Origin of the sequence: Kocuria aegyptia (genome assembly GCF_039530085.1) — a bacterium.
GTDB lineage: Bacteria > Actinomycetota > Actinomycetes > Actinomycetales > Micrococcaceae > Kocuria > Kocuria aegyptia.
The window spans coordinates 52,013-102,931 of record NZ_BAAAOA010000003.1; the positions used below are offsets into that span (position 1 = coordinate 52,013).

Below are 50,919 nucleotides of genomic sequence, written 5' to 3' on the forward strand. Positions count from 1 at the left end.
ACTGGATGGGGGACTCGGCGTCGAAGGAAGCCGAGACATGGGGGCTCGGCGGCAACGGGGCGCTGGAACGTGGGGCCTCAGTGTGGGTGGGTGCTGCGGTGTGGGGGCTCGGGCGGTCGGGCGCAGGAACGTGGGGCCTCGGCGGCTTTGGTGCGGGCGTGGGGACTCGGTGGGAGATGGGGCGACAGGCGGTGCTGGGGTGTGGAGGGCTCGGCGTGGGCGGGTGCTGGGGGTGTGGGGACTCGGCGTGGGTGGGTGCTGCGGTGTGGGGACTCGGCGCGGGTGGGCGTGGGGCTCGGCGTGGGCGGGTGCTGGGGTGTGGGGGTTCGGCGGCTTGGTGGGGGCGGGGCGGCGAGGGTGGTGGGGCGGGTGGCCGATACGATGTCCCGGTGACAGAATCCACCGCGCCAGAGCCCGCCGCCCGCGCCCTGCTGGGGCCAGCGGAGATCCGCGCGCTCGCCGAGCAGCTGGGGATCCGCCCGACCAAGACGCTCGGGCAGAACTTCGTGATCGACCCCAACACGATCCGGCGGATCATCGCCGCCGCGAGGCTGGGCGAGCACGAGACGGTGCTCGAGGTAGGACCGGGCCTGGGCTCGCTGACCCTCGGGCTGCTGGACGCCGCCGAGCAGGTCGTGGCCGTGGAGATCGACCCCCCGCTGGCGGCGCAGCTGCCGCACACGGTGAAGCGCCTGCGCCCCGAGCTCGCAGGCCGGCTGACGGTGCTCGAGCAGGACGCCATGCGGGTGGAGGAACTGCCCGCCGAGCCGACCGCCCTGGTGGCGAACCTGCCCTACAACGTGGCGGTCCCGGTGCTGCTGCACCTGCTGGCCCGCTTCCCCTCGATCCGGCGGGGGCTGGTCATGGTGCAGGAGGAGGTCGCGGACCGGCTGGCCGCGGCGCCGGGGTCCAAGGTCTACGGAGTGCCGTCGGTCAAGGCCTCCTGGTACGCGGAGGTCACCAAGGCCGGGACCATCGGGAAGAACGTGTTCTGGCCGGCCCCGAAGATCGCCTCGGGGCTGGTGCGCTTCGAGCGCCGCGAGCAGCCCGTGGCCGACGTGGACCGGGAGCTGGTCTTCGCGGCGGTGGACGCGGCCTTCGCCCAACGGCGCAAGACCCTGCGGGCCGCCCTCGCCGGGTGGGCCGGCTCCGCCGCGGCGGCCGGCGAGATTCTCGCGGCGGCAGGGATCGACCCGGGGGAGCGCGGCGAGAAGCTCGACGTCCACGGTTTCGCCCGGATCGCGCAGGCCGGTGCCGCCGCGGGCCTGACGGCCGGGGTGCGCGGCGGATGAGCACGAGTCAGCTCGCCGAGCGCGCCGGCGCGCCGGGCAAGGTCAACCTCTTCTTCGCGGCGGGCCCGCCGCGCCCGGACGGCTACCACGACGTCGCGAGCCTGTACTGCGCGGTCAGCACGGGGGAGACCGTGAGGGCCACGCTGACCCGGGGCGCCGGCACCACCGTGGGCGTGGCGGCGGTCCCGGGCTCGCTCGTGGCCCAGCAGCTCGACCGCGGGACGTTCTCCCTGGACACGGTGCCGACCGACGGGTCGAACCTCGCCGTCCGGGCCGCCGAGGCGGTGCTCGCGCGCTTCCCGCCGCTGGTGGGCGGGCTGCACCTGCAGATCGACAAGGCCGTGCCCGTGGCCGGCGGCATGGGCGGGGGCTCCGCGGACGCCGCGGCGGCCCTGGCCGCCGTGAACCGGCTGGCCGCCCGCGTCTCGGGGGAGCCCGCGCTCGACGACGACGCGCTGCTGGAGCTCGCGGCCGGTCTCGGCGCCGACGTGCCGTTCGCGCTGACGGGCGGGGCGGCGGTCGGCACCGGGACAGGTGCCCGGCTGCGCCCGGTGGCGGTCGGGGCGCCGCTGCACCTGGTCCTCGTGGCGGCCGAGGCGGGTCTGCCGACGCCGGCCGTCTACGCGGAGCTGGACCGCCTCCGGGCGGACGAGGACGTCCCGCCGCCGCGGCTGCCGGAGGGCCTCGTGGAGCGTCTGGGCGCCGGCACGGCCGAGGAGCTGGCCCCGCTGCTGGCCAATGACCTGCAGTCCGCGGCCCTCTCCCTCGCGCCGCAGCTGGAGCCGGTGCTGGCCGCCGGTGCGGACGCCGGCGCCCTGGCGAGCTTCGTGTCCGGGTCCGGGCCCACCGTGGCGCACCTGGTGGCGGACGCCGCCGCGGCCGCGGCGCTCGCGGACGTGCTCAGGGGCCAGGGAGCGCCCGCTCTCGCGGTGCGTGCTCCCTGACCCCTGGCTTCCGGCCGCCGGCGCCTGGATCTGACCTGACCTCCCGGGTTCAGGCGGCGCCGGCGGACGATCAGCGCGGCTGCGGCCGGGCGTCCCGGGCCGGCGCGGCGTCCGTGCCCGGGCGGGGCTGGCGCTGCACGACGAACGCGGGGACCACCGCGGCGCCGCGGCCGCTGAGCCGCTCGAACCGCTCCTGGAACCGGCGCAGCCGGCCCCGGGGCTCCACGGCCAGCACCACGCCGTCCACCCGGTCGGTCAGGGCGGCGAGCTCGGCGGCACCGGCGCGCGGCGGCACCGTGGCCAGGAGCAGCGAGGGCGTGGTGTCGTCCATGCCCAGCCAGTCGGCGTCGCCCAGCGGGCCCACGGCGTCGGCGAGCGTGTGGGCGGCCACGACCTCCACGGTCCCGCCCCACGAGGAGACGACGGCGTCCAGGGCCTGGACGACGACCGTGGCCTGTCCGGGCAGGGCCGAGTGCACGGCGATCCGGGAGCCCGGCCGCGGCACCGCGCGGTCCTCGTCCTGGGAGAGCCGGCGCAGCAGCTCGAGTGCGCCGTCCTCGTCGTCCACGGAGTTCAGCACCACGACGGGCGAGCCGGTGGCGTCGGCGAGCCGGTCGGGCCGGCGCACGTTGCGGTCGGCCCGCTCCCGAACCGCGCCGGCGAGGGCGCCGAGGACCAGTCCGCCGACCAGACCGCCGGCGAGGAAGAGCGGGATCCCGGCGGAGGAGGGCTCCTGCGGGGGCGTGGCCTCGCTGATCACGCGGCCCGGCGTCGGGGCGATGAGGGCGAGGGCGGTGCGCTGCTCCCGCAGCCGCCGCAGGCTGGAGGAGTCGTCGTCGCTGCGCTCGAGGCCGGCGATGGACTCGTCGATGCGCTCGAGGGTGTCGTCGGCCGTGCTCTGGACGTCCTCGCCGCGGTCGGCGAGGTAGGCGGTGGCCAGGGCGTTGGCCCGCTCGGCGGCCTGTGCGGGGTCGTCGGCGGTCACCGTCACCCGGAGCACCTGGGTCTGGTCCGGGGCTGCGGTCGAGATCCGCTCCAGCAGGTCGTCGGCCAGCGCGGGGTCAGCCTCCTCGACGGGGACGTCCTGCAGCAGGGCGGCGGCCCGCAGAGTGATGCGCTGCGAGGCCATCGTGGCCATCTCCGTCTGCATCGAGACGTCGTCGTAGCCGGAGTCGCCCGTGAGCGGGTTCACCGCGCTCGGCGTGACGGTCATCGAGGCGGTCGCCTGGTAGGTCGGCGGCCACAGCAGACCCGCCACGAGGGCAGCGGCCAGCACGACGAGCCAGGTGCTGAGGATCGTGGGCCACCGGCGCAGGACACGGCGCCACGCCGGCGTCGGGTCCGCCGGCTCCGGGCGGCGCGGCCCGGTCCGGACGGTGTCGTCCCGGGTTCGGCGCCGTTCGGCGCCGATGGTGTTCAGAGTCTCGCTCATGTGGATTTCCCCCCTGGTGGATCGTGGGTCGTCTCGGAAGAGGCGGTCGTGCCCGGCGCCCCGCCCCCCGGCGGATCGCCGACCCCGGCCCCCGGAAGCGCTGCCGGGTCCAGCCCGGCCGGCGGCGTCCTGATCCGATGTCGATCGCTTTGAATGTTACAGATGCAAACTCATCGGGACCACAGAAGGTCCCGGGAACTCCGTGGCCTCTTCGGGCCACACGCCTCGGCGCCCGTCCCCCGGACGGCGGTCCGGCGCCGGAGAACGAGCACCGCCGCCGCACCCAGCACGAGCAGACCGGTCAGCGCGAGGTGCACGAGCAGGCCGGAGGCGGTGGTGCCGAGCACGGCCCGGACCAGCAGTCCGCTCCCGCCCGTGAGCACCGCCGCGGCCGCGGCGATGGCGCCCACCACGGACCAGCGCGGGGCGATGCCGAGCAGCCGCACGGACTGGAACAGCGCCAGCCCCGTGTCGGTGAGCACCGACGCCGCCCACGCCGTGGCCGCTCCCACGAGCCCCCACTGCGGGATCAGCCACAGGTTCAGGGCCACGGCCACGGCCAGGGCCGCGGACTTGTTCATCAGCTGCCACCGGCTGCGCCCTGCCATCAGCAGCAGGGACTGCACGCCGCCGGCCGAGACGGCCAGGAGCATGGCGGAGGCGATGACGAGCATCGCCGGGTAGCCGGCCCCGAAGTCCTCGCCGAAGAAGGACAGCACCACGGGCCCGAACAGCAGCAGGGTGAGGTAGAAGGGCCAGGCGCCGGCCACGAGCACGGCGGTGGTGCGGGTGAACACGGAGCGGGCCGTGGCGAGGTCGTCGACCGCCAGCGCGGCGCTGATGGACGGTCCGGTGACCATGCGCGCGGTGTGGTCGAGCATGGCGCCCACCCGGATGCACCGGTTGACCACGCCGTAGACGCCCGCCGCGGCGGGGCCAAGGAAGGCGGCCACGAGCAGCACGTCGAGCCACTCGAGCAGCGCCTCGACCACCGCGGTCACGCCGCGGGCGGAGGAGAAGGACCAGAACGCCCGCCGCTGCGGGCCCGCCTCGGGCGGGGGAGCGGCCCCGGGCCGGTCGCGCAGGTCCCGGAGGTGCCGGCGCAGCAGCAGGAGGGCGAGCACGGCGACCACGGCGACCGGGGCCGTCCACGCCGCCGTGAGGGCGAGCAGCCCGCCGCCGGCGACGACGACGGCGAGCACGCCCAGCACCCGCAGCGAGGGCAGCAGGACGTTCTGGAGGAAGGAGAAGGTCGGCACCCGGTGCAGGCCGCGCAGGGCGCCGAAGGCGAGGTTGAGCACGGCGCCCAGCACGAGGAAGGGCGCCGCCAGCAGCACGGCGGGGCCCACGCCCTCGGGCAGGACCCCGGGGACGGCCGTGAGCACGGCCGCGGTGGCGGCCACGCCGGCGGCGAGCACGAGCACCGGCCGGCCCGCGATCCGCAGCACCGCGGGCACCCCGGAGCTCTGACCCCGGGCGGTGAGGGCGGGGACCGCCCGCACCAGCCCGGTGTCGGCGCCGAAGGTGGACAGGGTCGTGGCGATCGCCAGCACGGCCACCACCTGGAAGAACTGGCCGGCCGCCGCCGCGCCCGAGGCGTTGGAGACCACCAGCGTGGCGGCGAAGGCGAGACCCGCGCCGGTGACCACGAAGGCGAAGGTGAGCGAGCCCGAGCGCGCCAGCGGATGCGGGGTCACAACCCCTCCCCGTAGCGCCGGGAGCGCAGCAGCACGGTCAGGCTCAGGCTGATCAGGATGAACTGCACCGCGTCCAGGCCGTAGTAGGTGAAGAACAGGCACGCGGCCACGGGCGCGGAGTGCACGAGCAGCCCGGTGGTGCTGCGGACCTTCAGCGTCACCAGCGTGGTCCCGTGCAGGTAGGCGACGAACAGGCCCAGGCCCACGAGGCCGTAGCAGAACATCAGGGTCCAGACGTAGCCCTGGGTGCCCATCTCGATGCCGACGGTCTCGTCGTACAGGGGCGCCCCGTAGCCCAGCAGGGGGGAGTCCAGGGTCGCCAGGATGGTGTCCCGGTACAGGTCGGAGCGCGTGCCCGTGCTGTCGCTGTACTTCTGCCGGCCCAGGATCCGATCGACGGCCCCGCTGGCCGTGAGCCACCCGCCGACGGCGGCCACGCCCGCGGCCCCGGCCAGGGCCACTCCGATCCGGCCCCGCAGGGCCATCCGGACCATCACGTACCCGAGCGCCACGGCGATGGCGAGGAACATGCCCCGGTTGGTCGTGGCCACGGCCGGGGCGAGCGAGGCCACCAGCCCGGCCACGATCAGCAGGTGCCGGGCGCGGAAGCGGACGGTGGTGAGGTAGGCGAGCACCAGGGGCGTGAGGAGCACGAACCCGGAGCCCCACCCGTTGGTGTACGGGAACGGGGCGGCCGGGCGGTTGTACGGCTCGGGCGCGCCCCAGGGCAGCTGAACCTCGGCCAGGGGCGGGAAGAAGAAGTTCCGCACGAGCGCGTTGGAGGTGATGCCCTCCGGCAGCAGCAGGCCGATCGGGGTGGTCAGCCGCGCCTCGGGGATCACGAACGTCAGCAGGCCGAGCCCCACGAGCGTGGCCCACGTGATCACGGCGGCCCGCAGGAACCGCCGGTGGTCCAGGGTCTCCCGGGCGTTCCAGTAGTAGACGACGTAGACCAGGGCGGCGAAGATGTTCACCCAGCGCAGCGCGAAGCCCATCCAGGAGCCGAAGCCCTCGATCTGCACCGAGCTCGCCGCCATCCACAGCAGGAACACCCCGAGCAGCCACGCCGGCCAGGGGACCGTCACCGAGCGGCGGAGCACGAGCAGGAGGAGCATGACCACGGCGAGCAGTGCCGGGGCGAACTGCAGGGCGCCGGAGGCCCAGATCAGGGGCAGCCCCCAGAACAGGGTCAGCAGCGGCCAGGCGGGCAGGGCGGAGGTGGTGCGGCGGACCGGGGCCGGCCGCACCACCGAGCTCAGGAGCGCCACGGCCGCCTCACACGCCCCGGCCGAAGAAGGACACGGCGTTCTGCAGCCGCTCGGCGCTGACCGCGCCCGTCGCGACCGCCAGTGCGCCCCACGCCCGCAGCTGCCCGCGGTCCCGGCGCAGCGCGGCCCGCGCCCACCGCACCGCCTCCCGGCGGTCGCCGCGGGCCGCGTGGGCGAAGGCCACCTGTCCGGCCATCAGGGCCGTGCCCCGGTCGGAGGTCGCGAACTCGGGGAACTTGCGCAGCAGGTAGGTCAGGGCGTCGGCCATGTCCCCCCACTGCTGGCGGAAGAACGAGGGCCGGTCCCAGCGCACGGTCAGCACGGTCTCGGGCACGGAGTGCACCGGGGCGTGCCGGGCCAGGCGCAGCAGCAGGTCGTAGTCCTCGCCGTAGGAGGAGGGCAGGTCCTCGTCGACGAGCCCCACGGGCCCGTACAGGTCGGCGCGCCGGCAGATCAACGCGGAGGGGTGGATCTCCATCATCCGGTCGGCCAGCAGCTCCGGGAAGGTGGCCACGGGCTGCGGGACGCGCCGGATGGTGCGCTCGTGGGAGACGATCTCGATCGCGCCGGCGATCGCCGAGGCCTCCGGGTGCCGGTGCCAGTGCGCCACCTGCCGGGTGAGCTTGCCCGGGGCCCACACGTCGTCGTCGTCGCAGAAGGCGATGATCTCCCCGGTGGCCGCGGCGATGCCGGTGTTGCGCGCGCCCACCAGGCCCGGGGCGCGGGTGTTGGGCACGGTGCGCAGCTCGACCCCGGCCGGGACGTCGACGTCCCGGAGCGGGTCGACCTCCACCCGGTCGAAGACGACGACGACCTGCAGGGGGCCGGCGTAGTCCTGCCCGACGATCGCGCGGACCGCCTCGCGCAGCATCTCCGGGCGCCCGGCGGTGGCGATCAGGACGGACACGGACGGGTGGTCGGTGCGGAAGCCGGCGGCGGTGGCAGTGGTCGTTGCCGGGGCGAGGACGTCAGCGGACATGGCGGGTGCTCCTGTCGGTCGGGGAGGCGCCGACGGCGTCGGCTCCCGGGGCGGTGTCGGCGGGCCGGGTCACGAGACCCAGGTACTTGCGCCGCATGGAGACCGCGCTGATCGCCGCGAGGGCGGCCAGCAGGATCGCGTAGGCGGGCAGGAAGAGCGCGGGGATCCCCCAGAGGAGGAAGATCCAGCAGGTGACCCCCGCGTCGGTGGGCAGGTTGAGGAAGGAGCGCAGCGTCCCGCCCGCGGGCGGCCCCGAGAGGCCGCCCGTGCGCCGCAGCTGCTCGGCGAGGATCTGGCTCATGAACTGCCCGACCTCGACGAGCACGAACAGCGCGGCGAGCACCGCCAGCGCCGTGGCCGGGAACGCCTCGGGCCGCGGGTGCAGCAGGGCAGCGGCGGCCACGGCCAGGTGCAGCGCCGGGGTCCGGATCGAGTCGACCACGTGGTCGAGCCACTCCCCGGCCGGCGAGCCCGTGCCCGTGAGCCGGGCCACCTGCCCGTCGGCGGAGTCCAGGACGTAGCCGGCCGCGAGGAGCACGGCGACGACGACGCCCGTGGCCGGGGCCGGCGGGGCCGCCACGAGCACGGCCAGCCCCGCCGCGGAGAGGACCGCACTGAGGGCGGTCACCCCGTTGGGGGTCAGCCCCGCCGCGGCGGCCTCGGCCGCGGCGTAGCGGGCCAGCGGGCGGTTCACCCACCGGGTGTACGCCGGGACCCCCTGGCCGGGCTTCTGCGCGGCGCGCAGCCCGGCCAGGGCCTCCGGGAAGGTGGGCCGGCGCCGCCGCGGGGCGGCGGCGGTGGAGGTGGTGCTCATCAGGCCTTCGCCTCCGTGCTGGGCACGAGCTCGAGGTCGAAGGTCGTGTCGGTGGTGTTCGTCCAGTTGGAGTGCACCTCGGCGGCGATCACGTTCTTGCCGTTGCGCAGCGCCGACGCGGGGATCTGCACCACGACCGGTGCGGCGACCGCGGTGGCCGTCCGGCGCGGCGCCAGCGCGTAGGTGCCGGGTCCGAGGTCCCCGTCCGGCAGGTTGTCCCGGGCCACCTCCTTGCCGTTGACGTAGACGGCGATGCCGTCGTCGGCGCGGGTGGTGAGCGTCAGCTTCGTGTACTTCGAGGCGTCGGCCACGTCCAGGGACCGGCGGTAGTACGTGGTGAGCGGGCGCGTGCCGTCGGCCACGAGCGTGGTCCGCACCGAGGCGTCGCCCCAGCCGAGCACGGCCGAGCCCTGCTTCCACGCGGCGTCGTCGAAGGCCGTCCCGGCCCAGTCGCCGGCCGGCGGGTTGGCGCGGTCGTGGTGGTACCGCCAGGTGGCGCCCTCGGCGACCAGTGCGGCCGGCTTCTCGGCCGGGGGCTCCTCCGCGGGCGGCGCCGGCTGCGTGCCGGGGGTGACCACCGCGGAGAGGTCGAAGGTGGCGTCGGTGGTGTTCGTCCAGTTGGAGTGCACCTCGGCGGAGATCACGTTCTTGCCGGTCCTCAGCGCCGATCCGGGCACCTCGACCACGACCGGCTCGGCCACCGCGGTGGCGGTCCGGCGCGGGGACGTCGCGTAGGTCCCGGGGCCCAGGTCGCCGTCCGGCAGGTTGTCCCGGGCGACCTCCTTGCCGTTGACGTAGACGGCCACACCGTCGTCGGCGCGGGTGGTGAGCGTCAGCTTCGCCACCTTGGAGGCGTCGGCCACGTCCACCTCCTTGCGGTAGTACGTGGTGAGCGGGCGGGTGCCGTCGGCCACGAGCGTGGTCTTCACCGAGGCGTCGCCCCAGCCGAGCACGGCCGAGCCCTGCTTCCACGCGCCGTCGTCGAAGCCGGTCCCGGCCCAGTCGCCGGCCGGCGGGTTGGCGCGGTCGTGGTGGTACTTCCACGTGGCGCCCTCGGCGACGAGCTCGTTCGGATCCGCCGGCTCGTCGGCCGGGGGCTCCTCCGCGGGCGGCTCCTCGGCCGGGGGCTTCTCCTCGGCGGGCGGCGCCGGCTGCGTGCCGGCCGTGACCACGGCGGTGAGGTCGAAGGTGGCGTCGGTGGTGCTCGCCCAGCTGGAGTGCATCTGGGCCGAGACCACGTTCTTGCCGGTCCTCAGCACCGATCCGGGCACCTCGACCACGACCGGCTCCGCCACCGCGGTGGCGGTCCGGCGCGCGGACAGGGCCCACGGGTGCTCCTCGAGCGAGCCGTCGGTGACGTTGGAGCGGACCACTTCCTTGCCGTTGACGAAGACGGCCACACCGTCGTCGGCGCGGGTCGTGAGGGTCAGCTTGGCCACCTTGGTGGCGTCGGCCACGTCCACGGTGCGGCGGAAGTGGGTGACGATCGGGCGGGTGCCGTCGGCCACGAGCGTGGTCTTCACCGAGGCGTCGTTCCAGCCGAGCACGGCCGAGCCCTGCTTCCACGCGGAGTCGTCGTAGTCGGTGGCCTTCCAGTTCGCACCGGGCGAGACGTCGCGGTTGTGGTGGTACTTCCACGTGGCGCCCGCGGGGATCAGGGTGCTGGTGCCGGGCTCGGGCTGCGGCGCCGGGGCCGGCTGCGAGCCGGCCACGACCACCGGGGTGGAGGCGGAGACGTTGCCCGCGGCGTCCGCCGCGCGCACCGCGTACCGGGCGCCGTCCACGTGCGGCACCTTGAGGCTCGTGCCGGTGGCGGTGCCGATGGGCCGGTCGTTGCGCAGCACCTGGTAGGTCACGCCGGTCTCGGGGGCCGCCGTCCAGGACAGAGCGTCGGAGGCGCCGTCCGGGGCGACCTTCAGACCCGTGGGCGCGGCCGGGGCCTTGGCGTCCCGCGGGGCGAAGCGGAGGAAGCCGCCGGACCACTGCGCGGAGCCGGAGGTGGCGACGCTGCGGTTGATGTCGCCGCCGGTCCACAGCACCCCGTTGCTGTCCATGAGGGTGGCCCACACGCCCCAGCCGCCGAAGCCCTTGATCTCCGGGTTGAAGCCGGGCTGGTACTTGCCGGTCGCGGCGTCCCAGGCGCCGATGGCGTTGATCCGGTCTGCGACCGTCACCGGCTGGGTCGAGGCCCGGGTCCATTTCGTGGCACCGGCGTTGAACCAGTGGAAGCAGTGGCAGGCGCCGTAGACGGTGTCGTCGGTCGAGGTGATCGCCTGCATGTCGCCGCCGGAGGTGGTGATGCCCCAGGAGGTGCGCTGGAAGGTGGAGCGGTCGAAGCCGAACATGTTGTGCTCGGCGCCGCCGGCCCACACGGTGCTGCCCTGCTCGCGCACGGCGAGCTGGAACGCCGTCTGGCCGGGGTTGGCGTAGTCCACGGGCACGGACGGCTCCCAGGTCCAGGTGTCCAGCGGGGCGCCGGCAGTGGTGCGCACCGCTGCGAGGCGGAACGCCGAGGTGCCCTGGGACTGGTTGAAGTACCCGGCCGCGTAGAGCCGGTCGCCCTTCGCGGAGGCGTCGATGCTGGCCACGGTGCCGTTGAACTCGGGGTTCCAGCTCGCGTCCGGGGTGCGCGTGGAGATCTTCACGCGGGCGCCGCTGCGGGCGTAGACCCTGCCGGTCGCCTGTCCGCCGCTCAGGTGGGTGAAGGCCCCGGCGAGGTACAGGTGGTCGCCCTGGACGTCGAGCGCCCGGACCTGCAGGACGCCGTTGGTGAGGAGGTTCTCCACCTTGAGGTTCCAGGCGGTGTCGATCCTGCCGGTCGTGGCGTCGAGCACCACGAAGCCGGGGGAGCTGACGCCGTTGACGGTGCTGAAGCGACCGCCCACGGCCAGCCGGTTGTTCGGCAGCTCGGCGAGGGCCTTCACCTGGCCGTCGAAGACGGGGCGGAAGTCGGTGCGCAGCTCCCCGGTGTTGACGTCGAAGGCCGCGAGGTAGGCCTGGGCCACGCGCCCGGTGCCGGCCTGGTTGCGCTGCATCGCCTTGAAGTTGCCGCCGGTGAAGACCGTGCTCCCGATCTGCTCGAGGGCCTGCACCTCGGTGTTCATCTCCCCGGACTGCCCGTCGGCGCGCTCCACGGCGCCCCACTTGGTGGGCTCGGCGCCGCTGTTGGGCAGGGCCCGCTGGGCGATCGCGGCGGTGCCGGAGTCGGGGATCGCCTTGCCGCTGAAGGCCTGCTGGGTGACCTTGGGCCGCAGGTACACCTGGGTGAAGGGCATGGCGCCCTTGCCGCCGGCGGCCGGCGACCACAGGTGGGTGGTCGAGGTGTTGCTGCCGATCACGTCGTCGCCGTAGCGGAAGCCGCGCTGCCAGCTGGTCTCGGCGACGTCCGCGAAGCGCACGCGGGCCGTGCCGGTGTTCGTGCCGAAGTCGTTGGTGGTGCCGGTGGTCCCGGAGGCCACACCGGTGCCGTAGACCAGGGAGAAGGAGGTCACCGGGGTGCGGGAGCCGAAGGTCCAGTTCCAGTACGGCTTGGCGGAGATCTTCATCCGCCCCTCCTGCCACGTGGTGCCCTCGGCGTCACGGGCCCGGCGCAGCCGGATGCCGTCGTCGAGGGAGTCGGGCCGCTGCCCGTTCAGCAGCTCGTCGACCGTCTTCGAGGAGAGCTGCTTGGGCGCGAAGGCCGCGGGGCCCGTGACCGTGGAGGAGACGTCCTTGGGCGTGCCCACGCCCTGGTAGTACTCCTTCCAGTCGTTGCGGCCGCGGCCCACCATGACCCAGCCGCCGCCGTCGGTCACCTGGTCGCAGTAGAACTGCTCGGGTGCGGTCATGGCCGGGGTGACCAGCCAGTAGACGCCGGAGGCGGACTTGGGGTCCTTCTGCTTGATCTCCCAGCAGGACGCCGCGGCCGAGGCCGCGGACTTGCCGTCCACCGGCGGCGCCTCGGCGGCGCCCACCGGGCCGAAGGTCAGCAGCGTCGCGGCGACGGCCATCACGGTGCCGATGCTCAGGGACGCCTTGGTGCGGGCCGTGCGCGCTCGGCGCCGGCTGCGATCCGCCCGTGGCGGGGTGTTCGTGTTTCCCATGGTGTGGTTCCTCAACAGGTTCGTGCGGACGGATCAGCAGGTCGGGTCGTCGGGGAAGCCGTGCTGGACGACTTGCCAGGACTCGCCGGGTTGGCGGAAGAGGTCGTAGTTGTGCAGGGCCCTGCGGTCCTTCTGCTTGCCGCTGACCACCACGCCGTCACGGTCCACGACAGTGACCTCGGAGGAGTCCAGGCAGACCGTGACCCGCACGGCCTCGCCCTCGTCCGTGGGCAGCGGCGCGGAGACGGGATCGCCGACGACGACGGGCGCCCCGCGCTGCTCCCAGCCCTGGTGCTCGAACTCGGCCAGGGACGCGAGGACCTCCTGGAGCGCGGCGCCGGCGGCGGACTCCCCGGCCGCCGCGACGGTGGCCGGGTCCAGCTCGGCGGGGCCGTTCTCGGCGCCGCCGAGCTCGGCGGAGGACTCGGGGTTGGCCGGGTCCGCCGGGGCCGGTGGGTCCGACGGGACGAAGGCCTCCTGGACCTCGAGCACGGCCTCGATCGGCGCGACCTCGGGCGCGTCGGCGGCCACGGGTGCCGCCGAGGGCAGGTCCTTGGCGCGGACCTCCTGCGGCGTGTCCAGCTCCACGACGGTGCCGGCCTCGAGCGCGTCGGCCGCCGGGTCCTCCGTGGCGCCGGCGGCGCCGCAGCCGGTCAGGATGCCGGCGAGCAGGAGCCCGCCCAGCACCGTGCGGGCCGTTCGGGCAGTGGGACCTCGAGTGCTCGATGTGCACGACAGGTCAAGGATCATGTCAGCTCCCCCCAGATCTGAACTTCCGGCGCCGAATGGCCGGCGCCGCGGTGATCCGCCGCAGGCTGTGGGTCGAGGGACCCCTGCGGCGTTCCGGACGACCCCCCGTCCGGATTCATTGGATCGCATGGAGTCTAACCCCGCCGTTTACCATCGGGAACGGAAGTCGCTGTCCCCTTTTGTGACCCGGGTTATCAGATGCAAACGCAGGTTTCTCCGCAGTAGGGTGAGGCGATCACCGGAGTTCCCTGAAGCAAACAGGGGTCCGGACGCAGCACGGGACGGCCGCCGCTCGGGGGAGCGCGACGTCCGGCGAACGCAGGGGGACGTTGTGGCGGGGGAGACAGCAGGACCGGTTCGAGCAGGAGCACGCCGGCGCCCGAGGGCGCAGCTGCCCGTGCGGCAGTTCGCGCACCTCGACGCGATGCGGGCCGCCGCGGTGATGCTCGTGGTGCTCGCCCACGCGGGCCTCGAGCTCGTGCCGGGCGGCAGCGGGGTGACGATCTTCTTCGTCATCTCCGGGTTCATCATCACGCACCTGGTGCTCAAGGAGCACCGGCGCACCGGGGGCTTCGACCTCGCCGGGTTCTACCGGCGGCGGGCCCTGAAGCTGGCCCCGCCGCTGCTGGTGGCCCTGGTGCTGCCCACCGCCCTGTACGCGTGGCTGGTGCGTCCGGTGAGCCTCGGGGACTTCCTGGGGCAGGTCTTCTTCTTCTTCAACTGGCGCTACACGGACTCCCAGGTGGACGTCCTGCCCGGCTCCATCGTGGTGTGGAGCCTGTCCATCGAGGAGCAGTTCTACGTGGCGTTCGCGCTGATCTGGCTGCTGCTGGTCGGCCGGCGCCGGCCGGCCACCGCGCTTGCCGTGCTGGCGGGGACCGCCGCGATCGCCTCGGCGGGCGCACGGGTGGCCCTGCACCTGGGCGGGGCGAGCCCGGACCGGATCTACTTCGGCACGGACACCCGACTCGAGGCCATCGCGATCGGGGTGCTCGCCGCCGTCTGGTACGCCCGCGTCACGGGGGAGCCTGCCTCCGGTGGGCGTGTCAGCAGAGACCGGGCCACCGGGAACCGTGCCGCCGGAGATCGGGGCGCCGGGGAGCGGGGCGCCGGGAGGGGTGCCGCCGGCGCCCCGGCGTGGTGGGGCGGGGACCGGGTCCTGGTGCTGGCCGTGCTGCTCTACCTGGGGTCGCTGCTGGTCCGGGACGAGTTCTTCCGCGAGACCGCCCGCTACACGGCTCAGGCGGTGGCGGCCTGCCTGGTGGTGCTCTGGGGCCTGCACGGTCCCACCGGCCGGATCGGGGCCCGGGTCCTCGCCGGCATGCGGTGGAAGCCGGTCCAGCTGCTGGGGCTGGCCAGCTACAGCATCTACCTGCTCCACCTGGGCACCGGACACGCGCTGACCGCCCTGGCCGGGGAGATCCCGGGCCCGGCCGGAGTGGCCCTGCGCGTGGTGGTCGGCACCGCGGCCGGCATTGCCTGCTGGTGGTTCGTCGAGGAGCCCGTCGCCCGGTGGCACCACCACCGCCGCCGGGCCGGCCGGCGCCCCGCGGCAACGGCCGTACCGGCGGCGTCCGGGCAGCCGGCCGAGCGGCCCGCCGGGGAGACAGCCGGGCAACCGATCGAGCAGCTGGCCGGGCGGCCCACCCGGGAGAAGGCCGGGGCGAGAACCGGGGAGACGTCCGAGCAGCAGGCAGGCCGGCCGTCCGTGCAGACAGCCGGGCGGCCGTCCGGGTGAGTCCGCACCCGCCCGTCCGCTCCGGGCCGGCCGGGCGCACAGATTTCCGCCGCGCACCACGGTGACCGCGGCGAGCAGACCGAGAGGGACCCCGGCGTCGTCCGGGAGGTCCACCGGGCCGGGGCACAGGAGGCCCCGGCAGGATCCCGAGGGGGGAATGACTGACATGAGCACCGACAAGCACACGCCGCGCGTGGGGTACGCGGCCGGGGCGTTCGACCTGTTCCACGTGGGGCACCTGAACATCCTGCGCCAGGCGAAGCAGCACTGCGACCACCTGATCGCCGGGGTCGTCTCGGACGACCTGATCGAGATCACCAAGGGCCACCGGCCCGTGGTCTCCCTGCGGGAGCGGATGGAGATCGTCGAGCACATCCGCTACGTGGACCAGGTCCACGCCGAGGTGCTGCTGGACAAGCTGGACACCTGGCGGCAGCTGCGCTTCGACGTGTTCTTCAAGGGCGACGACTGGCGCGGCACCCCGAAGGGGGAGCGGCTAGAGCAGGAGTTCGCGGCGGTGGGCGTGGAGGTCGTGTACTTCCCGTACACGGTCCACACCTCCTCCACGAAACTGCGGGCCGCCCTGGAAGTGCTCTCGCTGCCGGTGGCCTGAGGCTCAGCGCGGCGGCTCAGGGGGGAGCCGCCGCGCGGGGGCCTCGCCCGCCCACGGCGGCCGCGCCTGCTGCGGCGGTCCCTGCGTCCGGGGTCCCTCCGAGGGGCGCTCGTGCGGAGGGTTCCCGTGGAGCGGCTGTCCCGGGGACGGGCCCGTCCGCGGCGGCCCCGCCGTCGGATGCTGCTCGTGGCCGGCCGGCCACGAACCGGTGTCCTGCGCACGGGACTGTTGCACACCCGCGAGCTGCGAACCGCTGCGCTGCGGGTCGCCGGGCGAGGTGCCGGCGCCGCCGCCCCGGCCCCGGTCTGCCCGCCGGCGTGCCCGGGAACGGCGGGCGGCGTCCCCGGCCCACACCACGAGGGCGCCGACGCCGAGCAGCGCCACGAGCAGGGCGACGACCGGGCCCAGGAACGGCACCGCCCGCAGCAGCACGTAGACCAGCAGGCCGAGGGCCAGGGCGAACGCGCGCCTGCCGAAGCCCGCCGGCGCCCGGTCCCGCAGCAGGAGCCCGCCCGCGGTCAGGCCCACTACGACCGGGGCCAGCAGGGCCACGGCGAGCACCAGGCCCAGCACCAGCACGAGGTCGAGGACCACACCGGTGACAACGGCCGCAGCGGCCAGCCCGGCCAGCGTCAGCCAGCCCAGGGCGACGGCCAGCAGGACCGCCACGACGAGCACGGCCACCACGGCCACGGCCGTGCCCACGATCGTCAGTGCACCCCAGCCGAGGCTGAGCCAGGGCCGGGACCGGAGCGTGCCTGCTGCCCCGGCCACGGTCCGGGGCAGCAGCCACAGCGCGAGCAGCCCGGCCAGGAACAGCGTCACGAACCGGCGCAGCCCGGCGATCAGCAGCGCGAGCGGCCCGGCCGGGCCGGCCGGTTCCTCCTCGACCGCCACCTGCTCGTGGACGACGTCCCCGGCGATCTCGGCGCCCGGGGCGATCGTTGCCTCCGTCCCGGACCGGTAGGACAGGTCCCCGTCGAGGCGCGCCGCATCGGTCAGCGTCAGCCCGGGGTCCACCCGGGGCACGGCGACACCGGTCGTGGGCGCCCACGCCGCCCCGGTGGCGTCGGTCGAGCCCACGTCCGCCTGCACGTTCCCGCCGATCGCGCCGGCCAGGGCGAGCGCGGCGGCCCCGGCCGTCACCTCGCCGTCGATCGTGCCGCCCAGCAGGGCCTGGTAGGCGCCGAGGAGGACGTCGCCGCCGATCTCGGCGCCGGGGCGGGTCTCCACGCTGTAGCCGGCCGCGACCAGGTCGTCGGCCACCCGGGCCTGCTCGCCGAGCAGGAGCACCTGCCCGGCCACGCGGGCGTCGTCGCCCACGGTGCCCTCGATCACCACGGTCCGGGCCGCGGCCATCAGGTCCCCCTCGACCGTGCCGTTGATCGTGACCGTCCCGGCGGCCACCAGGAGGTCGCCGCGCACGGTGCCGTCGACCACCACGCTGCCGCCGGTCACGTACAGGTCGTCGTCCACGACCTCGTCCGCCGCCACCACCACGTTCTCCTCGCCGCGCACCTCGGCGGCCCCGGCGGCGGGGACGGTGACCAGGGCAGTCGCGAGCGCGAGCAGCAGCAGGATCAACAGGGGCAGGGGTCGGCGCAGGAACGGGACGGGCGACGTGCGGGGCACCGGCAGGGACTCCATGCTCCCGAGTGCACGCCGGGGCCGTCGGGGGTGTCAAGGAACGGGCCAGTGTGACGGCGCTCCGCCGTGTACGCGCGCGTAGGTCAAGAGGCGGTCACGGTTGCGGATCGTTCCTGGTGGGGGCGGGGTCGCGGTTCTAGCCTGGGGCTGTCGCGCGGCTGGCGCGCGGGAGGATCCGACCGGGGGTGGGTCATGACGAAACAGAGACTCGGAGCAGGCGTGGTCACGGCTGTCGTGGTGCTGGCAGGGCCGGTGCCGTCGGCGCTGGCGCACGGGGACGACCCGTCGCCCGGGCCGCGGGTGGTCGCGGACGGCCTGGACAATCCGCGGCAGCTCAACTGGGACCAGGAGGGCGATGCGCTGGTCGTGGCCGAGGCGGGCCGCGGCGGGGACAACTGCGTCGAGGACCGGTGCGGGGGGCCGTCGGGAGCGGTCACGCTGATCGAGGACCCGCGCCGGGACGCTCCCACGGTCTCCAGGGTTGTCGAGGGGCTGTTCTCCCTGGCAGGGCCGGGAGGGGTCTTCGCGGAAGGGCCTTCCGGCGCGGATGCCACGGATGTGACGGGGCAGTACGCCATCGCGGGCTACGACCCGGAGCGGGCGGACCTCGCCGTGCCCACGGCGCGGGGCGGGTCGCTGCTCGTGGCGGGCACCGAGGAGGACGGGGAGGAGTACCTGGTCCCGTACGCCGACCTGCAGGCGGCCGAGGAGGAATTGAACCCCGACGGCGCGCAGGTCGACTCGAACCCGTACGCGGTCCTGTACGTGGACGAGGACGACGAGGTCTCGCCGGACGGCTACGCGCTCGTGGCCGACGCCGGGGCCAACGCCGTGTGGAAGGTCGAGCCGGACTTCTCCACCGCCACGGAGGACGCGCTGCCGGAGTACGAGATCACAGTGTTCGCCTCCTGGCCCACCACGGCGCTGCCCGACGGCTCGGACGACCCGGCCGGGCCTGCCGAGTTCGTGCCGACGTCCCTGGCCGCCGACAAGGACGGCAACGTCTACGTGGGCGGCCTGGGTGCCCTGCGGCCGGGGGAGGCCTCAGTGGTGAAGTTCTCCGCGGACGGCACCGAGCTCGACCGCTGGGACGGCTTCACCGGTGTGAACGGCGTGGCCGTGGACGACCGTCACCTGTACGTCTCGCAGCTGTTCGGGCCGACCCCGCCGATGCCCCCGGGCGAGTCCCCGGCGGAGGAGGCGCCGGAGGCCGCGGGCGGGTCCCCGGCGGAGGAGGCGCCGGCGTCGGGCGAGGCGCCGGCGTCGGGCGAGGTGCCGGGCCAGGTGGTGGTCCTGCACCGGCACGAGGAGGACGCGGTCCGGTACGCGATCGACGTCCCGCTGCCCGCCGGTCTCGCGACCGGCCACCACGGCGAGGTCTACGCCTCGGTCAACAGCGTGGCCACGGCCGAGGGCATCCCGGCGGGACCGATGAACCCGCTCGGCGCAGCAGTCGGGGGCGGCGCGGTCTGGGAGCTGGACTTCTCGGACGCCTACCGACTGGAGGCCGCGGAGGCCACCGAGGAGTAGCGCGGAAGGACGACGACGGCGGTGGCGCGGCGCAGTCCCGCCACCGCCGTCGGCCGTCCGCCGCGGACACGAGGTGATGTCGATGAACCTGCTCAGTCAGATCGCCGCCGGCGTCACCGTGGGCGGGCTCGCCTTCGCCTTCGTGCTGGAGGTCTTCTTCCACCGCGATCCGCGGACGTACTCCTTCACTCTCATCCGCCCCGAGGACGTGCCGGCCGTGCGCCTGTGGGTGATCTTCATCGGCCTCTACAACCTGTGCTTCGCAGCGGGCATCGCCGCAGGGCTGGCGCTGCTCAACGCCGGCGCGGTCGGGGCCGGACGCGCCCTGGTGCTCTTCGGCTGCGGAAGCCACGTCTTCCTGGCCGTGCTGTTCCCGTTCGTCGAGCGACGCCTGTGGCGCAACGCGCTGATGGAAGGAGTGCCGCCGCTGATCGCCGTCCTGGGCTATCTCCTCTGGGAATGACCCCGGCGGGTGCTCGTCCCTACCGCGGGGACCGGGCGCCCACGGACGGACCGGCCGGACGCAGGGCACGCTCCAGGACAGGCCCCGTCCCGGTGCTGGTCAGCAGGACCACGGCGTCCTGCTCCGGGCCCGCCACGGGGCTAGACGAGGTCCTCGGACAGCTCGAGCCAGCGCAGCTCGAGCTCCTCGATCTCGTCCTGGACCGCGGTCAGCCGGGCCGTGATCTCGCCCAGGCCGGTGTAGTCGGACTGGTCGTGCGACGCCATCTCCGCGTGCAGGGCGTCGACCTTGGCGGACAGCTTCTCCAGCTTCCGCTCGATCGCGCCCACCTCCTTCTGCGCGGCGCGGGCCTGCGCACCGGAGAGCCTCGGCCCGCCCTCCGCCGTCGTCCCGTTCGACGACGACGCCCCCGTCGCCGCCAGCGGGTTCGAGGCGTTGGCGGAGCCGGCGGCGGTGCCGGTGCGGGACTGGGAGGCGAGCTCCAGGTACTGCTCCACGCCCCGGGGCAGGTGCCGGAAGCGGCCGTCGATCACGGCGTACTGCTGGTCGGTGACCCGCTCCAGGAGGTAGCGGTCGTGCGAGACCACCAGGAGGGTGCCCGGCCAGGTGTCGAGCAGGTCCTCCATGGCGGCGAGCATGTCGGTGTCGAGGTCGTTGGACGGCTCGTCGAGGATCAGCACGTTCGGCTCGTCGAGCAGGATCATCAGCAGCTGCAGCCGCCGCTTCTGCCCGCCGGAGAGGTCCTTGACGGGGGTGGCGAGCTGCTCGTTGGTGAAGCCGAGCCGCTCCAGCAGCTGGCCCGGCGTCATCTCCTTGCCGTCGGCCAGGTAGGTGGTGCGCTTGGAGGCGACCACGTCCGAGACCCGGTCCTCGGCCACGTCCTCCAGCTCGGACAGCTGCTGGGTCAGGGTCGCGATCTTCACGGTCTTCCCGCGCTTGACCCGTCCGCTCGTGGGCAGGACCTCCCCGGTGACCAGGCCCAGCAGCGTGGACTTGCCGGCGCCGTTGACGCCCAGGATGCCGGTGCGCTCGCCGGGGGCGATCAGCCACGTGACGTCCCGGAGCACCTCCCGCGGGCCGTCGTCCTCGGTGGGGTAGGAGACGGAGACCTTCTCGAGGTCCACCACGTCCTTGCCCAGCCGGGAGACCGCCAGCTGGGACAGGGCCACGGTGTCGCGCGGCGGCGGGACGTCGTTGATCAGCTGGTTCGCGGCCTCGATGCGGAACTTGGGCTTGGCCGTGCGGGCGGGCGCGCCGCGGCGCAGCCACGCCAGCTCCTTCTTCATGAGGTTCTGCCGCTTGGACTCCACGGTGGCGGCCTGCCGGTCCCGCTCCACCCGCTGCAGGACGTACGCCGCGTAGCCGCCCTCGAAGGGCTCCACCATCCGGTCGTGCACCTCCCAGGTGTCGGTGCACACGGCGTCCAGGAACCACCGGTCGTGGGTGACCACGGCCAGCCCGCCCTGGTTCCTGGGCCAGCGGTTGTTGACGTGGCGGGCCAGCCAGGTGATGCCGTCCACGTCCAGGTGGTTGGTGGGCTCGTCCAGGAAGATGACGTCCCAGTCCCCGGCCAGCAGCGCGGCGAGCGCCACCCGGCGCTTCTGCCCGCCGGAGAGCTCGCCGAGCTTGGCATCCCAGTCGAGGTCCTTGACCAGTCCCGAGACCACGTCCCGCACCTTCGCGTCCCCGGCCCACTCGTGCTCCTCGCGGTCGCCGACGACGGCGTGCCCCACGGTCAGCTCCGGGTCCAGCACGTCGGCCTGGTCGAGCATGCCGACGCGCACGCCCGAGCGCACGGTCACGCGGCCTCCGTCCGGCTTCAGCCGCCCGGCGAGCAGCTTCATGAGCGTGGACTTGCCGTCGCCGTTGCGGCCCACGATGCCGATCCGGTCGCCCTCGTCGATGCCGAGGCTGACGGAGTCGAAGACCGTCTTGGTGGGGAATTCCAGGTGCAGGTTCTCGCCGCCGAGTAGATGTGCCACCCGTCAAGGGTACTCGCGCCCCTTGCCGCCCCGAGCCCCCACCTCCCCGGCCTCACCTTCCTGGCCCCTGTCGCATCGAGTCCCCACCTGAGGGACCTCCGGGCATGCCGAGTCCCCACGTTCGGACCCCTCAGCACGCCGAGTTCCCTCCTTGGGAACCCTCGGCCCGCCGAATCACCAGCCTCGGGGCCCTCGGCACGCCCAGTCCCCATCTTCGGAGCCCTCGACACGTCGAGTCCCCATCTTCGAGGCCCTCGACACGTCGAGTCCCCACCGCCGAGCCCCACGGCGCGCCGAGCCCCCACCCTTTCGGTGCGCCATGCCGCCGAGCCCCCATGGTTCCGAGCCCGTGAGCGCCGAGTCCCCAATGTGGTCGCATTTCCCCAGGCGAAACCATGGGGATTCGAAACGGGACGGGGGACTCGGCGAAATGGGGGTGCAGAAACTGGGGACTCGATGCGGGGAGGCCTGGGCACTCTCGGCCCTGATGCATCGAGCCTCGAGTTTGCCGGGCCCTCGAGCAGCCAGCCCCCAACTTCCCGCGCATCAGGCGCGCTGAGTCCCTAACCTCTCGAGGTCTGTTGCGTCGAGTCCCCAAGTTGGGCGCGATTCCCCACACGGAATCATGGGAATCTGCGAACTGGTTGGGGACTCGGTGGAAGGAGGGGCAGCATCTCGGGCCCAGCGGTGTTCGGAGCCGGGAGGTGGGTAGAAGCGGGGTGGGAGTCGGCGGGGCGAGGACTCGGTGGGGTGGAAGTTTGGCGAAGTGGGAGATTGGAGAGTGGGGAGTTGGCGAGGCGAGGGATCGGTGGGGTGGGCAATTTGGCGGGGTAGGGAGTCGGCGGGTGGTGGGTCGACGGGGGGTGGGCAGGGATGTGCGTTCAGAAACTTCTCAGCGGCGGCTCAAGATCGGGTGAGACCATGGGGCCATGGAGCAGAAACCGTCGGAGCGATCCTCCTCGACCCCGAGCACCCGTCCCCTGGGCACCAGGCTGGACGGGATCACGGACCTGGAGACCGCCGTGCGGACCGTGACGGAGCACCCCGGGCCCGTGGAGATCTCGGCGGGGCCCGGCCGGCTGATCGGACGCCACCTGGGCTCGGTGCCGCAGCGGCAGGTGGGAGAAGCGCTGCGCGGAGCAGGTGCTGATCCCCTGATGGTCCGGGCGGACATCTCGATCGACGAGGACATCCCCGACGAGGGCGTCATCGCGATCCTCGACGACCACCTCTCGCTGGCCGCGGGCGTGGGCGCCGAGTACCTGGTGGTGCCGCGGACCGGCGTGAGCGGACGGGGCCGCAGCGAGGACCGGCTCTTCTCGATGCTCGCGGCGCTCGCCGAGGCGGCCTCGGCCCACCGGGTGCACCTGCTGCTCGAGACGGAGGGCGCCACCGCGGACGAGGTGGCGCTGGTCCAGTTCCTGGAGCGTGCCCGCGAGGCGGGGACCCTGGACGTGGACTCCCACTACCTGGCGTCCGTGGCCTGGAACGTGGCGGCGTCCTCGGAGGCGGGGGAGGGGCCGGCCGCCGCGTTCGAGCGGATGCGCCCGCTGCTGGACCGCGCGCCGCTGATCGTCTCCGGGGTGGACGAGGACGCGGTCGAGGACCTCTTCGCCGCCGTCCCGGAGCTGCGGGAGGCGGCGGCCACGGCCCGGATCATCGTGATCCTGGGGCGCCCGGGAGCGGCCGGGGCCTGACGCCCGAGTGGTAGGGTGACTGCCTGTGCACTGCGTGCACCACTGCCGTTCCACGGCGGTGCTCCGCCTTGGTGTAATCGGCAGCACCCCGGCCTTTGGAGCCGTGGAGTCTAGGTTCGAGTCCTAGAGGCGGAACGTCCGCATCCCGCCAGACACAGCCCGGAAGCTCGAGAGTCCCTGAGCCGACGAGCGCCCCAGCTAGTGAGACGGAACAGAGCCGGAGCCGGTGAGCCCACCGGCTCCTCTCCGACGATCGACGACCGAGGAGCTGCATCCCGCCGTGAGCACCCCCCAGATCCCTGCGCATCGTCCGGGGGCGGCCGTCGGGCCCGCCGCCGTCATCGTCCTGGCCGCCGGCAAGGGCACCCGCATGAAGTCCAAGACCCCCAAGATCCTGCACCGGATCGGGGGTCGTTCCATGGTCGGGCACTGCCTGGTGGCCGCCCGGAGCCTGCACCCGCAGCGGCTGGCCGCCGTGGTGCGCTTCGAGCGGGACCTCGTGGCCCCGCACGTCCTCGAGCAGGACCCCGAGGCGATCGTCGTGGACCAGGACGAGGTCCCCGGCACTGGCCGCGCGGTCCAGGTGGCCGTGGAGGCGCTCGACGCCCAGGAGCGGCTGACCGGCACCGTGGTGGTCACCTACGGCGACGTCCCCCTGCTGACCCCGGAGGTGCTCCGGAAGCTGGTCGCCCACCACGAGGAGCGCGGCAACGCGGTGACCGTGCTGACCGCGGAGCACGAGCAGCCCGGCGGCTACGGCCGGATCCTGCGGGACGCCGACGGCTCGTTCCGCGAGATCAAGGAGGCCAAGGACGCCACCGAGGCCGAGCTCGCGGTCGCCGAGATCAACTCCGGCATCTTCGCCTTTGACGCCGACGTGCTGCGCGACAGCCTCGCGCAGGTCACCTCCGACAACGCCCAGGGCGAGATGTACCTGACGGACGTCCCGCTGCTGGCCCGCGAGGCCGGCCACGCCGTGGACGCGCTGAAGATCGAGGACCGCTGGGAGGTCGAGGGCGCCAACGACCGCGTGCAGCTCGCCCAGCTCGGCGCCCACCTCAATCGCCGGGTCCTCGAGGAGCACATGCGCAACGGCGTGACGATCGTGGACCCTGCCAGCACCTGGATCGACGTGCAGGTGCGCATTGCCGCGGACGCCACGATCCTGCCGGGGACCCAGCTGCACGGGGGCACCCGGGTGGGCGAGGATGCCGTCGTCGGCCCGGACACCACCCTCACGGACGTGGAGGTCGGCCCCGGCGCGCACGTGGTGCGCACGCACGGCTCCGGCTCGGTGATCGGCCCCCGCGCGAGCGTGGGTCCCTTCGCCTACCTGCGCCCCGGCACGGTGCTCGCGGACGAGGGCAAGATCGGCACGTTCGTGGAGACCAAGAACTCCCGGATCGGCACCGGCTCGAAGGTCCCGCACCTGTCCTACGTGGGGGACGCCACCATCGGCGAGCACTCCAACATCGGGGCGGCCTCCGTCTTCGTGAACTACGACGGCGTGCGCAAACACCGCACCGTGATCGGCGACCACGTCCGGATGGGCTCCGACAACATGTACGTGGCGCCCGTGCAGGTCGGCGACGGTGCCTACTCCGGGGCGGGCACCACGATCCGCAAGGACGTGCCGCCCGGGGCCCTGGCCCTGACCGAGGGCGCGCAGCGGGTCGTCGAGAACTGGGTGGTGGAGCACCGCCCCGGCACCGCTGCGGCCGAGGCCGCGGCACGCGCCCTGGGCAACGGTGCCGCCACGAACGCCACCGGGACCACCGAGCACTCCAGCGCAGGAACCGGCGCGGACACCACGGCGCACGGCACGGCCGGGAACACCACTGAGGAAAGCGAGTAACGATGACCGCAATCACCAACGCAGGTGCCAAGCAGCTGGTGCTGGTCTCGGGGCGGGCCCACCCCGAGCTGGCCGAGCGCATCGCCTCGGAGCTGGGCACGGAGCTGATCCCGACCGACGCCTACGACTTCGCCAACGGCGAGACCTACGTGCGGTTCGGGGAGTCGGTGCGCGGCACGGACGCCTTCCTCATCCAGTCCCACCCGGCCCCGATCAACCAGTGGATCATGGAGCAGCTGCTCATGATCGACTCCCTCAAGCGGGCGTCCGCGAAGTCGATCACCGTGGTGTCCCCGTTCTACCCCTACGCCCGGCAGGACAAGAAGCACCGCGGCCGCGAGCCCATCTCCGCCCGCCTGATCTCGGACCTGTACAAGACCGCCGGGGCGGACCGGCTGATGTCCGTGGACTTGCACACCGCGCAGATCCAGGGCTTCTTCGACGGCCCGGTCGACCACCTGATGGCCATCCCGCTGCTGGCCGAGCACGTGCGCTCCGTGGTGGACATCGAGAACGTCACCGTGGTCTCCCCGGACACCGGGCGCGTGCGCGTGGCGGAGCAGTGGACCGAGCTGCTGGGCGGCTGCCCGCTCGCCTTCGTGCACAAGACCCGCGACATCACCCGGCCCAACCAGGCCACCTCGAAGGAGGTCGTGGGGCAGATCGAGGGCCGCACCTGCGTGCTGATCGACGACATGATCGACACGGGCGGCACGATCTCCGGCGCCGTGCAGGTGCTGCGCGAGCGGGGCGCCAAGGACGTCATCATCGCCGCGACCCACGCCGTGTTCTCCGACCCCGCCGTGGAGCGGCTGTCCACGTGCGGCGCCATCGAGGTGGTCGTCACGGACACCCTTCCCGTGCCCCCGGAGCACCAGTTCGAGAACCTCACGGTCCTCTCGATCGCCCCGCTCATCGCCCGGGCCATCCAGGAGGTCTTCGAGGACGGCTCCGTGACCAGCCTGTTCGATGGCAGGTCCTGACCTGGCCCACGGAACCGACGACGACGCAGCCCCTCACCTTCCGGTGAGGGGCTGTTCGGCGCGGGGCCCCCGCCGCCTGGGGGCCCTGGGCCTGCTCAGCGCGGCGGGGCTCGCCCTCACCGGCTGCGGGGACCAGCACGAGCCGTGGTTCGGCGGCTACGTCAACGTCACGTCCTATCCCTGGTTCGACTTCGGGGCGGAGGCCGCGGGACAGTCCCGCACGGTGCTGGGGTTCGTGGTGGCCGACCCCGAGGAGCCGTGCAAGCCCTCGTGGGGCGGGTACTACGGGCTCGACGAGGCCGAGGAGACCCTGCGGATGGAGAAGCAGATCGCCGTGCTGCGGGAGGCCGGCGGGGACGTGGTGGTCTCCTTCGGCGGCGCGGCCGGCAATGAGCTCGCCACCGCCTGCACCGACCCGGACCGGGTGCTCGCGGCCTACCGGACGGTGCTCGATCGCTACGACGTGCGCGTCGTGGACTTCGACATCGAGCTGGACGACCTCGAGGACCAGGAGGCCAACGAGCGGCGGGCCGAGGTGCTGCTCCGCCTGCAGGAGGAGCGGAAGGAACCCCTGGAGATCTGGGCGACGCTGCCGGTGGCCCCGCACGGTCTGGACCAGGACTCGGTGGACGTGGTGGCACTGATGCTGGCGGCCGAGGTGGACCTGGCCGGGGTCAACCTCATGACCATGAACTACAGCGAGAGCAAGCCCGCGGGGCAGTCCATGGCGGCGGCCTCGATGGAGGCGGCCCGGTCCGCGCACGGCCAGCTCACGGCGCTGTGGGGTGCGGCGGGCCAGGATCTCTCTGCGGAGGAGGTGTGGCACCGTATCGGCCTGACTCCGATGATCGGGGTCAACGACGTCCCCGGGGAGGTGGTCGAGCTGGACGCGGCCGCCGAGCTCGGCGAGTTCGCCCGGGACCAGGGCGTGGGGCGGCTCTCCTACTGGTCGCTGAACCGTGACCGGCCGTGCACTGCGGAGGACGGGGATCCGGCCGAGGCCAACGACTTCTGCAGCGGCCTCGAGGAGGAGGCCGGGGAGTTCACCCGGGTCCTCGGCGAGGGCTTCGTCGGATAGCCGGGGAGCAGGTCACGGTGGCCCGCGCGTGGCGGGCCACCGCCCGGCGCGTCAGAAGCGGGGGTCGGAGCGGGGTCAGACGTGCTGCGCGTCCGCGCGGCGGTCCGCCGCCCCCTCGACGTCGAACACGCTGTTGGTGCGCTCGGGCTTGTACCAGCCGATCATCTTGCCCCTCAGCGCTTGGAGCACGGAGGCGTAGAGCAGGTAGGCGCGCAGGGGCTCGTAGATGAGCCGGTAGACGGGCACGATCAGCAGGTGGGTCCAGGACTCCCCGACCATCCGGATCGCGATCACGCAGATGACGGCGTGGATGGTCAGCACGAACGCGGCGAAGGCGGCGATGGGCTGCCAGTTGCCGACCGCGATGTTGATCCCGGCCATCAGCACGGTCAGCGGCAGGAACACCAGCGGGATGACGGTGGCGAGCAGGGCGTAGGGCAGGGCGACGAGGCCGAGGAAGCCGTGGCGGGGCTGGAAGAGCATCCCGGCGTGCTTCCACAGCGCCTGGAGGTTGCCGTAGGTCCAGCGCAGTCGCTGCTTGGCCAGGCCCTGGATGGTCATCGGGGCCTCGGTCCAGGCCACGGCCTGGTTCTCCTGCACCACGGCCCAGCCGAGCTTCTGCAGGGTCATGGTGAGGTCGGCGTCCTCGGCGAGGGTGTCGTGGGAGTAGCCCCCGGCGGCTTGCAGGGCGTCCTTGCGCCAGGCTGCGCAGGCCCCGGGGACGATGGAGATCGCCCCGGCCACGCCTTCGCCCATGCGGGTGACGCAGATCCCGGAGATGTACTCCAGGGACTGCCACATGGTCAGCAGACCGCGGCGGTTGCCGACCTTCACGTGCCCGGCCACGGCTCCGACGGGGCGCTTGCCGTCACGGGCGTAGAAGTGGCGGGCGAACATCCGCACGGTCTGGGGCTCGAAGAGGGTGTCCCCGTCCAGGGTCACGACGATCTCGCCCCGGGCGGCCATGATCCCGTGGTTGGAGGCGATGGACTTGCCGCCGTTGGGCTGGGTGAGCACCTGCAGGGCCGGCCACTGCTGGGCGAACCGGCGCATGATGGCTAGCGTGTCGTCGGTGGAGCCGTCGTCGACGGCGATGACCTCGAGGCGGGGGTAGTCGCTGGCCCGGAGCGCGGCAAGGGTGCGCTCCACCACGGGTTCTTCGTTGAACACGGGCAGGATCACCGAGACCAGGGGCAGGTCCTCCTCGGGGATCTCCGGCCAGATCCGGTGCTTCTGGCGCCGGTGGCCGATCAGCGCCAGCACCACGTACAGGGTCGACATCAGTGTCAGGGACCCGATGCCGAACCAGAACAACCAGGTCATCACCACGTCCGGGGTGACCGTGAGGGTGGTCAGGGCGAGGGCGGTGGCGTCGTCCGCCAGCACGGGCTGGGTGTCAGCGACCGGGTGGTGGTCCTCCGGCAGGAGCGGTGCCAGCGTGCTGAACGTGTAGCCGGCGGCCTTGGCCTCGGCGATCAGTTCCCGCAGGGCCTCGATCGTCGCGGTGCGGTCCCCGCCGCCGTCGTGCATGAGCACCACGCGGCCCTCGCCGTCGAGCGGGGGCAGCACGATCTTCTCCTCGGGGCCGTACTGCCAGTCCTCGGTGTCGAGGGTGAAGTCCACGTGCAGGTAGCCCATCTGCTGGGCCTCGAGCACGGGGAGGGGCTTGTTGTCGGGATCACCGGTCGGAAGCCGGAACAGCGGGGTGGCGTAGTTGCCGACCGAGCGCATGGCCCGGTCGGTGCCGATCAGCTCTTCGCGGTTGCGGAAGTCGTCCTCCCACGAGGTGAAGTGCGTCATGGTGTGGTTGCCCACCATGTGCCCCTCGCGGAGCACGCGCCCGAAGAGGTCGGGATGCTTGACCACGTTGGTCCCGATGCTGAAGAACGTGGCGGGCACTCCCTCGGCCGAGAGCACATCGAGCACCTCGGGGGTGAACTGGGCGTCGGGCCCGTCGTCGAAGGTGATGATCAGCCGGCGGTCGGGGATCTCGCCGAAGCGCTCCATGGCGTAGGGGTGGTCCTCGACGAGCTCGACCTCTTCCTCGCTGAGCGTGCGGAGAACGTCGGCGCTGAACGGATCGGCCAGCACGGTCTCGCCGCCGACCTCCTCGACCAGGCCGATCCGCGAGAACGGGTTGGACGCGTTCCCGAGCAGCGGGATGTTCTCGGTGTCCCCGGTGGCGATCAACTCGCGCGGATAGGCGGGGTCCTGGTTCAGCGTCCGGTCCCAGGGCTGCGCCAGTGCCTGGGGCAGGATCCAGGAGAGCAGGCCGGCGACGAGGGCGAGCAGCACCATCAGCGTGGCCAGAAGGCGGTACCACCGCTTGCCGCTGGGGTCGTAGAACACCGGCGGAGCCACCGTGCTGCCGGAGCGAGCAGCTCGACGGCGACGTGGAAAGTCGTGATGGTCCTGCCTGTGGCGCACAGCATGCTCGTTCCCCCGGACGGCGGTCCGTCACCCCGACGGACCGGTCGGTTCGTCCCCCCGGACAGACCGACGTGGTCAGCGTGCCAGGGCGGAAAAGCTGTGTCACAAGTGCAAACACGTACGGATGCACACGTCCTGTATCGGCAAGCATGTATGTGTGATAGCAAACAGGCTGTGGCGCGGCGGGCGACTGTACCCTTCGGTACTTAATGATCGGGAATGCCAGCGGATCGGGGGACAGTGGTCAGCGCATCCGTCCCCCGAAATGCGGACAGCGGAACTCGGCAAATCATGAGCCCGCGCCCGCGGACACCGGTTTTCACTGGCTGTGCTTGTGAGGTGCACCACGCTCTGGCCTGTTGTTTCGTTCCGGTGACCCTCCCGCGGGGGACACGTGCGCGTGCGCCGGACCGCGACCACCGGCCGGGGGACAGCGGGGCGCATCGGCGGACAGCAGAGCGCCCGGCCGGGGATCCGGCCGGGCGCTTTGGAGGGGTGAGAAGGTCAGCGGGTGACCCAGGTCCGCTTCGTGATCGAGGACCAGTGCACGGTGTAGCCGTTCGAGAACCGCTGGCGCACCTCGGAGCCGTACCGGTACTCGTCGGTGCTCGGGTAGCCGTAGCCCCGCTCGTAGCCGGCGGACTTCCACCGCTGGCCGATCGCGCTGTTCTCCTTGACCGTCTTCGCCCCGGTGCGGGGGCTCCACAGCACCTTGTGCACGTTCGCGCCGCTGCGGAACACCTGGTAGGCGCCGCCGCCGGTGAGCCCGCCGCGCTCCTGGCCGCTGGGGTAGCCGTAGCCGCGCTCGTACCCGGTGGCGGCGAACTTCTGGCCGATGGCGCTGTTGAAGCGCACCGGCCAGGCGCCGGTGGGGGCGCTCCAGTAGAACGTGGCGCTCTTGGCGAAGCTCTGCAGGGCGCCGCCGCCCACCAGCCCGCCGCGCTCGTACATGGTGGGGGCGCCGAAGGCGGCGGCTCCCCCCAGGGCGTGGTACTGGCGGCCGATCCCGCCGCGCACCTCGTACCCGGCGGAGGTGATCGGCGCGACGGAGGGCGGCTTGGGCGCCGGCGCCGGTGCAGGCGCTGGGGCCTTGCCCACCGTGGTCCGGGCGTCCGCCGGGGTCCTGCCGTCGGCGTAGCCGTAGGAGGTGACCGTGCCGACCAGCTTCCAGCCCTGCTTGTTCCCGGCCAGCTGCCCGTCCACGTAGGTCAGGCCGATGCCGATGACCGTCATCTTGGGGTCGGTGAGCACCTTGTTGTGCGCGGTGGAGCCCTTCCACCACGTCATCAGGTCGCTCACCCGGCCCTGCCACGAGACCGCGTGGATCTCGCCGGCGGCGTTCCAGGCGCCGGCCCGGGAGTCCTTCAGGAAGGTGTCCGTGTGGTCGATGACCTCCTGGCGGACCAGGCGGTCGGACTCGCCCTGGGCGATGCCCGAGACCGTGGCGGAGTACTTCACCGGCGCGAGGCCCTTGGCCTTGCGGTGGGCGTTGATCAGCTCCAGCAGCTGCTGGGCGTCGGCCGAGCGGGTGCTCGAGGAGACGTTGACGATGTCCGAGGCCGCCGCGGCGGCCGGGGCCGCCGTGAGGATCCCGGTGGCGGGGACCGTCAGGGCGAGGGCTGCCGCGGTCAGCGCCAGGCGGCCGGGGGTGCGGGGGCGCGCGGGGGCGCGGTGCTTGGCGGCGGTCATCGGGTGGCCCAGGTCCTCTTCGTGGTGGTGGAGTAGTGCACGGTGAAGTTCTTCGAGAACTTCTGGCGGACCTCGGTGCCGTGGCGGTACTCGCCGGTGGTCGGGTAGCCGTAGCCGCGCTCGGAGCCGGCGGCCTTCCACTCCCGGCCGATCGCGCTGTTCTCCTTCACGGCGTGGGCGCCGGTGCCGGGGCTCCAGAGGATCTTGTGGACGTCGTTGCCGTTGCGGAACAGCTGGTACGCGCCGCCGTTGACCAGCCCGCCGATCTCGGGGGTGGAGGGGTAGCCGTAGCCGCGCTCGTAGCCGCCGCGCTTCCACGCCCCGCCGATCCCGCTGGTCTCCCGCACGGGCTGGGCGCCGGTGGCCGGGCTCCACAGGACCTTGGTCACGGCACCGCCGCTGCGGAACACCTGGTAGGCGCCGCCGCCGGTGAGCCCCGTGATCTCGCGGGTGCTGGGGTAGCCGAAGCCGTTCTCGTAGCGGTTCGCCGTGAACTTCCGGCCGATGGCGCCGTTGAAGTCCACGGGCCACGCCCCGGTGGGGGAGCTCCAGTAGAAGGTGTGGTTCTTGGAGAACCGCTGGTACACGCCGCCGTTGACCAGTCCGCCGCGCTCGTTCATGGTCGGGGTGCCGAAGACCGAGGACCCGCCGAGGGCCCGGTACTGGTTGCCGATGCCGCCCTTGACCACGTAGCCGGCGGGGGCCACCTCGGCGGGGGCGGGGGTGCCGGCGGGGGCGCGGCCGCCCAGGGGCTTGTAGTAGCGGTTGCGCACCAGGTCCTGGAGCTGGGCCGCGCTGCCGCGGTAGACGTTGGCGTCGATCTTCTCGTTGAATCCGGCGTCGGTGTACTGCCAGAAGTCGTAGGTGGACCAGGCGCTGGGCACGCGGGGGGCCGTGGTCCCGTAGGAGGCGATGTGCATGGGGTGGTCGTTGAACGCGGCGGAGTTGCCGGTGCAGTCCTGCCACCAGTAGTAGTTCGTGTAGATCGCCGGCAGGCGCCCGGTGCGGGCCTTGTACCGGTTGGAGAAGTCGCGGATCCAGCTGACCATCTCGGCTTGGCTGAAGTTGTAGCAGTGGTTGCCGTAGAGGGAGCGGTAGGGGTTGTCCTCCATGTCCAGCAGCCCCGGCAGGGTCTTGCCGTCCGCGGACCAGCCGCCGCCGTTGTTGATGAAGTAGTCCGCCTGCTTCGCGCCCGAGGACGTGCGGGTCGGGATGGCGAAGTGGTAGCCGCCGCGGTACATGCCCACGGCCCCCGCGCCGGCGTACTGCTGGGTGAAGAGGTTGTTGCGGATGCTGTCGCCCTCGGAGGTCTTGACGTAGGCGAAGCGGGAGCCCTGGTTCCACAGGCTCGACCAGTTCAGGGACGGCTGCCAGTTGGAGACGTCCGTGCCTTTGATGCCGCTGGGGGCCCAGGACGCAGCGGCACCGAGGGGCTCGGCCGACGCGACCCCCGCGACGGACTCCTCCGCGGTCTCGCCGTCCGTGGCGCCGGGAGCAGCATCGGCCCCGTCGTCGTCGGTGTTTCCGGAGAGCTCGTCGGCGGTGCGGGCAGAGGCTGCGGCCAGCTGCTCGAAGTGGTGCTCGGACTTGGCCCACTGGCCCAGCACGGCGCCGCCGTGGGGGTCGCCTGCGGCCGGCTGCGTGCCGGCGCGGGTCGGGTCGGGGAGGACGGCCGCGCCGGTGGTCCCGTCCACCAGGGTGGAGACGATCTCGCCGTCGGACTCCACGACCTTGGAGACCAGGTTGCCCTGCCGCTCCTCGGAGAGGGTGGTCGATCGGGGGGTGGCGGCCTCGTCAAGGGCCGCGACCGGGGTCAGTGTGGTGATGGCCAGCACCGCCGCCGTGAGGGCAGCGGGCAGCGTCAATCGGGGGGTAGCTTTCACGCTGGAACGCCTATCTCGCATGGATCGTTGGGGGAACGACTCGTGCAAGGCCATCGGGATGGGGGGAAGATCCTCGGAGCCAGGTCGAGTATAAAGGCGCGTTTGCATAAATAATCAATAACGAAGGGCCATGTTACGCGCCCGTACCTCTTCGGACGTAGTGAGTGGAACCGTGTGCTTCGCGGCGGGCAACGACGACGACGGACCCCCGGCGCCCCGGCCCCCGCCGGCGGCGCGGTACCGGTGGGTGGGTGAGAGCCCCGATCGCTGCTCCGGCGTCAGCGGATGACGCGGTCCCCGGGGCGGACCCAGCGCACCCCTGGCAGCTGCTGGGGCTGGGCGCCGAGATACTGGTCCACCACGTCCGCCCACGCCTTGACCGCGGGCGAGAGCGGGCGGTCCCGGTGGTGGACGAGGGTGATGGTGCGGGCACGCTCCGGGATCAGGGGAACGAAGGACAGACCGGCGAAGCGCATGAGCGGCAGAACGAAACCCGGGACCGGGGCCACCCCCAGGCCAGAGGCTGCGAGACCCGCGATGGCGGCGACGTTCTGGGCCCGCACGATCGTCGCGGGGGAGACAGCGGCGTCGCGCAGGGCGCGGCCGACGGCCTGCTGGATGCTCGAGGCCGGCCCGAAGGCGATCAGCGGCTCCGACTGCAGGTCGCTCCAGGCCACGGTCTCCGCCCCGGCGTGACGGTGCTCGGGATGCACGGCGAGGAAGAAGCTGTCCTGGGCGATGGGGCGGACCACGTAGTCGTGACCCTCCTCCGGGTCGGTGGTGAGCGCGAGGTCGGCCCGACCGCTCTGCAGGTCCTCGGCGACCTGGTCGCTGAGATTGTCCTCGACGTGGAGCACCACGTCCGGGTGCAGCTCCTGATAGCGACGGATCACCGGTGGCAGCAGGTTGGCTGCCAGGGAGGGCAGAGTGGCGATGGTGATGCTGCCCCGGGTGCCCGCCAGATAGCCCGCGATGTGCTCGAGACCGGTGTCCACGTGCTCGATGACCCGGCGGGCGACGGCGACCACCGCCTCGCCGTCCGTGGTCAGCGTCACCCGCCGGGTGCTGCGCTGGAACAGCGGGGTGCGCAGCCGGCGCTCCGCCTCGAGCACGGTACGGCTCAGCGAGGACTGTGCCACTCCGAGGTCAGCGGCGGCCAGGGTGAAGCTGCGGTGATCGGCCACCGCCACGACCGCCCTCAGATGGTGAACTCCCAGATTCATGCTCACAGCTCATGAGTCTATCGATGAATGATGTTGGACCGGATAACGTGAGTCGGCTCACACTGGCAGGAGATCAACGGAAGGATTTCTCGTGCTTGCATGGACAGGTTTTCTCACCATCGGGGTGATCCTGGCGCTGCTGCTCTCCAACCGGGTAGCGGCCGTCGTGGCGCTGGCCGGGGTGCCGATCGTGTTCGCCCTGATCGCGGGGTTCGATCCGGGCGAGATCGGGGAGTTCGTCGCCGACGGTCTGGGTGGGGTCGTCGGGGTGACGGTGATGTTCGTCTTCGCCATCACCTACTTCGGGGTAATGCGGGACGCCGGGCTCTTCGACCCCGTCATCCGGCGCATCGTCCGCTGGGCGGGCAACGCCCCGGTCACGATCTGCCTCGCGACCACCGCGCTGGCCATGGCTGCTCATCTGGACGGCGCCGGGGCCACCACGTTCCTCATCACCATCCCGGCCATGATCCCGCTCTTCGACCGGCTCGGCATGAGCCGGCTGACCTTGAGCGTGTGCGTGGGGCTCGGCGCGGGCACCATGAACCTGCTCCCGTGGGGCGGGCCGACTGCCCGAGCCGCTGCTACCGCCGGTGTGCCCGCCAACGAGCTCTGGGTGCCCCTGATTCCCGCCCAGATCGCCGGCATGGTCGCGGCCCTGGCCATCGCCTGGTTCCTGGGCACCCGGGAGGCCCGACGGATCGGTCGCACGGCGGCTCCGGCCGCGGGCGGGAACGACCGGTCGGAAGATGGCTCCACCACGCAGGCGCAGCCGCAGGACACGGCACGGCCGGACAATGCCGGCACGGACACCGCGCCCGGCTCCTCCGGTGTGGCCACCGCACGGGTGGCCGGGAGGACCGCGGCGACCGAGCTCGCCGAGCGCCCCGCCGTCGACGAGCTGTCCGCGGAGGAGCAGTCCCTGCGCCGGCCCCGCTTGCTGTGGTTCAACGCCGTGCTGACGATCGCGGTGCTGGCGGCCCTGATCGCGGGCCTGGCACCGCCGGAACTGGTCTTCCTCGCCGGAGTCGTGGTGGCCCTGGTGGTCAACTACCCAGGCCTGAAGCGCCAGACCGCCCGCATCGAGGCCCACGCCACGGGCGCCATGCTCATGGCCACCACGCTGCTGGCCGCCGGCGCGTTCCTCGGCATCCTCGAGGGCTCCGGGATGATCACGGCGATGGCCGACGCCGCGACCTCGGTGATCCCCGCCTCGGCCGCTCCCGGCCTGCCGCTCATCGCCGGGGTCCTCGGCGTGCCGCTGAGCCTGCTGTTCGGTCCGGACGCCTACTACTTCGGGGTCCTGCCGGTGCTCAACGCCCTGGGCGAGCAGTACGGCGTCTCCGCGGTGGAGATCACCCAGGCCTCCCTGCTCGGCCAGGAGACCGTGGGCTTCCCGATCAGCCCGCTCACCGGGTCCTTCTACCTGCTGGTCGGCCTGGCCGGGGTGGACATCGGGAAGCACATCCGCGCCCTGTTCGGCTGGGCCTGGCTGGTGAGCATCGTCATGCTCGCCGTGGCGCTGCTGACCGGTGCGATCGCCCTGGGGGCCGCCGGATGAGCCGCACGATCCGGCTCGGCGCCGGCGCGGGCTTCGCCGGGGACCGCATCGACCCGGCCGCAGAGCTCGCCCGCTTCGCCGGGCTCGACTACCTGGTCTTCGAGGTCCTCGGCGAGCGCACCATTGCGGCCGCCAATGCCCGGCGGCTCGCCGGCTCGGACCACGGCTACGATCCGCTGCTGCGCCGCCGACTGGAGGCCACCCTGCCGGCCTGCCGGAGCCACGGCACCACAATCGTCACCAACGGAGGCGCGGCCGACCCGGTGGCCGCCGGCGTGCTCGCGGTCGACATCGCCCGGGCGCACGGACTGACCGGCACGCGGGTGGGCGTGGTGACCGGTGACGACGTGCTCGACGCCGTGCGCCGCGCGGACCCCGTGCTGTGGGAGACCGGCCGCCCGCTCTCGGCGGAGTCAGACCAGCTGGTCTCGGCCAACGCCTACCTGGGGGCGGCGCCGGTCCTCGAGGCCCTCGCCGAGGGCGCCGACGTGGTGATCGCCGGTCGGCTCGCCGACCCCGCCCTCTACCTGGGGCCCCTCGCCCACGAGCACGCATGGGACCTCACCGGCGACCCCGCCCTGCTGGGGCAGGGGACCGTGGTGGGACATCTGCTGGAGTGCGCGGGGCAACTGACCGGCGGCTACTTCGCCGACCCTGTCACCAAGCCCGTGGACGGCCTCGCCCGGCTGGGCTTCCCGTTCGCGGACGTGGCCGACGACGGGGCGGCAGTGCTCGCCAAGCTGCCCGGCTCCGGAGGACTGCTCGACACCCGCACGGTCACCGAGCAGCTGCTGTACGAGGTGGGCGACCCGTCCGCCTACATCACCCCGGACGTCGTCGCCGACTTCACTTCCGTGTCCGTGGAACAGGTCGGTGAGAACCGAGTGCAGGTCTGCGGCGGATCCGGAACCGCCCGGCCGGACGAGCTGAAAGTCACCCTCGGCTTCCGGGGCGGCTGGCTGGGCGAAGGGCAGATCAGCTACGCGGGGCCCCGTGCCCGTGAGCGAGCCGAACTGGCCGCGGACATCGTCCGGACCCGCCTCGCCGACGTCCACGGTGTGGACCCGGAGGCCGTGCTGGTCGAGATGATCGGCGCGGGCGCCGCCTTCCGCGGCCTCGCCGAGGACCGGGACCCGCTGGAGGTCCGCCTGCGCGTCGCGGCGCGGGTGCCGGACCGGACTGCCGCCGAGGCGGTGGGCTGGGAGGTCGAGTCCCTCTACACCAACGGCCCCGCGGCCGGCGGCGGGGCCCGCCGGCACGTGCAGGAGGTGTTGGCCATCCGCTCCTGCACCCTGCCCCGCGGGCTCGTCCGTCCCCGTGTGAGCCTCAAGGAGGCCCGATGACAACCGTCGACGACTGTGCCGACGTCCGGACCGGGGACAAAGGGGACACCCTCATCCTGGCCGTCCGGGCCCGGGACGAGATGTCCTACCACCTGCTCTCGGACGCCCTGACGGCTGAGGCCGTGGCCGGCCACTACGCCTTGGAGCTGACCGGCCCCGTTCTCCGCCGGCTCCTGCCGGGGCTGCATGCTCTGGTGTTCACCCTCCCGGGCGCCCTGGGCGGGGGCGTCACGGGATCTCCCGTGCTGGACGGCCACGGCAAGGCGCTCAGCTACCACCTGCTCAGCATGCCGCTCGGGGAGGAGGCGCCGCGCCGGATACGATGAACCGGACTCGACCCCCAGAGGAGAACCATGGCCCCCACGCGCATCCTGACGGTCTGCACGGGCAACGTGTGCCGCTCGCCCATGGCGGCGGTCGAGCTCGACCACGGCCTCAACGAGATCTCGCCCGGCGGCTTCGAGGTGACGAGCGCCGGGATGCACGCGCTGGTGGACGAGGGCTTCGAGCAGCGGGTGGGCAGGCTGGCCCGGGACCGCGGCCTGGAGGCCGCCGCCGCGCACCGGGCCCGGCAGGTCAGCCCGGACGTGCTGCGGGACGTGGACCTGGTGCTGGTGATGGCCCGGGAGCACACCCAGCCGCTGCTCCAGCAGTCGCCGCGGCTGCTGAAGAAGGTCTTCACCCTGCGGGAGTTCGCCCGGATCCTGCAGTACCTCTCCACCGATCCGGAGATCGACCGGGCGGTGCCGGGTGACCGCGCCGAGCGCTGGGCCTGGCTGGTCCAGCAGGCGCCGCGGCTGCGCCAGCGGGTGCCGGTGCGCCACCCCGAGCGCAACGACGTGATCGACCCCTACCGCCAGGAGGACTCCGTGCTCCAGCAGATGGCGGACGAGCTGTTCGAGGCCACGGAGGCGATCCTCGCCTTCGAGCGCCGCTACGCGGAGCGCGTGCAGACGGCTCCGTAGCGCGCTCCGCCCCGGCTCCGCTTCCTCCTCCGTCCCGAGGAGGGCCGGCCCGCTCCTCCCGACGTCTCCGGGAGGAGCGGGCCGGCCCGGCAATCCCGGCGTTCGTGGCCTCGGCGCCCGCCGGCCAGAGGAATCCCGCCTGTCAGGCGGGCATCCTGCGCAGGGTGAGGTAGGAGCCGATCGCGAGCAGCGCGCTCACCAGGACGGCCCACATCGTCAGGCCCAGGGATCCGGTCCCGGCGAGCCAGGACCCGATCTGCGGCCACGCCTGTTGCCGGGTCACGAAGGCGATCAGTCCCACCAGGACCAGGGCGATCCCGAGCATGACGATCACGAGCGTGGCCGTGCCGAAGCGCTTGAAGATCGTCGCGAACCAGAACCCGATGATGAAGAACAGCATCGTGGCCACGAAGTACGTCAGGCCCGCCGCCAGTGGCCCGGCCTCCCACACCCAGTCGAGGTAGGCGAAGTACCCGTTCATGCCGTACCCGTTCGTCGCCTGCTCGATCAGCCCGAGCAGCACGAACACCAGTGACATCCCGAGACCGCTCACCGCCGCGGCGGCGAGGGAGCCCAGGTAGAACTCCCGGCGGGTGAGGCTCATCGCCTGCGAGAACGGGAAGGTCAGCGTCATGGCCTGCACGCCGACGACGAGGAAGTACCACAGCGGCGCCTGTGAGCCCCCACCGATCTTGACGTCGGTGCCGCCGGCACTTTGCACGATCCAGTAGATCAGCAGCGTGATCACCCAGGCCCCGCCGAGCACGAGTGCCGGCACCCAGACGAAGGTCTGGGTGTTCACGAACTGCAGGCGCACCACGTTGAGGGTGCGGTGGCGCACCGCGGCGGGGTGGGTCACGCTGCCGGCGTCGAGGGCGGTCATCGGAGTGCTCCTTCCTGGCTGGCCGCGGCGGAGGTGTCGTGGCCGGGGGAGCGCCGCTGCGTGCGGCGCACGATGAGCTGCTGCAGGGAGACGGGCGCGAGCTCGAGTCCTGCCGCGGTGAGGGCGGCGCGCTCGGCGTCGTCGAGGCGGCCGAGGAAGGTGACGGAGGTGACGCGGCCGAGGCTCTCGCGGTGGATGACCTCGCGGCCGCGCACCGCGTCCTCGACCGCGGCGGAGTCTCCGACGACGTTGGTGGCCTGGGCGCGGGCGTCGTCGGTGGACTCGTCCATGATGATCCGACCCTCGTCGATCACGAGCACCCGCTCGAGGAGGTTCGCGACCTCGTCGATGAGGTGGCTCGAGAGCAGCACCGTGCGCGGGTGCTCCGCGTAGTCGGCCAGCAGGCGGTCGTAGAAGATCTGCCGGGCGACGGCGTCGAGGCCGAGGTAGGGCTCGTCGAAGAAGGTGACCTCCGCGCGGGAGGCGAGGCCGATGATGACGCCGACGGCCGAGAGCTGCCCGCGCGAGAGCTTCTTGATCGTGCGCTTGAGCGGCAGTTGGAACTCGTCGACGAGCTCGTCGGCGAGCTCCTGGTCCCACCGCGGGAAGAAGAGCCGCGCCGAGGTGAAGGCATGGCGCGCGGTGGCGTCGTCGGGGTACTTCTGGCTCTCGCGCACGAAGCACATCCGGCTGAGCACCCGGGCGTTCTCGTAGGGGTCCTCGCCGAACACCCGCACCTGCCCGCTGGTGGGGAGGTTCTGTGCGGTGAGGATCGACATCGCGGTGGTCTTGCCGGCGCCGTTGCGTCCCAGCAGGCCGTAGATCGTGTTCTCCTGGACGTCGAAGCTGACGTCGTCGAGAGCGAGCTTGTCCTTGTAGCGTTTCGTGAGGTTCCGGACCTCGATCACGGGGTTCATGCTGTCCTCCGATCCGATGGGCCTTGCGGTGCTGCCGGTGTGGCAGCGGCGCGGACGAGGTCGGCGACGTCGTCGGGGCCGAGCCCGATCTTGCGCGCCTCGGCCAGCAGGGGTTGCACGTAGCGACGGGCGAAGGCACTGCGCCGTTCCGCCAGCAGGAGGTCGCGGGAGCCGGGAGCGACGAACATGCCGATCCCCCGGCGCTTGTAGAGCACTCCTTTGCCGACGAGCATGTTGATGCCCTTCGCGGCCGTGGCCGGATTGATGCGGTAGAAGGTGGCGAGCTCGGTGATGGACGGGGCTTGGGCCTCCTCGACGAGGCTGCCGTCCACGATCGAGTCCTCGACCTGCTCGGCGATCTGCACGAACAGGGGCTTGCCCTCCTCAATCACGGTGACCTCCGAGCCGGTCGGTTAGTTACTCTACTAGTACACCGCAAGAGCGGGTGGGCGTCAAGGGCGGCACCGAAGCGCACTGATGCCGCCCGCCGCACCCAGGACCCCGCAGCGCTCCTTGAGCCGGCGCTCCGTGCTCGTCGCCGCCGGAGCGGCGGCCCTGGTCGCCGCTTGTGCCGAGAGGACCACCATGGAAACCCTTCCCCTCATCACCGCATCCGCCCTCTGGAGCACGGGGTCCTCCTGCCCCACGAGCCCCAGGACGGACCAGCGTTCACCGCCATGACCGGTGCCGCACCGCAGTGGATGCTGCTGTTCCGGGACTGGACCCACGAGACTCCGCCGCTGGACGCCCAACATCCCGGCCCCCGGAGCCGACACCGGCGCGGCGCGGCTCGCCGAGTTCCTTCCCGGGGAAGACGTGGTCGACATCCTGGGTATCGACGGCTACAACTGGGGGTCCCCGGATCCTCCGCTGTCCTGGACCACGCCGGCGGAGCTCTTCGGCTCCGGCCTGGACGAGCTCCGCGGTCTGGGGGCCCGGCTGCCGATCCTGGTGACGGAGACGGCTTCGGTCGAGGGGCACGGGCCCGGTCACTCCAAGGCCGACCGGATCACTCAGCTGTTCGACTACCTCACCCGACAAGGGGACGTGCTCGGGGTCATCTGGTTCCAGGAACACAAGGAACGTGATTGGCGGGTCAACTCCTCTCCGGCCGCCGAGGCAGCCTATCGCCACGCCGTCGCGGCGCTGCCCCGTGACGGCTGACTTCCGGGCCCGGCGGGATCCACGGCCGGCGCCGGTCGGATCCCCGGGGGACCGAGCCGTGCGATGCGGACGAGCACGTCACAAGCCTGTTCGCGCCTTGACCGGCCGACAGGACCGGTTCCTTAATGGAGCCCTGGTCGGCCACGCCATCGAGGAGTTCCTGTCCCGGTCCCGTGGGCGATGATCAGGCCGTGAGTCGATCGTGCGCGAGGAGTCCCTGATGCCCGCTGACCGTGCACTGCCGGAGGACTTCCACGCCCTCTACGACGCGGGCTCCCGGAGCGCCCGCGGGACAGCGCGAACCGCCGCCCCGACTGCCGCGTCGCCGGGCCACCGCCGGTTGGACGAGCAGCTCGGCGACCTCGAGGTGGACTACGACCAGGCGACCGCGCTGCCGAACCGCATCGCGCGGCGGGCCCCGGCGGCCGGGCTGTCGGGGGAGCCGGGCACGTCCCCGGAGCAGACCGTACAGCGCTTCGTCGCCGAGCACGGCGATCTGTGGCAGCTGTCCGCAGCGGATGCGCAGGGCGTCGAGATCGTCTCGGTGAGCGGGCGGGGGCTGCGCACGGTGCAGCTCGTGCAGCGGGCCGACGGCCTGGAGGTCTTCAACTCCGAGGCGACCGCGGCGATCGGCCCCGACGGCGACGTCATCTCCGTGGCCGGTCAGTTCTTCCCCGGCGCCGCGCAGGCCGGCAGCGCCCGCTCGGCCGCCGCCGCCGGCACCGCTGCCGAGGAGGCGATCGCGGTGGCGGCGTTCGACCTGACCGGTGTCGAGCACGACCCCTCGGCCTTCCGCGAGGCGAGCGCCGAGGCCGGTGACTCCACCGGTGGGACCTACCGGTTCTACCGCTCCACCACCCCGGCCGGCCCCGGCCGGCCGGCGTTCGAACGGGCGGTGCGGGTGAAGGAGGTGCTGTTCCCCCTGGGGGAGCAGCAGTTCACCCCGGGCTACTACCTGGAGCTCTGGATCGACGGCTTCCCGGCGTTCAGCTACGTGATCGACGCGCTCGGGGAGCCGGAGGTGCTGTTCCGGAAGAACCTGCGGGCCGACGCCGCCTTCACCTACCGGGTGTTCAACAGCGGGGACGCCCTGTTCCGCCCCGAGGACGGGCCGGCGCCCGGGTCGCCGCACCCGACCGGGCGCCCGGACGGGTTCCAGGCAGCCCCGATTCCCGACCGGCTCGTCACGCTCGAGAGCCTGCTGCCGGGCGCTCCGTGGCTGCCCGAGGACGCCACGACCACCCGGGGCAACAACTGCATCGCCTACGCCGACCTCCGGGCACCCGACGGGAAGAACCACGGCGACGTGGAGGGCCGGACCTCGGGGCCGCGCACCTTCGACCACGCCTACGACCCCGCCCGGCCCGCCAGCGACCCCATCAACCTGCAGGCCAGCGTCGTCGGGATGTTCTTCCAGGTGAACTGGCTGCACGACCGCTGGTACGAGGCGGGGTTCGACGAGGCGGCCGGCAACGCCCAGCAGATGAACTCCACGGGGTCCGGTCTCGGCGCGGACCCGATCCTGGCCGAGGGCAACGACTTCAGCGGCACCGACAACGCCAACATGCAGACCCCCGCCGACGGCGCCAGCCCGCGGATGCAGATGTACGAGTTCCGCGGCGTCGCCCCGCTCCCGTCCCGCACCAGCAACTTCGACGCGCTGATCACCTACCACGAGCTGGGGCACTACATCACGAACCGTCTCGTCGGCAACGCCACCGGGCTGGCCAACCAGCAGGGCCGGGCGATGGGGGAGGGGTGGGGGGACTTCTTCGCGATCACCATGACCTCCCAGGCCTCCGACGACTTCGGCACCGGCGCCTTCCCGGCCGGGGGATGGACCGACCTCACCCCCGGCTTCACGGACAACTACTACTTCGCCATCCGCCGCTTCCCCTACTCCGCGGACCTGGGCAAGAACCCGCTGACGTTCAAGCACATCAGCAACGGGGTGGTGCTGCCGCCCGGCCCGCCGCGCCATCCGCAGGGCGGCGGGCCGAACAGCCAGGTGCACAACGCCGGCGAGGTCTGGTGCGCCGCCCTGTGGGAGGTGTTCGTCAACCTCGTCGCCGCGCACGGCCACGCCGAGGCCGAACGCCGCGTGCTCGAGTACGTGGTGGGCGGGCTCAAGCTCACGCCCAGCATGCCGACGTTCACGCTGGCGCGCGACGGCATCATCACCGCGGTCTCCGCGCTGAACCCCGGGGACCTCGGGGCGGTGTGGCGGGGTTTCGCCAAGCGCGGCCTGGGCGCCGGCGCCGTGTCGCCGCCCAGCACCTCCGCCTCGCTCGCGGGCGTGGTCGAGAGCTTCAGCACGCCGTAGGAGGCCGTCATGACGATCGTCCGCTTCGACCTGGGCAACACCTCCGGCAACGACGACGAGCCCGGCCTCGCCCGAAGAGACGCACTGCGGACACTGACCGCCGCGGCCACCGGCGCCGGCGCCGCCTGGACGCGGCTCGGCGACACGCTCCTGGTGACCGGGGCGCCGGCCCAGCTGGAGCGGACGGGCGCCGGCCGCGCCCCCGCGGAGCGGGTCGAGGTCCCCACCGCCCGCCTGCACCTGGTGATCCAGAACGGCCGCCAGTTCCAGCAGGCCCACCCCGAGGTCCCGGTCCTGGTGGACCGGGGACGCTACCTCGTCGTCGACCTCGACCCGGCCGAGGCCGGGAGGATCGTCGAGCCGGTCGAGCGGCATCTGCCGTGCTTCGGTGTCCGCCCTCTGCCGGCCGACACCGTGGTGTTCGAGCAACGGCCACTGGCACCCGCACGGACGCGGGCCGTGGCGGAACCGCACGTCGCCGCCGTGTCCCGCGACGCGTTCGAGGCGGACCTGCGCACGCTCGCCGCGCTCCGGACGCGGCACTCGACGAGCACGGAGTTCCGCACCGCGCTCGACTGGGCCCGCGACGTGCTCAGCGCACTGGGCTGGGCCACGCGGATCCAGACGGTCGCCCTGCCCGGTGGGGACACGCAGAACCTGATCGCCGAGCGGCCGGGGACCGGCGGGGACGGCCGCGCGGTGCTCGTCACGGCCCACCTCGACTCGATCAACGTCCGGGAGGGCACCGCCGGCCCCGCACCGGGCGCGGACGACAACGGGTCCGGGGCCGCCGGCGTGCTCGCCGTCGCCCGGGCCCTGCAGGACCACCGCGGCTCCCGGGACCTGCGCCTGATCCTGTTCGGGGGCGAGGAGCAGGGACTGTTCGGGAGCCGCCACTACGTGGCGGAGCTGGACCCGGCGGAACTCGGCCGCATCCACGCGGTCGTCAACATGGACATGATCGCCGGCCGGAACACGCCCTCGCCCACGGTGCTGCTCGAGGGCGCCGCCGTGTCCCAGGCCGTGCTGGAGGAGCTGGCCGCCGCGGCGCAGGCCCACACGGGCCTGACCGTGCAGACCAGCCTCCTGCCCTTCAACAGCGACCACGTGCCGTTCATCGACGGCGGCGTGCCCGCCGTGCTCACGATCGAAGGAGCCGACGGCGCCAACGACCGCATCCACACCGCCGGCGACACCCTGGAGCACATCGACTCCGGCCTCGCGCTGGAGATCCTGCGGATGAACGTCGCCTACCTCGTCCAGGCGCTCGGGCAGGCCTGAGCCCGGACCGGCCCTGCCTCAGTAGCGCTTCATCGATCGTGTCCGCCCCTGAGGGAGTCGAAGCTCCGGCACTGCCCTGCCCATCGCGCGGTCAGCCCACGGCGGCGGATCGGCCGGGGACGGTGATCTGGGTGCTGAAGGCGGAGACCTTCCGGGTGTCGGCGTTGTGATTGATGGCGAGGACGCTCCCGTCGGAGAGCTTGGTGACGAGAACGCCGTTGTCGTGGAACGGCGCGGCGATCGGGTAGGCGGAGGCTGTGACGGCAGAGGTCAGTGCCGTCACCTGCGGGTCCGCGGTGTCCACGGAGGCTCGCGTGACCTCTTCCCAGTGTCGGTCGTCGTCCCAGGCATTGTCCTGACAGGTGGGCTCAGCCTGTCCGAGAGCCGCTGTCATGGTCGCCGTTTCGGGGGTGCGGTTCAGCAGGACGTTGCCCAGGGTCAGCCGGTGGTCGAGGGTGCGTCGGCGGTCCGCTGCTGCCACTACTCGTTCCCGATCGGCCGAGTCGTCCTGGAGACATGCCGCGGTGCCGTCGATGGCGAGGCCACGGTCATATGCCGAGGGGGACAACTGGCGGAGGGAGACGGAGTAGTCGTGCTGGACGATCGGCAGCCCCGCGGCGGTGATGGTCCGGAATGCTGCCGACTCCTCGTGCAGGCGCTCTGCGGAGAAAGGGCGTCCCTCGCTGTCGGCAATGCTGTGCTCGCGCAGGGCGAAGTCCACGGCACCGGTGGCTGCCAGTTCCACGGCCAGATCCACTTGGTTGCGCCAGGCCGGGTACAGCCCCAGGTTCATCGCTACGGGGACGTCGGTGCCCATGGACTCCTTGAGATCGGCGTCGATGCGCGTGACCACGTCGATCATGGCCCGTCCATAGGCGTCGTCGTCGGCCCACGGGCCCCACTGACCGATGTCGACCATGTCCTGGCCGTGCGCCGGTGAGAGCGCGGTGTCGTCGAGGAAGATGCCGTCGAAGCGCGCCGGCGGAGCGTCGGTGATGCCGCGTTCGGCGTCGGTGGTGAGAATGCGGTGGACGGTCTCCGCGCAGGCCTCGGCGTAGGCGGGCGAGAGGTCGGCGACGGTCAGATAGGAGAAGTCGGGGTACCCGGCGTGTCCTGCGGGTGTGGTGGCCACATCCGGGTTCTCGGTGGTGACGGCGAACTTGGCGCTGCGGGCCTCGCCCATGTCGGCGCAGGAGTTCTGAAAGATGCCGTTCCAGTGCTCCCAGGGCCGCATCGCGCCCACGTTGAGGTAGGCCAGGAACTGGGTGTCCGGGTTGGCGGCCTTCATGTCGGTGAGGGTGCAGTCCCCAGGCGCGTCGGTGGTGGCCATCATGGGATCGATGATGGCCACGGAGACCTTCCCGGTCAGCGCACCGGCTGGGCACAGCAGCTGGCCCTGCCGGTAGCCCTGCAGGTACGCCGGCAACTTGTCGGACTTCTCACCGGTCGCGGTGGGGGACGACTCGGAGGTGACCACAGGAGCCGGGCCAGTGGTCGAGGTGGTGAGCAGGCCAGTGAGCAACACAGTGGCGACAGCCATCGTTTTCATGTGCACATCATGACCCACGCGACTGCTTTACTTGCGTAAGCGATTCCCGGGGTGGGTCAGGCGCGTCGCAGAATCCGTCCACGGTGGGGGGGAAGCACCAGATAGGAGCCCGCGGGGTCGCCGTGGACGTCGACCATGCCGGCAGGAACCTTGATGCGACGTCGCCGGCGCCCGTCCATGTTGAAGTTCACCGCGGCCCACCCTCCGGTGAACTCCCGCCACCAGCTGTGCCCTCTGCGAACGGGGTCCTGAAGAGGCCGGCCGAGGTCCCAGTCGAGCTCAGCCACGTGCTGGGTGTGGTTGTAGTCGTCGTGCGCGGTGGCCGAGTACGCACCCCGTCCTTCGCCGAAGATCCAGAACGCGGCGAGTCCGTACTGAAAATTGGGGTGCTGATCATTGCCGTCGGTAGGGACCCGCAGGATGCTGAGTCCTGGTCCGGCGGCCTGGGACAGTTGGGCTTCTGCGGTATCCGGGTCGAACAGATCGGTGGGGCTGTAGCCCAGCCACACCTCTTCGAATCCGCCCCCGTAGGCGGCGTGGGCGCTCCATCGTCCGGGTTGCCGACGGGATTCGGCGATGTTCGGGATCAGCACCTTGCCCACGTCGTTGAGCGATTTGCCGGCGGCGTGAACGATCTCGTCGAGTCCGTCGCGGATCTCGGCCATTGAACGGGCGCCGTCAATGGGCAGTTGCAGGCCGTAGTAGTCGTCGAAGACGTCGTTGTCGGCCATGACGCCGTCGAAAGGCGAGTCGGCGAGTTCTGCGGTGACGTTGTCGACCCACCGGGTCCGATAGGCGGGTGACCAGACGGTCATCTGCCAGTGGCCGGGGTAGCGTTCCCACTCGATCCGTTGCCCGTCCTCGCGGCGGGCGAACCACTGCTCGTCCGCCTCGGCATAGGAGACGCCAGAGCTGTAGAGGGGGCCGGGCTCGTAGCTCCGGGTGGACGACAGGCATTTGTAGCACAGCACCGTCATGTCCGGTCGACGCGTCTTCAGCTCCGCCGCAGCCGCCAGCTCCCACGGTTGCAGGATCGCCGCGCGGTAGTGCTCGGCAGCGAAGTCGATCTGCTCTGAGGTGATCGGGTCGCCGTAGCGGATCCAGGCGCCGACCCCGTTCACGAGGCGTTCTCCGGTGTCAGGTGCTCTTCGCCCCAGTACTGGAAGTTGCGTTCCGTGTTCATGTTCCCGAGCATGCGGTAGAGCTGATTGTAGGACGCCATGACTTCGTGGAGCTGGAAGAAGTCCTCCACACGGCCGCGGGCGTTGGCGCAGTAGGCGCGATAGCGTTCCGTGTCCTCAATGACGGTGCGGATCTGGCGGGCCATGTTCTCGATGTCGCCGGCAGAAACAAGTTCCCCGCAGGCCCCCCAGGTCCGCCCATCAGCGGTGCGCAGGTCCTCGGCGACGAGCTGGCTCATGCCGCCCACGTTCGTGCCGACAGTGGGGATGCCGGCGGCCATGGCCTCCAGCACCACGATGGGCTGGCCTTCGTTGTAGCTGGGCAGCACCAGCAGGTCGAACTGGTCCAGCATGTCCCGGACGTTGACCGTGCCGTGGATGGTCACCATGTCCTCCAGCCCGAGGCTTTCGATCTTGGCCAGGCAGGCTTCGTAGTATTCCGGCGCGTGCTCGGTGGGGCCGAGAACATCCAGGTGCAGGTTCGGGTATCCGTACCGCTTGAGGATCTCCATGCTGGAGAGCAGGTCCATGAGGCCCTTGATGGGTACGACTCGGGCGATGTAGACGAGCCTCCATGTGTGGTCTTCCCGGCTCGCTGCGATCTTTTCCACGGCGGCCTGGCGGGCGTGGTACTTCTCCTCGAACTCCTCGATGGTCATGCCGTTGGGCAGTACCACCGACTTGTCGATGTCCGTGCCCAGCTCGGCGGCTTCGGTGATGGCGGTCGGGTACAGGTAGGTGATGACCTGGGCGCTGGGGTAGCAGAAGTGCCCCATCTCGGTCCACCAGGCCATCCACGCCCGCTGCTCGGCGGTGACCTCGAAAGTGCGGTAGTCCTGGGACGTGATGGACAGTGCCATGTTCCGGTCCAGCAGTGTGTTGACCGTGTCACGGACATACAGGTTGTGCTCCGTGAGCAAAAAGGATGTGCCGTGGTCCCGGGCAGCGGCGGCCCCCAGCAAAGAGGCGTATCCGGTGGTGTGCGCGTGGTAGACCCGCGCCCTCGGCATGGTCTCTCCGAGCACCGCGTAAGCCAGGGAGAAGAAGCCACGGAGGACCCAGAAGGACTCCGACAGTGACAGTCCCAACTGCGGCATGCGCTCGGTCAGGGCGCGCATGAACTCCCGAGAACCCAGAATGGCCCACAGGGGATACTGCCGGGTGCGTTCGTTGAGACCCTCGTCGATGAGCTGCCACAGCGGCTCGATCTCCCGTCGCTCGGACAGGGCGTACAGAGCGTCGAAGATGCGGTGCGACAGCTCGGCGCGCTGGGCGGAGTTCATGTCCAGATCCTTGGGCCGGACGGACATGAAGTCGTGCCGGTGCTCCTGCATGCTCAGATAGACCACCCGCACCCACTTGACGTTCTCCGGCATGCCGTAGAGGTCCTCCTGCGGACTCGACGAGTCCCAGGAGATGTGGATGATGCCGTAGGTGAGGTCGGGGTTCCCCATGACGATGTCGTGCACGACAGCGGACACCCCACCCTTGAGATAGGGATAGGTGGATTCCATGACAATGGCCACGTCCACGTCCACGTACTCCTGCCGACGCTGCTGGGCCGGCAGCAGGGCGAGAATATCGGTGGCAGTGGTGGTGGCGCGGTGCTTGGCGCGGGAGACGGTGAAGGGGTACATGCCAGTGGCTCCTCAAGGGCGGGGTGTTTGTGACCGGTATGCACTCGGCCGGAGATCGCAGTGACTGTTCCGGCTCGTCGTCCTGCAACGGACGGCAACCGGCGGTACGAAGGGAATTACCAGGAGGTGGCGTGGCGCCAGAACAAGGTGTACTCGGGCTGGACCCAGTGGCGCTTGTACAGCGCCCAGGCCACGGCAGCGAGCGCAAGATCGGCCACCAGCAGGGCGCCGTAGGCCCCGTTGGCACCCAGAGTCGTGAAGGCCAGTACGCACACGAGCAGATGCGCGGCGCTGAGCACCTGGGCGGTGATCTTCTCTCCGATGTAGTCCAGCTCGTAGCCCAACAGGGTGAGCATCATGAACGTCCAGGAGGCCACCGACACGGCTACGGCCAGCAGCGCGTGCTCGGGTCGGAGGCCGCCCAGCAGCATCGAGGCCGCCAGGGTCAGCACCATCCCGACGGCTGCCGTGCGAAGCACCGCACGGTCGACGATGTGGCTGAGCAGGGTGGAGTGCGAGGCCAGCACCGGCAACGGTTCCCGCTCGATGGCCCGGTGCAGTCCGGCCACGGCGCGGTCCACGTTCGGGGCGAGGTTCACGAAGTAGAAGTTGTAGGCCAGCACAGCCGGGAGCATGGCCATGAAGACCACGACCACCTGAAAGGTTCCCTCGGTGACCATGAAGAGCACGAACTTGTCCGCCCACAGGACCGAGCCGAGCAACAGGCCCCTGACCACGTCGCCGGCGAAGCTGCGGTGCCCCAGGCGTTCGAAAGACCGGACGTGGACCAGATGCTTGCCCATCGCCGCGAGCTGGGTCGCAGCGGCCAGCATCGGCGGCAGGATCCACAGTGTCGGCGCCAGCGCCAGCGCCACGGCGTACGACCCCCATGCAAGAGCCCACAGGCCACGCCGTTCCCCGACGTTGGCCAGCACCAGTGACTGCACGAACAGCACGTGTGCTCCGCACAGGACGAGGTAGGCACCCATGGCCTGAGCAGACCAGCCGGTCGCCAGCCACAGCGGCACCGCGAACAGGCCGACCAGCGGCAGCGTCTGCAGGAACATCGCGGGCCATACCTCGCAGAAACGGCGGGTGATCCGATCCATGTCGCGTTCGGCCATCAGCCCGCCGATGGCACGGTAGGCAGGCATGCACGCTGCCTGAGCCAGCCACGGAACAGTGATCGACGAGGCCAGCACGACGTAGGTCATCTGGACCCCCCCGATCGAGGACTCAGCCATGCGGGGACTGACCAGCGGAAACACGATGTTGAGGAAGATCACCGGCGAGAGGTACAGCAGAAGGTTCACCCCGCCACGCGAGCTCACCGGTGAATCCGGGTCATCACCGACCATTCCGGTGGTGCCACCGCGCATCATCACCGCCACGACACCGAGGACCAGCAGAGCGCCGGCTGCGGCCAGGAACGTCAGGTTGGGCCGGGCGAGGCTATCGACGGCGGTGGGCACCAGGGCCGTCAGCAACAAGGCCATCGCAATGACGGCCGTACGGCGGCGACTGTAGGCGTCATGCACCAAGGACTGGATCGATCTCATGCTTCCCCCTGCGAATCGGGCAGCGCCCGTGACCCCCGTCACGGAAACGCCCCGATGAACTGAAATGCGATCTGACCTGGAGTGTCGTCGCGAAGTCAGCATGACGGGCAACGGCGTGCGGAAGCAAAAGAAGTGATGAACCTCTCGTGAAGTCGGAGCGGGAGCGACGGCGGATCTGCCGTGCCGCAGTTGGGATACTGCGTCGAAATAGGGGTTTCAGCGCCGGATCGTGGTGCATTGAGGCGGGACAGTGGACGGAACCCGTAGCAAGCAGATGCCCGTGCGATTGTCCCTTTTCACTGGGACATACGCCCGAACTCCGCTGGGACGTATACCTGAAGCACGCGTGGATCCCAGAATGCCCGTCATGCACCGCGAAGCGTGACGCTTCAGTTTGGGAACCCTGTCGAAGGCATCGCTAATCTGTGCGCATGAGTGGAAACAGCAACCCCCGCACGGTCCGGAAGGCCGTCATCCCCGCCGCCGG

The 50,919-nt window shown here is 72.0% G+C and carries 37 protein-coding genes and 1 tRNA gene; 18 read left to right on the plus strand and 20 right to left on the minus strand.

Features of this window, described 5'->3' with window-relative positions; all coding sequences use genetic code 11:
- Nucleotides 1–389: 389 nt before the first annotated feature.
- Nucleotides 390–1,292, plus strand: coding sequence for a 16S rRNA (adenine(1518)-N(6)/adenine(1519)-N(6))-dimethyltransferase RsmA (gene rsmA, locus ABD220_RS00415; RefSeq protein WP_344118814.1), 903 nt, complete (start codon nt 390–392; stop codon nt 1,290–1,292).
- Nucleotides 1,289–2,236 carry a 4-(cytidine 5'-diphospho)-2-C-methyl-D-erythritol kinase gene (locus ABD220_RS00420; protein ID WP_344118816.1) on the plus strand — a complete coding sequence of 316 codons (948 nt, stop codon included), beginning with the start codon at nt 1,289–1,291 and terminating at the stop codon, nt 2,234–2,236. Before rsmA ends, ABD220_RS00420 begins: the two co-directional genes overlap by 4 nt.
- Before the next feature lie 70 nt (nt 2,237–2,306).
- Here the strand turns inward: ABD220_RS00420 and ABD220_RS00425 are convergent, their stop codons facing one another.
- The 7 genes from ABD220_RS00425 to ABD220_RS00455 form a co-directional block, all read right to left on the minus strand.
- Nucleotides 2,307–3,668 carry a hypothetical protein gene (locus tag ABD220_RS00425; protein WP_344118818.1) on the minus strand — a complete coding sequence of 454 codons (1,362 nt, stop codon included), beginning with the start codon at nt 3,666–3,668 and terminating at the stop codon, nt 2,307–2,309.
- 170 nt (nt 3,669–3,838) lie between these two features.
- Entirely contained in the window at nt 3,839–5,365 is a 1,527-nt protein-coding gene (locus tag ABD220_RS00430) for a lipopolysaccharide biosynthesis protein (RefSeq protein WP_344118820.1), read from the minus strand.
- Nucleotides 5,362–6,633 carry an O-antigen ligase family protein gene (locus ABD220_RS00435; RefSeq protein WP_344118822.1) on the minus strand — a complete coding sequence of 424 codons (1,272 nt, stop codon included), beginning with the start codon at nt 6,631–6,633 and terminating at the stop codon, nt 5,362–5,364. The genes ABD220_RS00430 and ABD220_RS00435 overlap by 4 nt, the downstream gene beginning before the upstream one ends.
- Nucleotides 6,634–6,640: 7 nt before the next feature.
- On the minus strand, nt 6,641–7,612 hold the full coding sequence (locus ABD220_RS00440; protein ID WP_344118824.1) for a glycosyltransferase family 2 protein: 972 nt from the start codon (nt 7,610–7,612) through the stop codon (nt 6,641–6,643).
- Nucleotides 7,602–8,426, minus strand: a complete 825-nt coding sequence (locus ABD220_RS00445) for a CDP-alcohol phosphatidyltransferase family protein (RefSeq protein WP_344118826.1) — start codon at nt 8,424–8,426, stop codon at nt 7,602–7,604. The genes ABD220_RS00440 and ABD220_RS00445 overlap by 11 nt, the downstream gene beginning before the upstream one ends.
- On the minus strand, nt 8,426–12,508 hold the full coding sequence (locus ABD220_RS00450; protein WP_344118827.1) for a fibrinogen-like YCDxxxxGGGW domain-containing protein: 4,083 nt from the start codon (nt 12,506–12,508) through the stop codon (nt 8,426–8,428). The genes ABD220_RS00445 and ABD220_RS00450 overlap by 1 nt, the downstream gene beginning before the upstream one ends.
- 33 nt (nt 12,509–12,541) lie before the next feature.
- Entirely contained in the window at nt 12,542–13,258 is a 717-nt protein-coding gene (locus ABD220_RS00455; protein ID WP_344118829.1) for a hypothetical protein, read from the minus strand.
- Between the two features lie 397 nt (nt 13,259–13,655).
- On the opposite strand from ABD220_RS00455, the gene ABD220_RS00460 reads away from it, so the two are divergent.
- Together ABD220_RS00460 and ABD220_RS00465 are read left to right on the plus strand one after the other, a co-directional pair.
- A complete protein-coding gene (locus ABD220_RS00460) occupies nt 13,656–14,996 on the plus strand; it encodes an acyltransferase family protein (protein ID WP_344118831.1) in 1,341 nt (446 codons plus the stop codon).
- 166 nt (nt 14,997–15,162) lie between these two features.
- Entirely contained in the window at nt 15,163–15,609 is a 447-nt protein-coding gene (locus ABD220_RS00465; protein WP_344118833.1) for an FAD synthase family protein, read from the plus strand.
- Between the two features lie 3 nt (nt 15,610–15,612).
- Here ABD220_RS00465 and ABD220_RS00470 read toward each other — a convergent pair whose 3' ends face one another.
- Nucleotides 15,613–17,241 (minus strand): bactofilin family protein, encoded by a 1,629-nt coding sequence (locus ABD220_RS00470; protein ID WP_344118835.1) that lies wholly within the window; start codon nt 17,239–17,241, stop codon nt 15,613–15,615.
- Between the two features lie 207 nt (nt 17,242–17,448).
- Between ABD220_RS00470 and ABD220_RS00475 the strand changes: the two genes are divergently transcribed.
- Together ABD220_RS00475 and ABD220_RS00480 are read left to right on the plus strand one after the other, a co-directional pair.
- Entirely contained in the window at nt 17,449–18,786 is a 1,338-nt protein-coding gene (locus tag ABD220_RS00475; RefSeq protein WP_344118837.1) for a ScyD/ScyE family protein, read from the plus strand.
- 82 nt (nt 18,787–18,868) lie between these two features.
- On the plus strand, nt 18,869–19,249 hold the full coding sequence (locus ABD220_RS00480) for a DUF1304 family protein (RefSeq protein ID WP_344118839.1): 381 nt from the start codon (nt 18,869–18,871) through the stop codon (nt 19,247–19,249).
- Nucleotides 19,250–19,389: 140 nt separating this feature from the next.
- Here ABD220_RS00480 and ABD220_RS00485 read toward each other — a convergent pair whose 3' ends face one another.
- Complete coding sequence (locus tag ABD220_RS00485; protein WP_344118840.1) at nt 19,390–21,231, minus strand: ABC-F family ATP-binding cassette domain-containing protein; 1,842 nt, start codon at nt 21,229–21,231, stop codon at nt 19,390–19,392.
- Nucleotides 21,232–22,160: 929 nt separating this feature from the next.
- On the opposite strand from ABD220_RS00485, the gene ABD220_RS00490 reads away from it, so the two are divergent.
- The 5 genes from ABD220_RS00490 to ABD220_RS00510 all read left to right on the plus strand — a co-directional run bounded on the left by ABD220_RS00490 (nt 22,161) and on the right by ABD220_RS00510 (nt 26,844).
- Nucleotides 22,161–22,928, plus strand: coding sequence for a hypothetical protein (locus ABD220_RS00490; protein ID WP_344118841.1), 768 nt, complete (start codon nt 22,161–22,163; stop codon nt 22,926–22,928).
- A gap of 62 nt (nt 22,929–22,990) precedes the next feature.
- Nucleotides 22,991–23,063, plus strand: a tRNA-Gln gene (locus tag ABD220_RS00495).
- Between the two features lie 145 nt (nt 23,064–23,208).
- Nucleotides 23,209–24,783 (plus strand): bifunctional UDP-N-acetylglucosamine diphosphorylase/glucosamine-1-phosphate N-acetyltransferase GlmU, encoded by a 1,575-nt coding sequence (gene glmU / locus ABD220_RS00500; protein ID WP_344118843.1) that lies wholly within the window; start codon nt 23,209–23,211, stop codon nt 24,781–24,783.
- Between the two features lie 2 nt (nt 24,784–24,785).
- The gene (locus tag ABD220_RS00505) at nt 24,786–25,766 is read left to right on the plus strand and encodes a ribose-phosphate diphosphokinase (protein WP_344118844.1); all 981 of its coding nucleotides are present in this window, start codon (nt 24,786–24,788) and stop codon (nt 25,764–25,766) included.
- A gap of 43 nt (nt 25,767–25,809) precedes the next feature.
- Nucleotides 25,810–26,844, plus strand: coding sequence for a chitinase (locus tag ABD220_RS00510; RefSeq protein WP_344118846.1), 1,035 nt, complete (start codon nt 25,810–25,812; stop codon nt 26,842–26,844).
- Between the two features lie 75 nt (nt 26,845–26,919).
- Here ABD220_RS00510 and ABD220_RS00515 read toward each other — a convergent pair whose 3' ends face one another.
- From ABD220_RS00515 to ABD220_RS00530, 4 genes are all read right to left on the minus strand, one after another.
- Nucleotides 26,920–29,193 (minus strand): bifunctional polysaccharide deacetylase/glycosyltransferase family 2 protein, encoded by a 2,274-nt coding sequence (locus ABD220_RS00515; protein ID WP_344118848.1) that lies wholly within the window; start codon nt 29,191–29,193, stop codon nt 26,920–26,922.
- A 585-nt stretch (nt 29,194–29,778) separates the two neighbouring features.
- Nucleotides 29,779–30,963: a CAP domain-containing protein gene (locus ABD220_RS00520; protein ID WP_344118850.1), complete on the minus strand. Its 1,185-nt coding sequence runs from the start codon at nt 30,961–30,963 to the stop codon at nt 29,779–29,781.
- A complete protein-coding gene (locus ABD220_RS00525; RefSeq protein WP_344118852.1) occupies nt 30,960–32,846 on the minus strand; it encodes a GH25 family lysozyme in 1,887 nt (628 codons plus the stop codon). The genes ABD220_RS00520 and ABD220_RS00525 overlap by 4 nt, the downstream gene beginning before the upstream one ends.
- Nucleotides 32,847–33,124: 278 nt before the next feature.
- Nucleotides 33,125–34,069, minus strand: a complete 945-nt coding sequence (locus ABD220_RS00530; protein ID WP_344118854.1) for a LysR family transcriptional regulator — start codon at nt 34,067–34,069, stop codon at nt 33,125–33,127.
- 91 nt (nt 34,070–34,160) lie between these two features.
- On the opposite strand from ABD220_RS00530, the gene ABD220_RS00535 reads away from it, so the two are divergent.
- The 4 genes from ABD220_RS00535 to ABD220_RS00550 are packed head-to-tail and all read left to right on the plus strand — an operon-like array spanning nt 34,161 to nt 37,938.
- On the plus strand, nt 34,161–35,630 hold the full coding sequence (locus tag ABD220_RS00535; RefSeq protein ID WP_344118857.1) for a CitMHS family transporter: 1,470 nt from the start codon (nt 34,161–34,163) through the stop codon (nt 35,628–35,630).
- Nucleotides 35,627–36,973, plus strand: coding sequence for an acyclic terpene utilization AtuA family protein (locus ABD220_RS00540; protein WP_344118860.1), 1,347 nt, complete (start codon nt 35,627–35,629; stop codon nt 36,971–36,973). Before ABD220_RS00535 ends, ABD220_RS00540 begins: the two co-directional genes overlap by 4 nt.
- The gene (locus tag ABD220_RS00545; RefSeq protein ID WP_344118862.1) at nt 36,970–37,299 is read left to right on the plus strand and encodes an AtuA-related protein; all 330 of its coding nucleotides are present in this window, start codon (nt 36,970–36,972) and stop codon (nt 37,297–37,299) included. The genes ABD220_RS00540 and ABD220_RS00545 overlap by 4 nt, the downstream gene beginning before the upstream one ends.
- Before the next feature lie 27 nt (nt 37,300–37,326).
- A complete protein-coding gene (locus tag ABD220_RS00550; RefSeq protein WP_344118864.1) occupies nt 37,327–37,938 on the plus strand; it encodes an arsenate reductase/protein-tyrosine-phosphatase family protein in 612 nt (203 codons plus the stop codon).
- A gap of 142 nt (nt 37,939–38,080) precedes the next feature.
- On the opposite strand, the gene ABD220_RS00555 is transcribed toward ABD220_RS00550, so the two are convergent.
- The 3 genes from ABD220_RS00555 to ABD220_RS00565 are packed head-to-tail and all read right to left on the minus strand — an operon-like array spanning nt 38,081 to nt 40,130.
- Nucleotides 38,081–38,821, minus strand: a complete 741-nt coding sequence (locus ABD220_RS00555; RefSeq protein ID WP_344118866.1) for a hypothetical protein — start codon at nt 38,819–38,821, stop codon at nt 38,081–38,083.
- Nucleotides 38,818–39,738 carry an ABC transporter ATP-binding protein gene (locus tag ABD220_RS00560; protein WP_344118868.1) on the minus strand — a complete coding sequence of 307 codons (921 nt, stop codon included), beginning with the start codon at nt 39,736–39,738 and terminating at the stop codon, nt 38,818–38,820. The genes ABD220_RS00555 and ABD220_RS00560 overlap by 4 nt, the downstream gene beginning before the upstream one ends.
- A complete protein-coding gene (locus tag ABD220_RS00565; RefSeq protein ID WP_344118870.1) occupies nt 39,735–40,130 on the minus strand; it encodes a GntR family transcriptional regulator in 396 nt (131 codons plus the stop codon). The genes ABD220_RS00560 and ABD220_RS00565 overlap by 4 nt, the downstream gene beginning before the upstream one ends.
- Before the next feature lie 424 nt (nt 40,131–40,554).
- On the opposite strand from ABD220_RS00565, the gene ABD220_RS00570 reads away from it, so the two are divergent.
- From ABD220_RS00570 to ABD220_RS00580, 3 genes are all read left to right on the plus strand, one after another.
- A complete protein-coding gene (locus tag ABD220_RS00570; protein ID WP_344118872.1) occupies nt 40,555–40,902 on the plus strand; it encodes a glycoside hydrolase family 26 protein in 348 nt (115 codons plus the stop codon).
- A gap of 220 nt (nt 40,903–41,122) precedes the next feature.
- Nucleotides 41,123–43,225, plus strand: a complete 2,103-nt coding sequence (locus tag ABD220_RS00575) for a M36 family metallopeptidase (protein ID WP_344118874.1) — start codon at nt 41,123–41,125, stop codon at nt 43,223–43,225.
- A gap of 9 nt (nt 43,226–43,234) precedes the next feature.
- Nucleotides 43,235–44,506 carry a M28 family metallopeptidase gene (locus ABD220_RS00580; RefSeq protein ID WP_344118876.1) on the plus strand — a complete coding sequence of 424 codons (1,272 nt, stop codon included), beginning with the start codon at nt 43,235–43,237 and terminating at the stop codon, nt 44,504–44,506.
- A 91-nt stretch (nt 44,507–44,597) separates the two neighbouring features.
- Here the strand turns inward: ABD220_RS00580 and ABD220_RS00585 are convergent, their stop codons facing one another.
- The 4 genes from ABD220_RS00585 to ABD220_RS00600 form a co-directional block, all read right to left on the minus strand.
- Nucleotides 44,598–46,046: a hypothetical protein gene (locus ABD220_RS00585; RefSeq protein WP_344118878.1), complete on the minus strand. Its 1,449-nt coding sequence runs from the start codon at nt 46,044–46,046 to the stop codon at nt 44,598–44,600.
- A gap of 65 nt (nt 46,047–46,111) precedes the next feature.
- The gene (locus tag ABD220_RS00590; RefSeq protein WP_344118880.1) at nt 46,112–47,176 is read right to left on the minus strand and encodes a putative glycoside hydrolase; all 1,065 of its coding nucleotides are present in this window, start codon (nt 47,174–47,176) and stop codon (nt 46,112–46,114) included.
- Nucleotides 47,173–48,873, minus strand: coding sequence for a GT4 family glycosyltransferase PelF (gene pelF / locus ABD220_RS00595; RefSeq protein WP_344118882.1), 1,701 nt, complete (start codon nt 48,871–48,873; stop codon nt 47,173–47,175). Before pelF ends, ABD220_RS00590 begins: the two co-directional genes overlap by 4 nt.
- A gap of 116 nt (nt 48,874–48,989) precedes the next feature.
- Nucleotides 48,990–50,432 (minus strand): hypothetical protein, encoded by a 1,443-nt coding sequence (locus tag ABD220_RS00600; RefSeq protein ID WP_344118884.1) that lies wholly within the window; start codon nt 50,430–50,432, stop codon nt 48,990–48,992.
- Nucleotides 50,433–50,919 lie beyond the last annotated feature (487 nt).

Coding starts and splice junctions, on each gene's coding strand:
- ABD220_RS00420 (WP_344118816.1), top strand. CDS start 1,289: ATGAGCACGAGTCAGCTCGCCGAGCGCGCCGGCGCGCCGGGCAAGGTC.
- ABD220_RS00425 (WP_344118818.1), bottom strand. CDS start 3,668: ATGAGCGAGACTCTGAACACCATCGGCGCCGAACGGCGCCGAACCCGG.
- ABD220_RS00440 (WP_344118824.1), bottom strand. CDS start 7,612: ATGTCCGCTGACGTCCTCGCCCCGGCAACGACCACTGCCACCGCCGCC.
- ABD220_RS00445 (WP_344118826.1), bottom strand. CDS start 8,426: ATGAGCACCACCTCCACCGCCGCCGCCCCGCGGCGGCGCCGGCCCACC.
- ABD220_RS00450 (WP_344118827.1), bottom strand. CDS start 12,508: ATGGGAAACACGAACACCCCGCCACGGGCGGATCGCAGCCGGCGCCGA.
- ABD220_RS00455 (WP_344118829.1), bottom strand. CDS start 13,258: ATGATCCTTGACCTGTCGTGCACATCGAGCACTCGAGGTCCCACTGCC.
- ABD220_RS00465 (WP_344118833.1), top strand. CDS start 15,163: ATGAGCACCGACAAGCACACGCCGCGCGTGGGGTACGCGGCCGGGGCG.
- ABD220_RS00475 (WP_344118837.1), top strand. CDS start 17,449: ATGACGAAACAGAGACTCGGAGCAGGCGTGGTCACGGCTGTCGTGGTG.
- ABD220_RS00480 (WP_344118839.1), top strand. CDS start 18,869: ATGAACCTGCTCAGTCAGATCGCCGCCGGCGTCACCGTGGGCGGGCTC.
- ABD220_RS00490 (WP_344118841.1), top strand. CDS start 22,161: ATGGAGCAGAAACCGTCGGAGCGATCCTCCTCGACCCCGAGCACCCGT.
- ABD220_RS00505 (WP_344118844.1), top strand. CDS start 24,786: ATGACCGCAATCACCAACGCAGGTGCCAAGCAGCTGGTGCTGGTCTCG.
- ABD220_RS00520 (WP_344118850.1), bottom strand. CDS start 30,963: ATGACCGCCGCCAAGCACCGCGCCCCCGCGCGCCCCCGCACCCCCGGC.
- ABD220_RS00530 (WP_344118854.1), bottom strand. CDS start 34,069: ATGAATCTGGGAGTTCACCATCTGAGGGCGGTCGTGGCGGTGGCCGAT.
- ABD220_RS00540 (WP_344118860.1), top strand. CDS start 35,627: ATGAGCCGCACGATCCGGCTCGGCGCCGGCGCGGGCTTCGCCGGGGAC.
- ABD220_RS00545 (WP_344118862.1), top strand. CDS start 36,970: ATGACAACCGTCGACGACTGTGCCGACGTCCGGACCGGGGACAAAGGG.
- ABD220_RS00550 (WP_344118864.1), top strand. CDS start 37,327: ATGGCCCCCACGCGCATCCTGACGGTCTGCACGGGCAACGTGTGCCGC.
- ABD220_RS00555 (WP_344118866.1), bottom strand. CDS start 38,821: ATGACCGCCCTCGACGCCGGCAGCGTGACCCACCCCGCCGCGGTGCGC.
- ABD220_RS00560 (WP_344118868.1), bottom strand. CDS start 39,738: ATGAACCCCGTGATCGAGGTCCGGAACCTCACGAAACGCTACAAGGAC.
- ABD220_RS00575 (WP_344118874.1), top strand. CDS start 41,123: ATGCCCGCTGACCGTGCACTGCCGGAGGACTTCCACGCCCTCTACGAC.
- ABD220_RS00580 (WP_344118876.1), top strand. CDS start 43,235: ATGACGATCGTCCGCTTCGACCTGGGCAACACCTCCGGCAACGACGAC.
- ABD220_RS00585 (WP_344118878.1), bottom strand. CDS start 46,046: ATGGCTGTCGCCACTGTGTTGCTCACTGGCCTGCTCACCACCTCGACC.
- pelF (WP_344118882.1), bottom strand. CDS start 48,873: ATGTACCCCTTCACCGTCTCCCGCGCCAAGCACCGCGCCACCACCACT.
- ABD220_RS00600 (WP_344118884.1), bottom strand. CDS start 50,432: ATGAGATCGATCCAGTCCTTGGTGCATGACGCCTACAGTCGCCGCCGT.